The organism is Paenibacillus sp. PL91, assembly GCF_012935325.2.
Lineage (GTDB): Bacteria > Bacillota > Bacilli > Paenibacillales > Paenibacillaceae > Pristimantibacillus.
Genome location: NZ_JABBYG020000015.1, coordinates 1 through 57,671, shown reverse-complemented (window position 1 = coordinate 57,671; position 57,671 = coordinate 1). Strand labels below are relative to the sequence as shown.

44 protein-coding genes (1 of these 44 running past the window's edge) are annotated in these 57,671 nt (G+C 48.8%); 11 read left to right on the top strand and 33 right to left on the bottom strand.

All coding sequences use genetic code 11. The annotated features are described in order from the left end of the window. From HI950_RS26400 to HI950_RS26380, 5 genes are all read right to left on the bottom strand, one after another. A protein-coding gene (locus HI950_RS26400) for a DeoR/GlpR family DNA-binding transcription regulator (protein WP_169089384.1) crosses the window boundary here: on the bottom strand, positions 1-341 show its 5' end (the start). It extends 445 nt beyond the left edge of the window; only the first 341 of its 786 coding nucleotides appear in the window; its start codon is at positions 339-341; the stop codon falls past the left edge of the window. Positions 342-547: 206 nt separating this feature from the next. Then, positions 548-1,678, bottom strand: a complete 1,131-nt coding sequence (gene phnW / locus HI950_RS26395; protein WP_169089382.1) for a 2-aminoethylphosphonate--pyruvate transaminase — start codon at positions 1,676-1,678, stop codon at positions 548-550. Then, the gene (gene phnX / locus HI950_RS26390) at positions 1,675-2,472 is read right to left on the bottom strand and encodes a phosphonoacetaldehyde hydrolase (RefSeq protein WP_169089380.1); all 798 of its coding nucleotides are present in this window, start codon (positions 2,470-2,472) and stop codon (positions 1,675-1,677) included. The genes phnW and phnX overlap by 4 nt, the downstream gene beginning before the upstream one ends. Positions 2,473-2,517: 45 nt before the next feature. Further along, positions 2,518-4,224 carry a putative 2-aminoethylphosphonate ABC transporter permease subunit gene (locus HI950_RS26385; RefSeq protein WP_169089535.1) on the bottom strand — a complete coding sequence of 569 codons (1,707 nt, stop codon included), beginning with the start codon at positions 4,222-4,224 and terminating at the stop codon, positions 2,518-2,520. Positions 4,225-4,257: 33 nt separating this feature from the next. Next, complete coding sequence (locus HI950_RS26380; RefSeq protein WP_169089378.1) at positions 4,258-5,325, bottom strand: ABC transporter ATP-binding protein; 1,068 nt, start codon at positions 5,323-5,325, stop codon at positions 4,258-4,260. Positions 5,326-5,586: 261 nt separating this feature from the next. Between HI950_RS26380 and HI950_RS26375 the strand changes: the two genes are divergently transcribed. Further along, on the top strand, positions 5,587-6,384 hold the full coding sequence (locus HI950_RS26375) for an HAD family hydrolase (RefSeq protein WP_169089376.1): 798 nt from the start codon (positions 5,587-5,589) through the stop codon (positions 6,382-6,384). A 164-nt stretch (positions 6,385-6,548) separates the two neighbouring features. Here the strand turns inward: HI950_RS26375 and HI950_RS26370 are convergent, their stop codons facing one another. The 3 genes from HI950_RS26370 to HI950_RS26360 all read right to left on the bottom strand — a co-directional run bounded on the left by HI950_RS26370 (position 6,549) and on the right by HI950_RS26360 (position 8,196). Then, entirely contained in the window at positions 6,549-6,704 is a 156-nt protein-coding gene (locus tag HI950_RS26370) for a sporulation protein YjcZ (RefSeq protein ID WP_187768168.1), read from the bottom strand. A gap of 230 nt (positions 6,705-6,934) precedes the next feature. After that, a complete protein-coding gene (locus HI950_RS26365) occupies positions 6,935-7,402 on the bottom strand; it encodes a phage holin family protein (RefSeq protein ID WP_169089374.1) in 468 nt (155 codons plus the stop codon). 173 nt (positions 7,403-7,575) lie between these two features. Beyond that, on the bottom strand, positions 7,576-8,196 hold the full coding sequence (locus HI950_RS26360) for an ECF-type sigma factor (protein ID WP_169089372.1): 621 nt from the start codon (positions 8,194-8,196) through the stop codon (positions 7,576-7,578). A 257-nt stretch (positions 8,197-8,453) separates the two neighbouring features. On the opposite strand from HI950_RS26360, the gene HI950_RS26355 reads away from it, so the two are divergent. Together HI950_RS26355 and HI950_RS26350 are read left to right on the top strand one after the other, a co-directional pair. Next, positions 8,454-8,882 carry a helix-turn-helix domain-containing protein gene (locus HI950_RS26355; RefSeq protein ID WP_169089370.1) on the top strand — a complete coding sequence of 143 codons (429 nt, stop codon included), beginning with the start codon at positions 8,454-8,456 and terminating at the stop codon, positions 8,880-8,882. 8 nt (positions 8,883-8,890) lie between these two features. Continuing rightward, positions 8,891-9,301, top strand: a complete 411-nt coding sequence (locus tag HI950_RS26350; RefSeq protein ID WP_169089368.1) for an ImmA/IrrE family metallo-endopeptidase — start codon at positions 8,891-8,893, stop codon at positions 9,299-9,301. Positions 9,302-10,312: 1,011 nt separating this feature from the next. Here HI950_RS26350 and HI950_RS26345 read toward each other — a convergent pair. The 14 genes from HI950_RS26345 to HI950_RS26280 form a co-directional block, all read right to left on the bottom strand. Continuing rightward, positions 10,313-14,308, bottom strand: coding sequence for a PA14 domain-containing protein (locus HI950_RS26345; protein WP_169087421.1), 3,996 nt, complete (start codon positions 14,306-14,308; stop codon positions 10,313-10,315). A 269-nt stretch (positions 14,309-14,577) separates the two neighbouring features. Continuing rightward, the gene (locus HI950_RS26340) at positions 14,578-14,820 is read right to left on the bottom strand and encodes a YolD-like family protein (protein ID WP_169087420.1); all 243 of its coding nucleotides are present in this window, start codon (positions 14,818-14,820) and stop codon (positions 14,578-14,580) included. Between the two features lie 184 nt (positions 14,821-15,004). Beyond that, the gene (locus HI950_RS26335) at positions 15,005-16,123 is read right to left on the bottom strand and encodes a GerAB/ArcD/ProY family transporter (protein ID WP_169087418.1); all 1,119 of its coding nucleotides are present in this window, start codon (positions 16,121-16,123) and stop codon (positions 15,005-15,007) included. Positions 16,124-16,156: 33 nt separating this feature from the next. Continuing rightward, positions 16,157-16,366, bottom strand: coding sequence for a hypothetical protein (locus tag HI950_RS26330; RefSeq protein WP_169087416.1), 210 nt, complete (start codon positions 16,364-16,366; stop codon positions 16,157-16,159). Between the two features lie 25 nt (positions 16,367-16,391). Beyond that, complete coding sequence (locus HI950_RS26325; RefSeq protein ID WP_169087414.1) at positions 16,392-17,576, bottom strand: Ger(x)C family spore germination protein; 1,185 nt, start codon at positions 17,574-17,576, stop codon at positions 16,392-16,394. Between the two features lie 30 nt (positions 17,577-17,606). After that, positions 17,607-19,124: a spore germination protein gene (locus HI950_RS26320; protein WP_169087412.1), complete on the bottom strand. Its 1,518-nt coding sequence runs from the start codon at positions 19,122-19,124 to the stop codon at positions 17,607-17,609. Between the two features lie 138 nt (positions 19,125-19,262). Next, positions 19,263-22,001: an alpha-mannosidase gene (locus HI950_RS26315; RefSeq protein WP_169087410.1), complete on the bottom strand. Its 2,739-nt coding sequence runs from the start codon at positions 21,999-22,001 to the stop codon at positions 19,263-19,265. Between the two features lie 26 nt (positions 22,002-22,027). Next, a complete protein-coding gene (locus HI950_RS26310) occupies positions 22,028-25,150 on the bottom strand; it encodes an alpha-amylase family protein (protein WP_169087408.1) in 3,123 nt (1,040 codons plus the stop codon). Next, complete coding sequence (locus HI950_RS26305) at positions 25,147-26,466, bottom strand: glycoside hydrolase family 125 protein (protein ID WP_169087406.1); 1,320 nt, start codon at positions 26,464-26,466, stop codon at positions 25,147-25,149. Before HI950_RS26305 ends, HI950_RS26310 begins: the two co-directional genes overlap by 4 nt. Before the next feature lie 32 nt (positions 26,467-26,498). Continuing rightward, positions 26,499-27,356: a carbohydrate ABC transporter permease gene (locus HI950_RS26300; protein ID WP_169087459.1), complete on the bottom strand. Its 858-nt coding sequence runs from the start codon at positions 27,354-27,356 to the stop codon at positions 26,499-26,501. A gap of 114 nt (positions 27,357-27,470) precedes the next feature. Next, a complete protein-coding gene (locus HI950_RS26295) occupies positions 27,471-28,409 on the bottom strand; it encodes an ABC transporter permease (protein ID WP_187768167.1) in 939 nt (312 codons plus the stop codon). A gap of 80 nt (positions 28,410-28,489) precedes the next feature. Beyond that, complete coding sequence (locus HI950_RS26290; RefSeq protein ID WP_169087404.1) at positions 28,490-29,959, bottom strand: ABC transporter substrate-binding protein; 1,470 nt, start codon at positions 29,957-29,959, stop codon at positions 28,490-28,492. Between the two features lie 195 nt (positions 29,960-30,154). Beyond that, a complete protein-coding gene (locus HI950_RS26285) occupies positions 30,155-31,675 on the bottom strand; it encodes a response regulator transcription factor (RefSeq protein WP_169087402.1) in 1,521 nt (506 codons plus the stop codon). Continuing rightward, positions 31,668-33,485 carry a sensor histidine kinase gene (locus HI950_RS26280; protein WP_169087400.1) on the bottom strand — a complete coding sequence of 606 codons (1,818 nt, stop codon included), beginning with the start codon at positions 33,483-33,485 and terminating at the stop codon, positions 31,668-31,670. Before HI950_RS26280 ends, HI950_RS26285 begins: the two co-directional genes overlap by 8 nt. Positions 33,486-33,677: 192 nt before the next feature. Here HI950_RS26280 and HI950_RS26275 point away from each other — a divergent pair, with 192 nt between their 5' ends. From HI950_RS26275 to ku, 3 genes are all read left to right on the top strand, one after another. After that, complete coding sequence (locus tag HI950_RS26275; protein WP_169087398.1) at positions 33,678-33,902, top strand: hypothetical protein; 225 nt, start codon at positions 33,678-33,680, stop codon at positions 33,900-33,902. A gap of 158 nt (positions 33,903-34,060) precedes the next feature. Beyond that, complete coding sequence (locus tag HI950_RS26270) at positions 34,061-34,369, top strand: hypothetical protein (RefSeq protein ID WP_169087396.1); 309 nt, start codon at positions 34,061-34,063, stop codon at positions 34,367-34,369. A gap of 153 nt (positions 34,370-34,522) precedes the next feature. Further along, complete coding sequence (gene ku, locus HI950_RS26265) at positions 34,523-35,365, top strand: non-homologous end joining protein Ku (RefSeq protein WP_169087455.1); 843 nt, start codon at positions 34,523-34,525, stop codon at positions 35,363-35,365. 211 nt (positions 35,366-35,576) lie between these two features. Here the strand turns inward: ku and HI950_RS26260 are convergent, their stop codons facing one another. Beyond that, positions 35,577-36,410 (bottom strand): deoxyribonuclease IV, encoded by an 834-nt coding sequence (locus HI950_RS26260; RefSeq protein ID WP_169087394.1) that lies wholly within the window; start codon positions 36,408-36,410, stop codon positions 35,577-35,579. A 159-nt stretch (positions 36,411-36,569) separates the two neighbouring features. Here HI950_RS26260 and HI950_RS26255 point away from each other — a divergent pair, with 159 nt between their 5' ends. Then, positions 36,570-37,523, top strand: coding sequence for an ATP-dependent DNA ligase (locus HI950_RS26255; protein WP_169087392.1), 954 nt, complete (start codon positions 36,570-36,572; stop codon positions 37,521-37,523). Between the two features lie 901 nt (positions 37,524-38,424). On the opposite strand, the gene HI950_RS26250 is transcribed toward HI950_RS26255, so the two are convergent. The 6 genes from HI950_RS26250 to HI950_RS26225 form a co-directional block, all read right to left on the bottom strand. Then, positions 38,425-39,405, bottom strand: coding sequence for a glycoside hydrolase family 18 protein (locus HI950_RS26250; protein WP_169087453.1), 981 nt, complete (start codon positions 39,403-39,405; stop codon positions 38,425-38,427). A 71-nt stretch (positions 39,406-39,476) separates the two neighbouring features. Further along, positions 39,477-42,215 carry a transglutaminase domain-containing protein gene (locus tag HI950_RS26245; protein WP_169087390.1) on the bottom strand — a complete coding sequence of 913 codons (2,739 nt, stop codon included), beginning with the start codon at positions 42,213-42,215 and terminating at the stop codon, positions 39,477-39,479. Positions 42,216-42,221: 6 nt separating this feature from the next. Next, on the bottom strand, positions 42,222-43,247 hold the full coding sequence (locus HI950_RS26240; protein WP_169087388.1) for a carbohydrate-binding family 9-like protein: 1,026 nt from the start codon (positions 43,245-43,247) through the stop codon (positions 42,222-42,224). A gap of 48 nt (positions 43,248-43,295) precedes the next feature. Next, positions 43,296-44,168 carry a sugar phosphate isomerase/epimerase family protein gene (locus HI950_RS26235; protein WP_169087386.1) on the bottom strand — a complete coding sequence of 291 codons (873 nt, stop codon included), beginning with the start codon at positions 44,166-44,168 and terminating at the stop codon, positions 43,296-43,298. Positions 44,169-44,207: 39 nt separating this feature from the next. Continuing rightward, complete coding sequence (locus tag HI950_RS26230) at positions 44,208-45,494, bottom strand: alpha-L-fucosidase (protein WP_169087384.1); 1,287 nt, start codon at positions 45,492-45,494, stop codon at positions 44,208-44,210. An 18-nt stretch (positions 45,495-45,512) separates the two neighbouring features. After that, entirely contained in the window at positions 45,513-46,898 is a 1,386-nt protein-coding gene (locus HI950_RS26225; protein ID WP_169087382.1) for an alpha-L-fucosidase, read from the bottom strand. A gap of 133 nt (positions 46,899-47,031) precedes the next feature. On the opposite strand from HI950_RS26225, the gene HI950_RS26220 reads away from it, so the two are divergent. Continuing rightward, complete coding sequence (locus HI950_RS26220) at positions 47,032-49,332, top strand: helix-turn-helix domain-containing protein (RefSeq protein ID WP_169087380.1); 2,301 nt, start codon at positions 47,032-47,034, stop codon at positions 49,330-49,332. Between the two features lie 78 nt (positions 49,333-49,410). On the opposite strand, the gene HI950_RS26215 is transcribed toward HI950_RS26220, so the two are convergent. The 4 genes from HI950_RS26215 to HI950_RS26200 all read right to left on the bottom strand — a co-directional run bounded on the left by HI950_RS26215 (position 49,411) and on the right by HI950_RS26200 (position 53,778). Beyond that, positions 49,411-51,024: an extracellular solute-binding protein gene (locus HI950_RS26215; protein WP_169087378.1), complete on the bottom strand. Its 1,614-nt coding sequence runs from the start codon at positions 51,022-51,024 to the stop codon at positions 49,411-49,413. A 42-nt stretch (positions 51,025-51,066) separates the two neighbouring features. Next, positions 51,067-51,975, bottom strand: a complete 909-nt coding sequence (locus HI950_RS26210) for a carbohydrate ABC transporter permease (protein ID WP_169087376.1) — start codon at positions 51,973-51,975, stop codon at positions 51,067-51,069. 18 nt (positions 51,976-51,993) lie between these two features. Then, positions 51,994-52,923, bottom strand: a complete 930-nt coding sequence (locus tag HI950_RS26205; protein ID WP_223285517.1) for an ABC transporter permease — start codon at positions 52,921-52,923, stop codon at positions 51,994-51,996. A 489-nt stretch (positions 52,924-53,412) separates the two neighbouring features. Continuing rightward, positions 53,413-53,778: an ArsR/SmtB family transcription factor gene (locus HI950_RS26200; RefSeq protein ID WP_169087371.1), complete on the bottom strand. Its 366-nt coding sequence runs from the start codon at positions 53,776-53,778 to the stop codon at positions 53,413-53,415. Between the two features lie 211 nt (positions 53,779-53,989). On the opposite strand from HI950_RS26200, the gene HI950_RS26195 reads away from it, so the two are divergent. The 3 genes from HI950_RS26195 to HI950_RS36470 all read left to right on the top strand — a co-directional run bounded on the left by HI950_RS26195 (position 53,990) and on the right by HI950_RS36470 (position 57,569). Then, on the top strand, positions 53,990-55,066 hold the full coding sequence (locus tag HI950_RS26195; RefSeq protein WP_169087369.1) for a copper resistance D family protein: 1,077 nt from the start codon (positions 53,990-53,992) through the stop codon (positions 55,064-55,066). A gap of 175 nt (positions 55,067-55,241) precedes the next feature. After that, on the top strand, positions 55,242-57,383 hold the full coding sequence (locus HI950_RS26190) for a heavy metal translocating P-type ATPase (protein WP_169087367.1): 2,142 nt from the start codon (positions 55,242-55,244) through the stop codon (positions 57,381-57,383). 63 nt (positions 57,384-57,446) lie between these two features. Further along, positions 57,447-57,569, top strand: a complete 123-nt coding sequence (locus HI950_RS36470; protein ID WP_262985724.1) for a hypothetical protein — start codon at positions 57,447-57,449, stop codon at positions 57,567-57,569. Positions 57,570-57,671: the final 102 nt, after the last annotated feature.

Sequence of the window (57,671 nt, the reverse complement as noted above, 5' to 3'; positions counted from 1 at the left end):
ACGAGCGAATCAATCATTTGCTGCGTGGTCGTACCGTCATCGATGACAACAACATCCTTGTCCTGAATAAGGGAAGCTGCAGCCCGTCCAATCCTTCTTTTCTCCTCGGCCTGCTGCACCTCGCGCCGAACGTAAGCGGGCTCTTCCCTCTCCACGTTGATTTTTATGGCGCCGCCGTACACTCGCTTGAGCTTGAGCTCATCCTCCAGCTCCTCCAAATAACGGCGGATCGTTTCCGATGATACGTCAAGCGCCTGTACCAGCTCAGGCGTACGAACCTTTCCTTTCAGTTGCAGCATATTAATGATGATCTGCTTCCGCTCTTCTCCGGCTAGCGACATCGCGATATCCCCTTCATCTTCAGCTTAGGCTTCCGTTATGATTAATATCCGTATTCTAGCGCACTTCTACTAAACTCTCAATCTTTTCATGTATGAAAATGCCGCTCTTGCTTAATTGCACAAAGATGACGCTCTGCTCGAACGATCACTTCACCGAGATACCCGTCCCCGGATGCGTATAGATGAGCTTGTGCCTTGAGTGTGTTCTATTTCTCGTTATAAAATCTTTTGATGACATCAACGAGCCGATCCATGTCGGAAGGATGCACATCACCGATGCTGCCGATTCGGAAAGTTGGCTCCGAGGTGAGCTTTCCCGGATACAGCACGAATCCTTCCTTCTTCAAGCCCGCATAAAAGGATTCGAACGAGAAGTCGCTGCTCGGGTAACGAAAAGCGGTGATGATGGGCGACTGCCACTCGCGAGGCAGCAGCGCGGAGAAGCCCGCTTCCTCCATGCCATCGGTCAAAACGCGCTGGTTTCTCCTATAGCGCACTTGCCGAGCCTCAATACCGCCTTCAAGCTCCAGCTCCTTCAGCGCTTGATCGAACGCCCTTACGACATGCGTTGGCGATGTATATCGCCATTTGCTATTGGAACGCTCCATCATATCCCATTGGTCGTATAGATCGAGCGACAAGGAACGCGCATGATCCTTGCACATCGCAATCGCATCGCGGCGTGCGACAACAAAGCCAAAGCCGGGTACGCCCTGAATGCATTTGTTGCTGCTGCTGATCAGAAAATCAATGCCTAGCTCATGCATGTCTAGCGCTACGCCGCCGAAGCTGCTCATAGCATCAACGATAAATGTGACCCTCCGGCGCTTGATCACCTCGGCAATTTCCAGCAGCGGGTTAAGAATCCCTGTCGTCGTCTCGCAATGGACAATGGCCGCATGCGTAATGGCTGGATCGCTTTGCAAGGCTTGCTCGAATCGTTCCGGATCAATCGGACAGCGCTCGTCGAAGCGTACTACCGTAACCGGAATGCCGAGCACCTTGGCGATTTGGACGATTCGCTCTCCATATGCGCCATTAACCGCAATCGCTAGCTTGCCGCCTGTCTTTGGCAATGCCGTACCTATGGTCGCTTCCACGCTAAACGTCCCGCTGCCTTGCATCAATACAGCTGTATAATCGTCCGCTGCCGTTGGGGCAGCCAGCTGCACCAGCCTCTCTCGAATGGAGGCGACGAGCCGATTATACTCCTCGTCCCACGTGCACCAGTCCTTCATCATCGCTTCCTTCACGCTTCGAGTCGTCGACAAAGGCCCCGGCGTCAGCAGCAAATACGGATTTTCGGTTAAGGCTAATGTTTCGTTTGATAATTTCATGGACGTTCACCCGCTTGCAGTCGTTCGTTAATATGTGCGATTACGCCATCCAGCTCGCCGATCTCGCGAATAATAAAATGAGCCCCCGCTTGCATCAAGCGATCCGATACCTCAACGAAGAGCTTCTCCTTCTCCCCAGCCGTCAGGGAATCCGTTTCCGCTTGCGTCAGACCGATCTCATTCCCGCCAAAAATAACCCCTACCGACCAGACGCCCGCATTCCGTCCCTCTCGCATATCCGCTTCGGTATCGCCGCATTTGACGATACTGCTCATCGGATAAGTGCCGAGCAGCTCCGCGTTGCGGTAAATCATCCAAGGATGCGGGCGTCCTTCTGCCGCCTCATCAGGCGTTACCGTACTGTCCGGCGAATAGCCCTGCTTAGCCGCTTCCGGCGCAATAATATCCATCATTGGGCGCGTATAGCCCGTCGTTGTCCCTATCTTTATGCCCTGCTCGCGCAATCTAGCTATGAGCGCAAGCGAGCCTGGCACCGGAGTTGCATATTGATCGAGAATAGAGAATAGCATCGGTTCAAATTTTTCATACATTTCGTCGATATCGCTCTCGCTTGGCGCGCTGCCAAACTTCGCCCGCCATGCGGCAGCTACGCCTTCATCTGCGCAAATGTCGCGCAAATGATCCTTTTTCATCCGTCCCATCGGCTTTCGGATCGCATTGAACGATGCTTCAACGCCTTTTCCTTCGAATAATCGGCGAAATGCTTCAACCGGAGCAAAGCTGCCGTAATCCACCACTGTGCCTGCCCAATCCAAAATGACTGTTTTTATCATGATTAAATGCCCTCCACTGCTAGTTGTTTTTTAAAAAAACGGCCTTTACCGCTTCTGCCAAGCTGACATTTTGCGGCGCAGCCTCGACGTCCCCGCTTCATAGAGGAAGCGAACGACTATATTAAGAAGCACCACCAGTACGGACATCGCAGCGGCTGCTGCCGTATCTCCCGCGTCATCCATGCTTACGATGGATACCGAAGCTAGCCGCAAATCCGAAGCGTACAAGAAGACCAGCGCAGAAACCGTCACCATCGCATTTACGAAAAAATAGACTGCCATTTCCAAAATAGCTGGCAAGGATAACGGCACCGTAATGCGAGCGAACGTGCGCAGCTTCGAAACATTCATAGACTCAGAGACGTTATCAAATTCCTTGTCCAGCATTTTCAATGTGGCTGTCGCGGTCATGAAAGGAACCGAGTAGAAATGCACGACATTCGCCAAAACAAGGATGACCATCGTCCCGTATACAAAGTGAAACGGGTTCGCCGGATGATTAAAGAAATAAATATAGGATAGTCCGATGACGAGACCCGGAAGCGCAAGCGGCAGGATAGAAAGGAAATACGCTGCTTGCCTGACCGGACGACAGACACGCCCATTTTCGATTAAGTAGGCGAACATAAAGGTTACGATCGTTCCGATAATCGCTGTCCACGCCGCCATCTCGATGCTGTTCCAGAACGGATCGAACCCGCCTGCCGCCGCATTTGAGAAATCGAAGTTGCTCCAAGTAAACGACATGTCATACGGCCATTTCTTCACGACGGAGGCGAGTATGACCGCTCCCATCAGCAGCAGTATCAAGGCTGACAAAATAATGGCGTAAGCATAAGCCCATACATTGCGAAGCCGATTGTTCTTCACGGAATAAGGAACCGACTTCGATGTGACATAAGCCTGCTGCTTCCGCGTAACGATTCGGTCAACGACGAAGGCGATAATGGCGGGAATCGTCAGCACGATGCCAACTACAGCGCCCATGGACATATTTTGCTGACCGACGACCTGCTTGAAGATATCGGTTGCCAGTACGTTAAACTGTCCGCCAACGACCTTCGGCGCGCCAAAGTCGGTGAAGCTGAGCGTAAAGCAAATGACTACCGCGCTTAGCAGCGCGTATTTTACAGACGGCAGCGTAATCGTCACCATTTTCCGCAAACCGCTGGCTCCCATCGACTCGGCAGCCTCGTATAAGCGATAATCGCTGATTGCCAGTCCTGCGCACAAAATAAGAAATGCCTGCGGAAACGTGTAGATGACCTCCGAAATAATGATGCCTGTCGACCCATAGAGCGGAATTCGCCATTCGAACGGCAGCAGGCCGAACAAGCCTGTAGAAATAAGCCCCTGGTGACCGAACAAGTACGTAAGGGCAATTCCATGCATCATCGTTGGCGCAAATAAGGGCAGCATGGCGAGCGCTTTGAAGAACGATTTTCCTTTTATGTTCGTGCGCGTCAATACATAGGCTAGTCCAAAGGCTAGCGGAACAGCGATTGCCGTTGTAGACGCCGATACCGTGACCGTGTTCAGCATCGATTGAATGAGCGATTTGGACTGCAGATAGGTTGCAAAATTGGTTAGGCCAGCTAGATTGCCTTTGGAATCAACGAATGCCTGTTTAAACAACGATAACAGCGGCAGCACGATAACCGTAATCAGTGCAAGCAAAGAAACGATCAGCATCAGCTTCATCAGCCAGTTGCTCTCCAGCCTGCTCCTCTTGGTTCTCTTCATCCATGGCATAGGCAAGGCTTGATTTGATTTTACTTTCATTCCCTACACCTCTACGATCGCAGCGCCAGCCGCCGGATAATGAAGCATACGCTCCTGCGGCAAATGAAGATGAAGCCGCTTGTTGCGCGACCACTCGAACCGGTTCGCGATTTGCGCCGAAATGTCTACCGTTACATGGATGTCCGTCTGCTTGCCGAATTCATTAGCCATCTGCAGGCTGACACGGTAGAAAGCGCCACGAAATTCCACATGCTGAACAAATCCGCTCATCCCGCCGTCCAATTGATGAGAAGCTAAGTTTGGCTGCTCTTCAATCTGAATATGCTCCGGTCTGATCGCGAGCAAATCATTTGGGTCAGCATCGCCCCACCTCATGGTTCCCGCCGGGAAAAAGTTAATCGCCCCGATAAAATCAGCGACAAACGGCGTATTCGGCCTATCATAGACCTCCTGCGGCGTGCCGATTTGCACGACTCGCCCGTGATCCATGACGACGATTTGATCCGCCATCGTCAGCGCCTCCTCTTGGTCATGGGTAACCATTACCGTCGTAATGCCCAGCTGCTCTTGCAGCTCGCAAAGCTGCTCCCGCAGCTTCTCTCTTACCTTCGCATCCAGCGCAGACAGCGGCTCATCAAGCAGCAAAACGTCAGGCGAGAGAGCTATTGCTCTCGCCAGCGCGACGCGCTGCTGCTGGCCTCCCGAGAGCTGCGTTGGATACCTGTCCCTTACTTCAGTTAATCCAATAAGCTCGAGCATCTCCTTCACTCGTTCTTCAATTTGGCGCTTCGGCTGCTTGCCTTTGAGCCCATAACCGATGTTGTCGCAAACGTTCAGATTCGGAAACAGCGCATACGATTGAAAGACGATGCCAAAGTTGCGCTTGGCCGTAGGCTGCATCGTAATATCGTTGCCATCCAGAATGACCGTGCCAGTATCCGCCTGCTCAAGGCCTGCTATAATGCGAAGCAAGGTCGTCTTGCCGCAACCGCTTGGGCCTAATAAACAGGTGAATTTGCCTTTTGGAATATGAACGCTGACATCATGGAGCGCTTGAAAGCTGCCGAATGCCTTGCGAATACCGTTAATCGCCAATCCTTCATTTTTCATTCTCATTCTCCTTGCATCCTCGTTTTCAAGCATCATATACGCTATCATTAAGTGGTGGCTTCGCTTCGTTAACCTATTTGTATTCTAAAATAGTTTTGTTAACTGCATGTCAAACGCAAGTAAATATTGTGTGTTTAATTGTTTTATGATTGATTTAATTGTTTTATTGGCATGAAGATCGGATTATATGAAGCTATTAGCTTGTTTTTATGTTTTTTTAATAGCAAACTACCAACCAAACAAAGGACGGACTCCAAGCCAATGAACACTATTATTTTTGATCTGGATAATACGCTTATATGGGATGAGAAAAGTACAGAGGAGGCGCTCGATGCGACATGCAAGGCAGCGAAGCTGGCAGACGACTCGGCTGCCATCCTTCTTAAGCAGGAGGTCATAAGCCATGCTCATTCTTTATTTGAGGAGCTGGAGGGGCATTCTTACCTAGCAAATATTGAAGTAACGGCGATGGAAGCATTGTGGGCTCGCTTTGACGATGGGGCTGCGCCGGAGCTTCGGCGCATGCGAGAGCTTGCACCCTTTTATCGTAAAGCGGTATGGGGAAGCGGATTAAAGGAGCTGGGCATTTATAACGAAAAGCTGGCTGCCGAGCTTGCGGAAACCTTTCCGGCGGAGAGACGAAAGCGTCCTTATATATATGAAGATACTTTTAAAGCGCTGCATTCTTTACATACAAACTACCCGCTCATGCTGCTCACGAACGGTACGCCTGATTTGCAGAAAGAGAAGCTGTTTGGCGTGAGCGGCTTATCCGCTTTTTTCAGCCATATTGTCATTTCCGGTGAGGTGGGCTGCGGCAAGCCTTCTCCAAAAATTTTCGAGCACTGCATGGAGCTTGCGGGGCTGACACCTGAGCAATGCTTAATGGTCGGGGACAATTTGTTTACCGATATACTGGGGGCAAGCCGATCTGGAATTGCAAGCGCCTGGTTGAATCGATCAGGGCTGAAGCTTCCAAGCAACGCCGCTCGGCCAACCTTTGAAATCAAGTCGCTTCTCGAAATTGAAGCATTGCTTCCACTCAAGCCAATCGGCTGATATTATAATCGCTCGAATCATCGTAGAATAAATACAGCTGCAGCTTGTCCCTAAAGCATAAATATAACATCCCCGCGGCTTAGGCCTGCGGGGATGCTATTATGGTTGCATTTAGTGGATATACGCATAGATCGGATTACGTGTTAGCTCTTGCTTGGCAATGATTACAGCCAAGAACGAGATATAATGACAAGTAGGATAAAGAGAACGAGAATAAATCCAATGCTTGAAAATCCGCCGCCGCAATTGCTTACGCCTGCAACTGGATAAGGTGCGCAGTGTCCAGGTCCTACATTAGCACCTGCTACTCCATAGCTCATGTGTTCATCTCCTTTTTGTTAACTTACACAGTATCCTATGATTCTGAGTGAAAAACGTATGGGCTTTTGGAGGAAATGAGCAAATGCCTAAATGGTTATTTATGGGGTATATTGAAACGCCTAGCATGATGATTTTGATACCGAACTGAATGGTCTGCAAATTGAAAAAAAATGCTCACCGCAGACCATAGTAGTCAGCGGCGAGTCTTTTGGGGAAATGTTCAATGTGTTTAATCATGGTTTGAGTTTCTTCTAGTCGCTCGCTCTACCTTCGCTTTCAGCTCACTATCAATATGTTCGATCACCGATTTAGGAATCCATTTCTCCCAGCCTGCCCTGTATGCATTAGCTGTCAGAGACAGCCAAGTGTGATATATAATCCCTAGCGTAATGGTATAAAAGAAAAGTCCAGGCATACTTAGCATCGAATCTAGCAGCTTGGAAAGGACGGGCAATGCCAGGAGAAATAGAGTTCGTAGCACCCCGATCATCCCATATTCAGAGGAGCAGGTTTTGTCTTTATGTGAGGCAGCTATGCCTGTTATCCAATCTAGCGCAATTACGATTATTAGAAGTGTTATTGGTATTAAACGGCCTTGGCCATATGCCGCGTCTATTAAAGGCTCAAAAAAAGCGCCCAGCGCAGCTGCGGTTAGCTCACCATCTAGGAAATAATCGGATAGCATTTGTTTGTTCATGAAGAACCTCCTTTTCATATTGGAAATCGATTTCAAGCTCTAGCGCCTACCTCTGATCCACCCCCCTTCCTAGGAAAAACAAAAGGGACGCTCGGTATTGTCCACCGCTCGTCCCCGCTTATGATCTATTGCACAATATCATAATAGCACGGTTATTTGAGCGAAAACGGACATTAGCCGGACAGAAAGCGGACAACCTCCGCAAGCGCCTTTTGCTTCCACCTTCGGAACGTCCGATCGACGATTCCAAGCTCAGAAGCAACAAATTCTGTAGGCTTCCCTTCAATAAAGCGCAGCTTCAGCAGCCGAGCGTATTCGGGTTCATAGGCTTCGAGCGCGTCGAGCGCTTGGTCGATGTCTTGCAGCTGCTTCTCAATATCTTGAAGCTCGCTGATTTTATCAATCACACCCATATAGCCCTCAAACCCTGCCGAGCCTGCTCGCGCTTCAAGCACCTTCTCGATCTTTTTCTCCAGCTCCCTCAGCAGCTTCTCATCCTCTGGACTCGCAGTCGCACGGCTTCTAATTACTTCGCTTAGCTGCGCTTTTGTTCCAAGCGGATATTTCGATAGGTTGGCATGCGCCGCTGCCTCGATCCGCTGCTCCTGCTCATCCAAATACATATAGGAAGGCAGCTTCCGCAGCTGTCGATGGAGCTCCTGCAAATGATCATCCTCCGACATTGCGCTTAGCCGTACGCCAGGGCCAACCGATGTCCCCTCCAGCTGTTTCTTTCTTGCTTTAAGCCGTTTGTAAGCATTTAATTGATCAATCACGTGTTGTTCCTGTTTCATTCGCATAACCTCCCATAGGTTTTAATTGACTTTTGGTATTTTAAATACCGTTCATGTCAAAAAAATATAGTGGATGGATTGGTATTGACAATACTATTAATGGAAAATATACTAACAAAGAAGTAGTTAAAATAGCCATTCGGCTTTTCTGATAAATTGCTGTATGTGTTCGTCTGATGAATCTCATTGTATTCGGTATTTTAATTACCGTCAAGTATTTAAAATACCGAATATTGAAAAAATGGAGGGTATTTAAAATGTCATTAGGAACGAGAATAAAGCAGCTGCGCGTCGAGCGTGGGTTAACACAGCAGGATGTCGCCTCGAAGCTTGAGATGGGCCGATCCAATTTTGGGCATATCGAAAATGACCGGGTTACGCCAACGAGCGAGGACCTGCAAAAAATGGCTGACATTTTGAATACGACCACCGATTATTTGCTTGGCCGCGATGCTGCTTCGGCAACAATACCCGATTGGGCAACGTATAAAGATAAGCGCGACTTTAAGAAGCTGCTTGAGGAAGACGGGGAAATTATGTTCGATGGCGTTCCGATGAGTGCTACCGATCGCCAGCGTGTCATGGATGTGCTGACCGGACTGTTCTGGGAGGCGAAGCAAATGAATAAGCACAAAAAAAAGAACGAGCCGAAGGGCGATGCTCCTGATGTTGATGCCAAAGGGTAGGTGATGCTATGGATAAAATGATTTTAAAGCTCATTCGAAAATTCAAAACTAACGATCCATTCACCATCGCAGAAGGCCTTGGCATCCATATTCGTTACGCCGACCTCGGACAAGGCACGCGCGGTCTCTATTTCAAAAAGCTGCGCCGCCGGTTTATTGTCATTCACGATGCGCTGCCGGAGGATTGGCGCCGGTTCGTATGCGCGCATGAGCTTGGGCATGACCGGCTGCATCCTGGATTCAATCGCTTTTGGCTGGATGAGCAATCTTTTTTTAATGTGGGAAAGTATGAGCGGCAAGCGAGCAAATTTGCCGTACGGCTGCTGACAGCCGGCGATTCTCCCGCTGCGAGCGAGACGCTTGAGGAGCTTCTTATGCGCAATCGCGTTCCCGCGGAAATGCATAAGTTTTATTTTTGAAGCGAGGTTTTATTATAAAACGCAGTGCTGGTGTTAGATAGACTAACTTGAACAATCTGCAAGCAGTCTAGAGCTATGACAAACCTATTCTAGGCTGCTCCTCTTCCTACTCCCACAACATGTTCGCACTTTTTTGCGATTTTTGCAGATTGCTTCAAAGTAACTTTCGATGGATTAGTCTATTTTCTAGACCTATTTCCGTGAATCGAGTTAGTTTAATGATAATAGATCTAGTTTCTAGATCTATTTCCTTGCGAAGGTGCCCAGATGGCGATTTGATGGGAGTACGTGCTGAAATAAGTCTATTTTCTAGACCTATTCCCGTGAATCGAGTTAGTTTAATGATAATATATCTAGTTTCTAGATCTATTTCCTTGCGAAGGTGCCCAGATGGCGATTTGGTGGGGGTACGTGCTGAAATAAGTCTATTTTCTAGACCTATTCCCGTGAATCGAGTTAGTTTAATGATAATAGATCTAGTTTCTAGACTTATTTCCTTGCGAAGGTGCCCAGATGGCGATTTGATGGGAGTACGTGCTGAAATAAGTCTATTTTCTAGACCTATTCCCGTGAATCGAGTTAGTTTAATGATAATAGATCTAGTTTCTAGACTTATTTCCTTGCGAAGGTGCCCAGATGGCGATTTGATGGGAGTACGTGCTGAAATAAGTCTATTTTCTAGACCTATTCCCGTGAATCGAGTTAGTTTAATGATAATATATCTAGTTTCTAGATCTATTTCCTTGCGAAGGTGCCCAGATGGCGATTTGGTGGGGGTACGTGCTGAAATAAGTCTATTTTCTAGACCTATTTCTGTAAATTGAGTTAGTTTAATAATAATAGATCTAGTTTCTAGATCTATTTCGAAACGACCAGTCATTCCACCACATACGTCTACTATCTTCATTAAAAAATGGAACCACGCTATAAAAGCCATGATCCCATTCCATCATTCCTTCATTCCTTCATTCCATCATTCCTTCATTCCTTCATTCCTTCATTCCATCCGTTTTACGGATTCAAAACCTTCTGTGCCATCATCGCAAGGTCTAGAATATCGACCTTTTTGTCGCCATTCAAGTCGGCCGCTTTGGCAGCGTTCCAATCCGGACTGCTGCTGTCCTTGCCATAGTGGCTTGCCATGATCGCCAAATCTCCCACGGAGTATCTGCCGTCTTCATTCAGATCGCCGTCTGAGCCGCTGCCGCTGTCTTCAATCCTTACTGTAAGCTCCGCGGTCGCCGCTTCTGTCTCGTTGCCCTCTCCATCCGCCAATACCGCTTTAATTACCGAGATTTTTCCAGAGGCAGCAGGGGCTCCTTTTGCCTTAAAGACTACATCAAGGAGCAGCAGCTCCTGCTTGACCTGATGGTCGTCGCCTATGTTCACCAGCACGATGCGGGCACTGCCTTTTCCGTCATCAACGACCTTCACGACTTCAATTCCGTCCGCTGCAGAGTCTACCTGCGTCAGCTCGAACAAATTCGCATCATAGCTTAGTGTAATATCCGAGGCGTATACGGAATCCGTCACGTTTGCCGCACCGAGCTTCACTTTAAACGTCGAGCCTTCTTTCACGCTGCTAGCGCCATCCAATGTCATGCTTAGCGGCGCTTGCTCGTTTAACGATTGAACCGTGAAATAGTCAACATCCGCATTGATCGATGTGCTATCCAGCGCGGAAAAACCGTAGATGCCGATCTTGACTTGACCCAGCTCTGCCGTTAGCGGATCTGCAGCTTGCTGCCACACGCTTCCATTCCAGAAATAAGTCGTATACACATTTCCGACTTTTTGGATTTTCATGAATACATCATCCGTTCCCGGATGCTTCGCCATATTCGCCGCCTTCGAATATTTCTTATTCACTTCCTTGGCCGTTTCTAAGCTGTATCCCGCTGCACCAAGCGTATCCCACACATGGCCATATCTCACGTAGTTATCAACATCCTGCCATACGATTAAGCCGGCTTGCTGGTGATTTTTACGGACAGGGGCGGTTAACTTTATCGTTGCCTCAAAATCTTCGCTCGGAAGGTCGCGCAGGAACACGTTTTTGATGTCATTCGACGACTCAAACAACTCCCCTCTTTGCGTCACAATCCGCAAGGAGCCAGGGTTATCCGTAAGCGTCCAGCCGCTAGCATCCGCATTATGAATGCTCCATTCCTCTTTTAAGGCTGGCTTATCGAACGAATCGACCCATGCCTTCGTCGGAATCGGCGGCGCTGCTTTCATCACGCTTTTCTCGAACTTCACGAGCGCTGCGTTCAACGCATTGATCGCCTGCTCGATCTCTTCGGCCGCAGCATCCGGCTTATCCGCCACAATCTGCGCTGCTGCAATCGCTGCCGCTAAAGCATCCTTTGCCGCCTGCGGATATTGGCCAGGCTCTTCGCCGACAACCGCCTTATCAAGCGCAGCTTGTGCTTTCGCTATCGCATTCGTTAAATCCGTAACGTGGAAGCTGCCGATTAACTCCTTATGTGCCTGCGCAAGGCGGTTAAAATCTGCTTTCTCAACCTTGCGGTCATAGGAGAGCAGTCCGTTAATCTCCATTTCAACATCTGTTATTTGGGTGTACACCGCAGCGCTAAGTCCCGTTTTCTTTAATTCCTTCAGCTGATTAATGAAGCTCACGTAACGATCCGTCAGCTTCGCAACGCTTTCCTGCTCCTCGTAGCTAAATACGTTGGAGTTCCACTCATGCCCTGGCACCTTCAGGCCGAGTCCGCCGTATTCACCGAGTACAGCTGCACGGGTATCCGTAGCATTCGGCGCATTAGGCGCCGGATAGTTATGCATGTCGACGAGATGGCCGACATTTTTATCCGTCCAGCCGCTCGCGTTATTAATGAGGCGTGTCGGATCGTAGCTCATCGCCCAATTCGTCAACCGTTCCGTATCGTATTGTCCCCAGCCTTCATTAAACACCGTCCAGACGACAATGGAAGGATGATTGCGGAACTGGTCGATCATTTCCTTGAATTCCTTCTCGAGATGTGCCCGGTTATCGGCTGAATCGCCGAATTTGCTCACCTGATCCTGCCACACCACGACGCCGAGCTTATCGGCCCAGTAGAACCAACGATCAGGCTCTACCTTCATATGCTTCCGTATCATGTTCATGCCAAGCCGCTTCGCCGCTTCGATATCAAACTTCAAGGCTTCGTCCGTTGGCGCTGTGTATAAGCCATCCGGCCAATACCCTTGATCGAGCGGTCCCATTTGGAAAATAAATTTGCCGTTAATAAGCGGACGCATAATCCCGTCTACTTTGCCAAGCTTTATGTCCCGCATGCCGAAATAGCTGGCTACTTCATCCACGCTCGTCGGGCCTTTCACCAGATTAACCTTTAGGTCATACAAGAACGGATCATCTGGCCACCATAGCCGCGGATTCGGAATTTGAATCGACAATTCCTCGCCTACTGCTCCGTTTATGCGGGCTACTTCCTGTCCTTCCTTTAACACAATCGCTTCGACCGTTTCATCGGTAACGCCGCTGCTTCCAGTAACCTTCAATTTCAACGAATCATTAGCAAGATTCGGTGTCATGTCCAGCTTTTCGATCGAGGCAGCAGCTACCGGCTCCAGCCACACCGTCTGCCAAATGCCCGATACCGACGTATACCAGATCCCTTCCGGCACATTCCGTTGTTTGCCGATGGTATAGCCGCCTTCGTCCGTCGGATCTGTCACATACACGATCAACTCATTTTGCCCCGCTGCCAATTGATCGGTTATATCAAAGCTAAAGCCCGTATAACCGCCGCGATGCTTGCCAACCTCATGTCCATTGACATAGACTGTCGCTTCAAAATCAACGGCTCCAAAATGAAGCTGCACTCGGCTACCGCTCCAATCGGCAGGAAGCGTAAATTGCCGTTTGTACCACATTTCCTCTTCCTGGCGCTCCAGTCCGGATAGCTGGGACTCTACAGCAAAAGGAACGAGAATCGTTTCGCTTAATTTTTTGCCCGTAGGCAGGTCCGTTTGCTTGCTGCCGCTCTCAAACTCCCACTCGCCGTTTAGATTGAGCCATTTGTCGCGAGCTAGCTGCGGGCGCGGATATTCCGGCAATACTTGGTCTTTATCCACATCCTCTGCCCAAGGCGATTGAATCATAAATTCGGAGCCGTTAGTCACCTTTGTAGCTACAAACGTTGACAAAGGCTGTCCGTCCTTCCTCAGAATCCCGCCTTGCCCATCATACGTCAGCATAATTGCGTTATCCGGCTTATAGACGGGAATATCCCACTTTAGCTGAATAACGGATGGATCGTTCGCTTTCAGGACTGCGCTGGTCGGAATATGATTGCGCAGTCCGGCTGCAACCGTAAAATGCTTAGCCGCATCAGCCGGAACGGACTGCAACTCGCTGCCAAATCGAAGCTCCGCTTGCAGCCCATCTTGCAGAATGGCACTCTGATCAGGGCTGTGATTCACATATCCCGCTGGCAGCAGAAAGGCACTCTCCGGAATAACCTGCTTCGCCAAGCTTGCGCCGGACCATTTTAAATGAATGTTGGCACCGCCAAAGTCCTGGAAGTATTCCAATTTAAAGCTAACCTTCTTGCCTGCTTCCAAATGAATCGCCGCGCTCGTCTGCTCCTTGTCCCAATCATTAACCCAGTGATCGATAGCCAGCTTGCCGTCGATCCATAGTCGGAAGCCGTTGTCCGCCATGATATAGAACTTGTAATCATCCGTATCCGGCGCCTCCAACTCGCCCGTCCAGCGGACGGCATTAAACTCATCCTGACCCGTAAACGCTTTCAGAATAGGTTTAATATTTGCAAAATCAATCTTAGCATCTACTGTCGTAATCTTTAACGTTTTAAAATCAAATTGCCCTCTTCCCGATGTCGTGTAATATTCTGCCTTTAATCCACGGTTCTCCGCACTGGTGCCCGCCTCAGCCTCTGCCGCCATTGCAGTAGACACGCCGAACACCTGCAGGATCATCATCACAGTCATGATAAGTGAAACGGTACGTTTTCTCATTCGTTTCAGCTTCCTTCCCTGATTCCTGATTTGACGTGCAATTAAAGCGAGCTTTTTCGTTCATCCATTTTTTGCATCGTTCCCCCTTCCCGACAAGAGTATTGTACAAATAATCGATTGGTAAGTATTTGTAATATTTGGCGAAAAGTTGTGAATTCCCGCCGTACTTTTAAATACAGAAAGAGGCCTCCGATCGTTCAGCACGTGAACGAGGGAGGCCTCCAGCCTGACGAATATAGAAATCTTTTTTTGCACAGAAGCTCATCTTCTTAATAAGGGCTTTCAACCTTCATAATATCGAGGAAAGGAACCTTTGTTAGGCTACCCATATGCTCGACATGAACCTTCTTCGTTCTTGAATCGAGCGCTGTAATGACGCCTCTTACTTTCTCTTCCGCCGCCCAAATCGTCAGCAGCAGCTCCGTGCCTTCCTGCTTGGCCTCTACCAATCTCTCGCCCAGCTCCTCAAGCTCAAATTCATCTCTTGTTGGCCGCTTCGGTCCTTTTGCCATCCTTTTTCCCCTCCTGCTATGTATGGCAACTGTATTTTCAATAAAAAAGGATCTCCTCCGCTCCGAGGAGACCCTAATCCTATCCATTTAAGTTACGCGAATAGATCTATTATAGCATGTTGGCGTTTGACTCTGTTAGCGGTAATACAAGAGTAACCAAATGTTTTCCTTATGCTTCTCCAGCTTATTGGACCTTATGATCGTGATTTCTCCTTAAATAGAACCAGCCTAGCAATAAAATCGGAAGCAGCACGCATACCGTCAGGTCGAACAAGGGCCAATCGTTTTTATTGATTTCATTATATACAACAATATTCGGGATGCTGATTACAGAGCCTACCAATAAGATCATAGCAAGAGGTATCGTCAGCATATTGCTCTCCTTTAACCGAAGCAATTGGGTTATCCCTTGCGTAATGGCATAAAAAATAGCAAGCGTTTTAAAGAACACGGTTACGATCCAGATAAATGCAAGAATGGCTTCTATTCTCTCCAGAAAACCCCCGACCCTTATTTTCTGAGCGAGTATGTACATCGGATAATATTTAGTCTCCATTAAGCTTGAGCCGAGCACTAACACACACAGAAGGACGGTTATTAATAGTATCGCGCCCCCTAAAGCGATTCCCAGCAAGAGCGGCTTCATCGTCCCTTTTTTACCCGAAACATGCGGGGCAAGCATTAATATAACGAAAACCTCCGAGAACGGGATCGTAAAGGAAGAAAGTACGCCGTTCATGACTGGCGCAAGCCCTTCGGCGAGCACAGGCTCCATCTTGGAGAGCTCGATTTGCGGCAGGAGGAAGACGAGCATAAACAGAAATAACACCAGAAATACGGGAAAAAGCAGCTCTCCCATTCGGGCAAATGCTTCCACGCCAAGTCGGTAAGCAATAATAATAACCGCCATAAATAACATAACAATTGCGTTAATCGGTGTCTCCGGCATGAGCTGCGTCGTCATGAATTGACTCATTTCGCTCGTTAAAGTCATATGGATATAAAAGAAATAAGTGAGAAGCAATAAGCCGACGAGGCTGCCCGCCACATTCCCCAATGAGCGCTGGATGAACGTAATCATCCCGACGCCTTTCATCATTTTCGCCAGCAATCCGAATAATACGCCTGCCGCAAGTCCGAAGAAGAGGCTGATCAGCATCGAAATCCACGCGTCCTGCTTAGAGGTATCCGCGATCAACGTTGGAATAACGAACATGGAATCCCCTATCGTATACATAAAAACCAAAATCATAAATTGCCTTGCCGATATTTGGACATTGCTGCTTGCCATGCCGTTATCCATCGATTCTCCTCCCCCTTCTTAACCACTTTTTGCTTAAACGAGCGACCCGTAGACAAGCTTAATGAGAAGAAACGGATTAGGCAGCTTCACATTCATGGCTAATGCGCCGTACAAAGCTGTACCAAGAAGAAGGAGCGTAAGGAACGCGGCTATCTCCTTCTTACGCTTTTTCTCCAGCAGCATCGGCATCTCCCACCAAGCGACGAGTATCGCAAAAATGACTACGCCAATGAAAGACGGCATCAGCAGCACCCCCGCTCAAAATCGTCTATGATTTCATTTTTGTGTTGCCTGTCGTTCCTGTTTTCCGAATAAATACTTCGACGTCATAATGAACCTTCAAAGCAGGGAACCATTGATCATCCCAATCCTTCTTCACCCGGTTCCACTGGGAGGGATGCTGCTGATTTAGCGCGAAGCCGAAACCGAACACATCGGATTTCATTCTTTTCGCGCGTCTGATCGAAGCTTCCGCATTGCCTTTCATCACTTTCCCGACCTGATTCTGCAGCTTGACAATCGTAGCTGGATCGCTAAGGTCTATAGACTGGCAAGGTCTTTCCACGACGTTGGCCTCCGTTCGAAAATAAATACGCGCCTCAGGTTTTCCGTTTATGAGCTCCATTTTAATGCGGGATTTCGATGATTCAATCTCTATGCCCATATATTTATTCACATCACACCGCAGCTCAACGGACGTGCTGTCCAGATGGTTGGTAATGTCCGTGTAGCCTTTGCTCTCCTTCTCATTTAACCAGCCTATCAGCTTATCCTTTTTGAAAACCGCGAGTCCCGTATATCGGAAATGCCCTATCGGCTTAAAGGTTTCTACATTCTGCTTCAGCTCTGCCTTTTTTTGGCTTCCTATCACTTGAATGCCGGTTAATGCCAGCTCTTTGCCTTCTACGGAAAGGGTGCTTAAAATATCGTCCAACGTAATGGAGACAGTCGGCGCCCATGATTTGGCGGAGGTTTCCAGCGATCTGAGCATGTTTTGGGTCGGCAGCTTCTCAAGCGGGGTATAGATTTTCAATATATCCTCCGCTTTCGCCCCCTTCGCGACAACCACATTAAAATCCATCCTCGATTCGTTATCCCGCAGCGTGCTATCAAGAAAATCGCTTATTCCTCTCCTTGCAAGCTTCTCTCCGATGACATAGATTTGCAAATGTCCCATGTATACTTTTCGCGGCGCTTCCGCTGTCAACGCTCGCGCAGCCTCAAACATCGTTTTCCCTCTGCCTTGATACAGCGTGCCTGGCGGACGATCTCCGCCTCTTCGCTGGGCGGATATTTCACTCGGATTTACAACCTGGAAGGAAACGAGATATTCCCCGTCTTCCCAGTCCAAGGCTACTCCAAGTACAATTAACAGCTCATTAAGCTCGCGCCTGCTCCAGCAGCCTGTCAAAAGTACCGTACACAGAATGATGATCACCGTTTTATGCAGCATCCAGGCAATACTCCTTTCAGCATCTCTCTGCTATCTCTTTCGCTGCCTGATCCGATTGCCTTTCTGCGCTGTGCTTGGCCGTCTAAAATGGAGCCAACGAGGCATTCGGACAATCGTATCCTGTTGATTCGATGCAATAAACGGACTAAGCGGCGACATATAAGGCTCTCCAAAGGAGCGCAGCGAGCATAAATGCAGCAGCAGCGTAAACATGCCCATAATGATGCCGAACAAGCCAAAGCTTGCCGCGAGTCCCATCAACACAAATCGCAGCATACGGATGGGAATCGACATACTGTACGCCGGAAACGTAAACGTCGAAATGGCCGTTACGGATACAACAATGACCATCGCGGCGGAGACGATTCCAGCTTCGACCGCTGCTTGGCCTATTACGAGCGTACCTACAACGGAAACGGCTTGCCCGATCGCCCGGGGCATCCTAAGCCCTGCCTCCCTTAAAATCTCAAACGTAACCTCCATCGCTACCGCCTCGATAAAAGCCGGAAAAGGAACACCCTCCCTCTGTGCAGCTAGGCTGATTAACAAGGAGGTAGGCAGCATGTCCCTGTGAAAGGTCGTTATGGCAATATACAGGGAAGGAAGCAGAAGCGAGATAAATCCGCTTATGAACCGTAATATTCGAAGCAGGCTCGCATAAATGGCCCTCTGATAGTAATCCTCCGTTGATTGAATAAAACTGACAAATTGCGTCGGGACTACAAGCACGTTCGGCGATCCATCCACTAGAATCGCTACTTTGCCTTCCAGCAGCTGCGCAGCTACGCTATCAGGCAGCTCCGTATTAAATACAGTAGGAAACAAGGAAAACTTTGCGTCCTCAATGAATTCCTCTATATAGCCGCCTTCCAGTACGCCATCTATGTCAATTGCATGCAAACGCGAGCGTACCTCCGAAACGACGGAAGGTTTTGCGATATCATTCAAATACATGATCGTTACATCGGTTTTCGTTATTCGACCGATCGCAATCGTCTCCAGCCACAGCCTCGGATCTTTGATTTTCCGGCGTATGAGCGAGGTATTCACCCGTAAGGTTTCGGTAAAGCTCTCCCTCGGTCCTCGAACCGACGTCTGATTGGTCGATTCCGTTACCTCGCGCCCTTTCCACTGGCGAATATCCGCGCGATAAGCATGATCGCTGCCGATTAGGAAGATGATCGCTTCGCCAGAGAGCAGCGATTGATAGAGCTCGCCCGTCTTCGCAACGGGATGAATGGAGCCAATGCCAGATAAAAGCTGCTGCGCGAGCTCTTTATGATCCAGTTCAAGCTGCAGCGAGCGGTTTAGATAGTCAAAAATATAAGCATTAATAATGGTCGCATCGGACATGCCGTCAATATATACAATGGCAGCGGTAGATACTTCGCTGCCAGTGCTGCGGATTTCACGGATGACAACATCGTCGCTGCCGCCTAAATCATGCAAAATCATCTTTAAATTCTGCTCAATATTTGCTGCTAACGGCTCTCCCTCATGCTCGAGCCGAGCTTTATCGTCGATAAATTCCTTTATTGGCTTCGTCATAATCTGCAGTCTCCGCTTCTGTTGTCTCTTCCCATTATGACCACCTTGCAATAACGCTAAACTAAGTTTTGAGCATGCGCCATAAACAACAAGAAGCCCCCTGCAATGGATATCCATAGCAGAGGGCTTCTTCATTATTTAGGAATGTTTAATGCCTACAGTCAAAATCTCGCATGGCCCAACCGGCACTTGCAGTACAGGTTGTCCATTATCGGCTAGTGCTTCGCCTTCACGCTCAAGCACATTGCTTTTGTATGCTTGACCGAGTGATACGGCAGCAGCTTCCGACAGCTTCAGCTCCGTCTCAGCAGCCTTCATGTTAAACCATCTAAGCATGAAATCGCCGGATTGCTCATTCACCTTCAGCGAGGAGAATGCCAGGCCGCTGCCCTCCCAGTCGAATAAAGCGCCAACTGGAGCGAGCTTGCCGGAATGAACCCCAGTCTGGCTGACAGTCCACGGCACTTGGAACTGATAGCTTGCCGCAAATGCGCCGGATGCAGCGCCATCGCCGTTATGCGGAATGAGGGTCAGGCTAAAGCTTTGCTCGCCCAGACACTGCGCTTCCGGCGTAGGGAACACGCCCCAGTCGCCAAGCTCCGCTACCGAACGAAGCAAAGTAATCGCAATGGAATTGCGTCCATCACGCAATACTTCGTACTCGTTCAGGCCCAGGTTCGCAACCGTAAGACCAGCATGCTCGCCGCTCACGTCGACGAACGCCTGCTGATGCTGCGCGTTGCTAGGATTGATCCACTCGGCTGTCGGCTCGATATCGCGCGTTGCGACTTCGAAGATGGAATCCGCTTGATGGACAGAAGTCTCAAGATCAGTTGGGAACAAGACGCGAACCCGGTGATCCTTCGCTTGGTTATTAAAGGAAGACTTCCATTCCACGCTTTGTCCTGAGCGGCTAATCGCAATCTCAGTTCGGATCGTAAGCGGAACGGTCGCTTCTGTGCGCTGTGACTTCCGATTAGGGAAATAAACCGCCTCTTGCTTCTCGATCTCGAAATAAGGCTCCGCCGAAGCAGGTACTGCCCATTCATGCACAATTTCCAACGCTGCTCGGTAAGGCGTATTCTCGATAAGGCGGATGCTGGCTTGCAGCCCCTTTGTCGTTAATGCTTGCTCGCCGGTCGGCTGCTTGTACATATATTCATTGCCGATATCGCCTGTGTTCTCGTATACGCCAAGCTCGCGATAAATTTGACCGCTGCGTTTATCGGTAAGATTAAACGACCCGTCGGCTTCCACGTCGATCCGAAGCCATTCATTCTCAAGCGCATGCTCTCCCGCAACAAGCGTTGTTAGCGGCTGTTCTGCCGTTTTAGCGTTGCGAACATAAGCATATGCTGCCAAGCCTAGCGCAGCGACCTGCTCCGCTTCGAGAGTCAGCCGGACTCTGCGGCTCATGTAAGGCTGACGGAACTTATCATCCGGCAGATCATAGCCGAACTGAAGACCCAGGTCGATGGCCGAATGGGCGATTGCTGTACCCTTATGGTCAACTAGCGTTCTGCCCGTTATATCGATGCCGTACATTTTATGATTCATCTCATCGAGCGACAAGCCGTCACGGAAATAGATGCGCGCGACGTCCAGCTCGATCTCAACGACTCCGCTCCGCTTCCAGCCGGTCGTATTATATACGACAAACGGTAGGGCGTCCTCGCCGTATTGTGCGAATACCGTCGTATCGACCGCATCGGCGATGACCGCTTTGCTCTCGTCAATAATCGCTTCCGCCACATGGCGGCTCTTATCGAAGCGGGTAACCATCTCGCGATGCACCTCGTCCACGCTGCAGCCGCAAATGCTGTCATGCGGGTGGTTCTGCATGAGCGTTTTCCACGCATACGTAAACAAGTGATGCGGATATTCATGCCCAAGCGAGTAAGCTAGCGAGGCTAGCGGCTCCGCTACCTTCTCCAGCATCGCTTGGCCGAGCTGATTCATCTGCTTCAAATAAACGCGTGCGGATGCTGTATTCACAAGCGTTGACCATCCATCCGTCCGCTGGCTGCGAAGCTCGCCCTTCACGACAGACAGCTCGCGCTTCAGCGAACCGTTCACAGATGCTAAGTAATCTTCGAAATTGGAATGAATAAACTCCGTGTCTGGGAACAGCTGTCTTGCCGTGTCCAGCGCTGCCGACAAATCCTGCTGGATCGGTTGATGGTCGCAGCCGTTCATGAACAGCAGCTCGCTGGTAGCGGCATATTTCTCCGCCTCCGCAAGCTTGCGCTCCCAATATTCTTTGGCTTCCGCTTCATCGGTTGGCACTTCCATGCCGTTGCAGTACCAGTTCGCAAATAACACGCCCAGTACGCGGGAGCCGTCCGGACCTTCCCAGATCAGCTCGGAGAAGGACGATTCATAATCGGAATCCGCTACCGTGTTATTGAAGCCGGTTGGCTTAACGCCTCTACCGAACACCGCATTGTCAATGCCGGCTTGTCGCAATATTTGCGGAGCTTGGCCGATATTGCCGAACGTGTCCGGGAAATAGCCGACCTTCGCAATCGTGCCGTAACGGCTCGCGTCCTGATGGCCGATTTGCAAATTCCGAAGATTCGCTTCGCTGCTCGTCAGGAAGGCATCCTGCAAAATATACCAAGGCCCGATCGGAATACGGCCTTCCTTAATATAGCGTTCAAGGCGTTCCCGATTCTCCGGACGTACTTGCAAGTAATCCTCTAATATAATCGTTTGCCCATCCAAATAAAAGCTCTTGAAATTCGGGTCGGTATCAAGCGTATGAAGCAGCGTATCCATTAATTTCACAAGCAAGACATGATGCTTCTCATAGGGCAAATACCATTCCCGATCCCAATGCGTATGCGAGATAATATGGGCTGTGCGTTTGTAGGTCATCGTTCAACACCTCTTCTTGTTCATCATTATGATCCTGCTGCCACTTTAACTTGTTCCGGCCGATAGACGGATAGTATTTGACCATTGCTATCCACTGCGAATAGGACAGACCTTTCCTTTTCCAGTTCAAAGGAGTAGCGAACGCCAGTCACAGGGTCCTTCACTTCAATAGCGGCATGATTGCTGAACTCTGACACGAACACGTAAAGCGCTCCATCTTGGAACGTCAGCTTGCGGCCGTAAACGCCAGGCAATTGTCCGCCTGTTATCCACTCCAGCTCCTCAGAACAACCCGCGGAAGCTAGCGCATATTGGTACAATGCCGAGATCGGCTCGATGCGATCATTCAGCTCAACCGGCAGCGGACTCCAAATGATACGCCCTTTGCCGTGCGACAGCTCGATGAGCTGGTCGCTGCTAAGCTCAGCATTGCTTACCGGAGCTTCCTTCCATACCTGTGCGATGCGGCGGTTGCCGTAAGAGACAGGCAGCACGCGATCTCCAATACGAATTTGTTCCTCACGCAGCACGTTCACAAGCTCTCTTGCGCCTAACAGCTCCGAATGGCGATCAACTGGACGCCAATAGGCGTCTAGGCTTGTTGGCCCTGTCAGCAGAAGCGTCGCACCCGTTCTCTCAACGTAACCAAGCAGCTGCTCCAGCGCTTTATCGTCTATATTATGGGCACTCGGAACGATAACGAGTTTAACAGGATTCGCTTCAAGCTCATCCAAATGGTATTCCGAAGCACCGCGGAAAGGTTTATTCAGCTCGTACGCAAGCACTCTCGTTGCTTTCGTCGTTGCGTCAAACGCCAGCTTGCGGTTGGAGAAGTCGTTTGAATAAGGGAATACGACAGCGGTATCCTCAAGCTCCCGCCCTTTGAACAAATCTCTGATCTCTTCCATAAACCGTCCGAAATCATAGGATACATCTGCCTCCGGCTTCTCCGTGCCATCCGCCCGAAGCGCACCGATATGGGATTCATTGGCGTTGTCCATATAGAAATTGGTGTTCCAAATCCATTGAACCGCGCCAGCTCCGCCCGTCGCAAAAGCATAAGCATATTTGCGCTCCAGAATGTTCCGCAGCTCCGCCTCCGAACGCTTCGCGCGGCCTTCTGGCGTCTCCACGTACATGATGCCGGTTTCCTGCACAAGATTTGGCTTGTCCGCCGTCTTGGCAAAGATGCTGTCCCATACGAGCTGATCGTTCAGCCACCAGGAATGGACGGTCGTATAATCAACAGCCTCGCCATAGAAGAATGGCGAAGGCCGCTGCGCGCCAAGCCCTTCATCCTGCCCAACCGTCACCATATGATCGGGACACTCTTCCTTGATCGTATCGTAAAGCTGCTTCGCCCAGCGGTTATGCATATCCATGGAGAACAGCACATAATCGAGCCACCGCGTTCCCTTCTTGCCCTGATGCATATCCTGAACGTCGAAGTTGATTTCCTCAGGCTCCGGCGGCACGACCGATTCAAAGCTCGGCAGCTGCTCCGGGGTCATGTTCCACAGTTTTTGCAGCCTCGTAATCGAACCATGACGCTCCTTCAGCCATGCTGCATAAGCTGCCTGCTCGAAGGGATCGCGCGATGATCTTGGACCATCGGAGAAAATGCGCGGCGGATCGAACATCGATGGCTCATTGATTAAATCCCAGTCCACATGCTTCGACTGCTTGTGCCTGGAGACAATCGCCCTAATAAACCTTTTTTGAGCCTCTACGCTTCTTGGATCGAGGTATGGATTTTGGCCCTCCCACGTTTCCGGGGTAAAGGAGAAGAACGTAAACGTCACCTGCAGATCATTCCGCTTCGCTGTGAGCAGGAACGCATCAATAGCGCGAAGCGCCTCCTCCGAAGCATGTCCGTCCACCTGCATCACATTGCGATAAGCGGTCCAAATGCCGGTTCTGATCCAATTGATGCCCGCCTTGCGCATTTGCGCCATATCCCGCTCCCATACAGAAGCGTTCGGCAAAAATAAAAACTTGCGCGCCACATCCGAGGTCATGTACGTCATGCCCACAACCGGCATTGGCCGGCCATCCTTCATGAAATAATCGCGTTCAGCCGTTACGGGGCTGCCATCTGCAAGCAGCTCGCGATCAAAGCCCCAGAAGCCTTGGCGGAGAAAACGAACTTCTCCTGCAGCCGATTCCGCTTTGCACTCCACGCTGTAGTAGCCGCTCGCAAGCTCAAGCGGAACCGGAATACGAACGATGAGCTGCTTGCTTGCAACATCCTCTTGCAGGCTGGTTGTAAAGCGTTGCTCCGGCTTGCTGTCATGCTGAACCACAATCGAGAAGCTCCAGCTTACTGCGGATTCACTCTTTATGGCAGAACGGCTAAGGTTCTGAGCCTGTAGCGTTAGCATAGCTCGTTCCCCCGGCTCGAAGGAGGCATAGTTTGGCTTAATCCAAAGCTCCGTTACCCCTGCTTCGCAAAATTCCGCCCAAAGGCGAAGCGATTCAGCGCCGCCGCCTTGCCAGAATAGCTCCGTGAGCGGCTGATTGACGAACAGCCAGCGCGCTCCCGCGAACATGCCCTTCGTATTTTCCCAAAGCACGACAGGTGCGGCAACCTCTCTGCCTCCAGCAGAGACGCCTTTTAGAAGCGGGAACAATTGGGCATCCATTGGACCTGCCGAGCCCATCTGATGAGGCAAATCGCTGGTCTTTGTTACATGCGGCACTAGATTCCAAGTGTTCGCAACCTCAAACAACGATTCCTTGCCTTGCAGCAGCGGAATGTCAGCCACCGCAGACAAACGCTTAATCGGAGCTGCGTCGACAGGCAGCGCTTCATGAATATGAAGCTCGCGGTGATAAGCGGTTTGCTCGGATTCCGCCTCCCATGCGCCAGCTTCATTTTTGGAAACGGGATATTTGAACGGAGCTCCGCCGATATTAATGAGGCCGCCGCCGCGCTTCAGAAAAGCTAGGATGTCAGCCCATGCTTCCTTAGGAAAATAGGGCGCATGCATGTTTACGAAGCATCCTCCGTCCGCTTCGCGCAGCGCCTTTCCAAGACTATTCGCGCGAACAACATTGCCTATTTGAACAAGCTGTCCCTCTGAATCGGAGCTTAGCCGCGTATTAAGCGGAAACGACGAATCATAAAAAATAATCGTGTTCATGCTCATAGAATATCATCCTTCATCGCCTGGTAGACAAGCTGCGAGAATAAGCTGTTCGACCACGCGAACCATTTGCGCGTGAACTGTGCCGGATCATCCGCGTGGAAGCCCTCGTGCATGTAGCCCGTATCCGCGTCGGTCGCCTCCAGCATCGCAATCAAAGCCAGCTTCTCTTCGCTGCTTGTCGCGGTTATCCCTTGCATAGACAAGGCCATATGCCAAATGTAGCCTGGCGGCGTATGCGGGCTGCCGATTCCTTTCGCTGCCGTACCTTCGTAGTAGAACGGATTATGCTTGCTAAGAGCGAACTTTCTCGTGTTCTGGTAGATCGGATCATCAGCAGTCGTATAGCCGAGATAAGGGATAGACATCAACCCCGGTGTGCCTGCATCATCCATTAGGCAATAGTTGCCGAAGCCATCCGTCTCGTAAGCATAGATAGGTCCAAATTCCGGGTGCTGGTAAATGCCATACAGCTGAATGCCATGATCTACGTCATCCTCGAGCTTTTTCAGCTCCTTCACGAAATCCATATCCCGGAATACCCATTCTGCAATCTCTCTCATTTGACGCAGCGCAACCACAGCGAACATGTTGGCAGGCACGTTATAGTGGAAATCGCAAGCATCATCGCTTGAGCGGAATCCTGACCAGATCATGCCGGTATAGTTGATAGGCATGCCTAGGCCATCATTGCGAAGCGAGTCTGTCGGAATGCCGTTATCACGGGTAAAACGGTACGGGGAACGCTCAAAGTGGCGCTGCTCCGTTTTCCACAGCTCAACGACGCTGCGCATCGCTGCCTTGAAGCCGGAATCAAAAATATCGGTCAGCTCGGTTTCCTTCCAGTAAGCATGTGCAAGGCGCATCGAAAAGCAGATCGAATCTAGCTCGAACTTGCGCTCCCACACCCACGGAGACATCTCCGTCTCATCCGTCGTATTCCAGTGCCAATCATTGTCCGTCTCGTTAAAAGCATTCGCATACGGATCGATTTGGATATAAGCGATATGGCGCTTGATCAGACCGCCAATGATGCGCTGCAGGTCCTTATCATCCTTCGCAAGCGGAACGTAGTGAATGACTTGCTCGACCGAATCGCGCAGCCACATTGCAGGAATATCGCCTGTGATGACAAAGGTAGTGCCATCATCCATCAGCTTCGTCGTCGTTTCCAGCGTATTCGGAAAGCAGTTTTTGAACAGCTGCAGCAGCTTCGGACGATGCGCCAGCTTCTGCTCTGCTTCCTTCAGCACGTCTTGAACCGCCTGCGGCAGCGTCAGCTCAGGCATTGGAATTTTCGGTAATCTAAATTGCTCCATGATAGTTGCTCCTTTAGGAAACAGATTCGTTATTATTCTTTAACGGCACCAACCGTCAAGCCTTGAATGAAATAGCGTTGGAAGAACGGATAAGCGAAAACGATCGGGCCGGTTGCCAGCACCACCATCGCCATACGCGACGTATCCTGCGGCATCGACTGCAGCACGCCAACGCTGAGCGACGCGTTTTGAGAGTTTTGCATAATGAACTGCATGCTATTTTCAATCCGCATCAGCATCGATTGAAGCGGCACTAAATTCGGCGTGTTAATATACAGCAGCGCGTTGAACCAATCGTTCCAATATCCGAGCGTGCTGAACAAACCAATAGTAGCAAGACCTGGAAGAGACAAAGGCAGCACCAGCTTGAAGAAGATGCCAAACTCTCCAGCGCCGTCGATTTTGCCCGATTCGATAATGGCGTCCGGCACCATGGTCGAGAAGAACGTACGCAGGATCATAATATAAAAGGCGTTGACCGCAAGCGGCAATATGAGCGCCCAGATCGAATCCTTCAGTCCGAGCAACTGCGTTACAATAATATAAGTCGGTACAAGTCCGCCGTTAAACAGCATCGTAAAGAAGGCAAAGAAGGCAAAGAAGTTGCGATATTTAAAGCTATGGCGTGAGATGGCATAAGCGAATAGCGCCGTGAACACGACACCGATAGCCGTACCAATAACGGTAACCGCAATCGTTACCCCGTAAGAGCGGAGCAATTGATCCCCTGCCTTGAACAAATAGCTGTAAGCGTCAACGCTCCATTTTTCCGGAAACAGCTGGTAGCCGTTGCGCGCAAGCGTAGACTCATCCGTAAAGGAAATAACGGTAACGAATAAAAAAGGAAACACACATATTAAAGCAAAAATACCGGCCACAGCATGGAACATGATATTCCAAGCGGGCGTCAGCCTATGAAAATCGCGGCCTTTCGTCGTTTGAGCAGACACAGCGGTTTTCCTCCCTTCGCAATGCTTGCCTATTCGGCTGGATAGCCTTTAAGACTAGAACAAAGCATTGTCTTTGTTGAATTTGCGAACGATTCCGTTAGAAGTAATGACGAGAATGAACCCGATAAGCGATTGATACAGGCCTGCCGCCGTGCTCATGCCGATTTCACCCGTCGATTTAAGACCACGATATACATAGGTGTCGATAACGTTCGTTACGCTGTACAGCGTTCCCGAGTCGCGAGGCACCTGATAGAAGAGCCCAAAATCCGCATAGAAGATTTTTCCGATCGCAAGCAGCGTCAATATCGTAATGAGCGGCGTTAGCATCGGAAGCGTAATGTTGCGGATTTGCTGCCATTTGTTGGCGCCATCGATCATCGCCGCTTCATAAAGCGATTTGTCGATGCCCATAATAGCCGCCAAATAGATCACGCTGTTGTAGCCTACCGATTTCCATAGAAACACAACTACGATAATGATCGGCCAGTAGGTTGGATCAGAATACCAGTTCGTTGGATCGATACCGAACCAGCCGGCAACTTGGTTAACAACGCCCCGATCTAGGCTCAGGAAGCTGAATACGAAGTAGCCTACAATAACCCATGATAGGAAATACGGAAGGAACATGCCCGTTTGGTAAACCTTCGCTAACCTTTTGTTCGTAATTTCCGCCAGCATAATCGCCATCGCAACGGCAATAACCAGCCCAAGCACGATAAAGAATATGTTATATAACACCGTATTGCGCGTTATGATGTAAGCATCGTTCGTACTGAATAAAAATTTAAAGTTTTGAAGGCCGACCCATTTGCTTTCGATAATGCTCGCCAGAAACCCGTCCCGGCTATAGCGGTATTCCTTAAACGCGATAACCATACCTGCCATTGGCAAGTAAGAGAAGAAAAAAAACCAAATCGTAGCTGGCAATACCATGATCAGCATCGCTGTATTTTTGTTAATATCTTTGAGAAAACGCCCTATGGCTCCCACGTGATCACCTCTCTGCAGTCAGATTAATGAGAGAAGGTATGAATCGAATGCCAAGCATTCGCCTCATACCTCCCGCTTTTTTACTTGTTCGCGGCTCTCCACTCGTCAAGCTGACGCTGAGCCTCAGCCATGATTTTATCAAGACCAGCAGCTTTGAATTTTTCATTCGCACGCGCCAAGTAAGTTTCAGGATCTACCGTTCCTGTCATAAGTGCCGCCCAATACTCTTCCCTTACGTTTTGCACGGACGCGATTTCCGTCGTTACCTTCGACGTATCGAAGTTGAAGCCAAGAAGCGGAGCCTGGATACCTGCATCGTTAAACTTCTTGAACTCCTCCCACTTATTCGCAGGGTCAGTCGTATTCAAATACGTGAGCATAACATTGCCAAGCGAGAACGTTGGCATGTCGTAATTTTTGGATTCATCAAGGTTTTCCATTACATTGTCGCTTGCTTTCTTGTAGTGAACGCCTTCGATACCTGAATCCACCATGTTGCGAAGTACAGGATCTGTGTTAAGCAGGTTCAAGAATTCCATTGCTTTCTCTGGGTATTTCGAGTTAGCCGAAATAGCTTGCATCGAGCCCATTACAGACCAGTTATAGATTAGCGCATCGCTTGCCGGCGTCGATACGACTGGATAGCCGTAGCTTGCCGACCATAGGTTGTCCGCGAAAGGCTGGGATGTCGCACGGTCAGCGAACCATTTGCCTGTCGTTTGAACGTCTGTCATCGAATCCATCGTAGCGGCTTCTGTAGGGATGTAGCCTGCTTTATAGTATTTGTGCATCGTGTTCAAAATTTGTTTCATTTCCGGCGTGTCTAGGACGTTGACGATTTTGTAGTCCTTCGTATCGAGCGATACAGCCATTGGCAGCTTCTCGATTACGTAGTCGTACGGTACGTAAGGCATTTGGTTCTTATCAACGGCGAACGGATAAACGTCCGGCTCGTTTTCTTTAATCGTTTTGAGCAGCGGCTCAAGGCTTTCAAGAGAATACACTTTCGAAGTGTCCAGCTTGTACTTGTCTACATACTGCTTGTTGAAGCGCCATACTTCTTGAGCTGGCAGCTCTTTGTTCGCTGGAATGCCGTAGTTATGTCCATCGATTTTGGAGCCTTCAAGGAAGGCCGGATCAAGCGTGTCGATGATGCCTTGTCCATGCTCTTTGAGCAGATCATCGATTTGCATGAATGCGCCTTTTCTAGCGTTTTGAACGTAGTCGAACGCCCATGATGCTGTAAACATAATGTCTACCGCTTCGCCTGAAGCTGTCATAACCTGAAGCTTCTGTGCGTAGTCGCCCCAATCGATCATGTTCATTTTGACGGTAACGCCAATTTTTTCAGCTGTATATTTGCTAACTTCAGCCATAACCTTGTCCACATCTTTTTGAGGCGTACCAATCGTGTACCAGATCAGCTCCACCGGTTTTTCGGCAGTGCCTTCCGCGCTTTCGTTTTTGCTTCCTCCGCAAGCGCTAAGCACAATGGACATGACCAGCATCAGCGTTAACGCCGGCAAAAATCTTCTTTTCTTTCTACTCATCGTAAATCCTCCCCGTATCATGTTGCGAAGCATACGCCTATTGCAAAAGCATACGCTTACTTTATTGCTCCCCCTCTAATCCGCAATGCGTCTTAAGGGCTAACTTAAAAATAACGGATGTAACGGTTTTCAAATAGAGAACAAAGTAAAGGTATGCTGTACAAATTAAAGAAAAAAAGACTGCCCAGTCTTGCTTTAGAGCAGTCCTTTATAATCGGTGGGTGAAATGCCAACATATTTCTTGAATTGCTTGTAAAAATATCCAGTTTCCCAGTAACCTACCTTCATGGCGATTTCCTGCACCTTTAATTGCGTTTCCTTCAGCATTTCCTTAGCCTTGCCGATTCGATATTTGTTGATATATTCGGTAAACGTTTCACTCGTTTCCTTCTGGAACAGGTGTCCGAGATAGACCGGATGGATGTTGTACTGCTGGCTGAGCGATTTCAATGACAGCGGCTGCGCGTAGTTCTCATGCACATAACCGAGCAGCTGCTGGATAATTGGGCTCTTCACATCGCGCATAAGCGAATCCACCGTTAGCGCAGCTGCTTCCTTGACGACAGCGGCTAAGCCTTCAATCGTCTCAGCCTGCATAATCTGCACGAAGCCTGCTTTGTACAGCTCCGGCTGGTCGGCCTGCTTGATTTCTTTCAGCTCCATCTTGAACCGGATCATCATCTCGATCGCCATGCTTTGAATATAGGCGGGCGTAACGCCCTCAAGCGTCTGATAAAGCTCAAAATCAGCATCAATCGCCGCATGCAAGCTTTCCAGATCCTTCGCCTTAATCAGCTTTGAGTATGAAGACCAGTTCAGCGGCTGGGCCGCGATATTCTCAATGCCGCGCTTCTCCGTAAGCAGCTCATAATCCAAAATAGCAGGCTCATCCAGCAGCAAAAAATATTCCTGCGCCTTTTTGGCATGGGCATAGCTTTGGGGAACGCCTTCCCCCATCGCCTCCACGCTGCCAAGGGAAATACGAACGGGACTTGGAGCGAGCCGTTTCTGCATATTTTCAAGTATGCTCATCGCTTTTTCCTTGCCTGCAACCTTGTCCTCCAGCATAAATACGATGACCAGATCGCCATCGATGTCCACAAACGGCAGCATCGACGAATCTTGAACGGCAAGCCGCTGCGCTGCTTCATAGGATGGTTCAAATTGACTCTCCGTTCGAAGCACGGCGGTCACCAGATATGGCGCATCAAGATGAATGTCCAGCATATCCGTCCGTTCGCTCAGCTCGTTTGGGGCTATGCGCCCGGTTAACCAGCGATATAATATATTATCCCTAAGAATACGAATATCATAATCGCTGAATAACCGGTCTGGCCTGGTCGTATTCAGCTTGTCGATCGTACCCACAAGCGTCTCCTGCAGCTCGTCGATATTGATCGGCTTGAGCAAATAATTTTCGACGCCAAGCTTAAGTCCCGACTTAATATAATCAAATTCATTGTAGCCGCTCAAAATAATAACCTTCAGATCCGGCCGGAACTTTCTAGCTTCGCGAATCAAGGTAAGACCATCCATGATCGGCATGGAAATGTCCGTCAATAGGATGTCCGCCGACGATTCCATAAGCGCTCCTAGCGCATCCTGGCCATTTTCCGCGGAGCCCACGATCTCTAGGCCATATGCCGACCAATCGATAATATCGTACAAACCTTCGATAATGAACGGCTCGTCATCCACTATGAAAACTCTATACATGCTGTTCCTCCTCCTCGCTTGGAAACTCAATCGTTACGAGCGTTCCAACGCCTAGCGTGCTTGTAATTTCAAGGCCGTAATTCGTTCCATATAGCAGCTTCAATCGCTCATGCACGCTGCGCAGGCCAAAGGAATCGCTTACCTCCTCCACCGAATCAAGCGACTGGCGAATCGATTCCAGCCGCATTGGCTCGATTCCGCTGCCATTATCCTCCGCTTGGATGCGCACTCGGCCCCCTTCCTCCGAGACGCTTATCCGAATATGATTATCCGATCTGCGAGGCTGTAGGCCATGTACGACGTAATTTTCGATAATTGGCTGCAGCACCATTCGCATAATTTTTTTGCCTGCCAAGTTCTCGTCGCATAAAATTTCGTAGGACAGCTTGTCCTTGTAACGGATGCGAAACAGCTCCAAATAAAGGCGTGACGTCTCAAGCTCGTCCTTTAGCGTATTTTCGCCCTTCGGCTGAACGAAGCTTTTGAACAGTACCGACAAGCTGTATATCATTTCGCCTACATCCTTCGCTCCTTGTGAGACAGCCCTCATACGGATCACTTCCAGCGTATTGTATAGAAAATGAGGGTTCACCCTTGCCTGCAAAGCGGCCAGCTCCGTATGCTTTTGCTTGATTTCCGCTTTATATACGCGGTCGATATGGCGGGTCAGCTCGCCTAGCATATCGTTAAAGCTTCTGGAAATTTGTCCGAGCTCGTCTTCCTTGTCGTCTTGAATGCGCGCCGACAAATCGCCGCTCTCCACCTTGCGCATGAAACGGATAATTTTATTCGTTCGCTTCGCAAAATTAGTAACGACCAAAACCGGCAAGAGCAGCACGACAATAATGCAAATCGCGCTAATCAATATAATGGTTTGCTTCAACCCCTGATAAGCGGCGGCAACCTCTGCCTTCGGCGCTACACCTACTACCAGATAGCCAGCTTGATTTTGAGTAAGGGTCGTCACATACGATTCCTGTTCAAGCATCGCTGTATCATACAGGGACTCAATTTTATCCGCATAGGGATAACGGGTGCCGTAATAGCGGTCAGAGGAGTCGAACAACACCTCGCCAGTTGGCCCGAGTACAACAATATAGCCTTTTAATTGCTCCTTATAGCTCGCAAGTGCCTGCTGAATGCGCTCCGAGTTGAAATAAACGAGCAGCTGTCCCAAGTTTTTCAACGAATTTTTGTCCGTTATCGGTACGCGCATCGCATAAAGCTTAGGCTCATGCTGATCAATCGCTTGGCGTACCCAAGCATTCGGAACAGACATCATCGTATTCTCCAGCGCCATCGCATCTGGAATATAGGAGCGCGAGGCGTTGGTTGAAATTAATCTGCTCACATGCCCCTGCTTGTAAGCGAACAAAAACTGCCTCTCTGAGCTGTAAAGCATCAAATTCTCTATATCGGCATCGCTATCCAGCTTATTTTCGAAATAATCGAGTCCCTTCGGCATATCTATATCAGCCTCATCGGCGTACTGGTCCAATTGATATTTCATGTAATCTACAAAAGGATGCTGCAAGAAGTAAGTGAGATGGAGCGATAACGGTTCATTCCTATACACATCCAGCATCATCGATTGCACCGATTCATATTTGCGGGTCATATAGCTGTTGACGCTTTCCATCGCTTTTTTCTGGTTTTCAAGCTCATTGCGAATGATCGATTCCGACATGACATTAAACATAAAATAGGAAAAGGTCACAATTGTAACGGTTGTGATAAGCGCGAACAATAATATCATTTTCATGAAAAGATTATTTTTGACATAGTTGTCGTACAAGCTTTTAGCCTTCAAAATAAGCTCCTTCCTCGTGTTTGCACGGATTGATCGGAGATAAGAGAACACGATATGCGCTACAACGCTTAATAATACTTCACGATGATTTGTAGACACAAGAGGCCGTGGAAAATGGGAAGGGTTGAATGGCGCGGCGGGAGGCGCGTATAATGTAAAGGTGAGGAAATCCGCAGGATTGGAGATGAGCGCATGACACTTTTCAAAATGCTTCGCAATATTTCCATCGGGCTTCTATTCGGCGTTCTTGCAATTGGATTATTGCCGTTTCTCGTCATTTTCAACTGGGTGGAGATGCTCAATCTAGTCGAACTCGAAACCTCGCCATTATTTATGCTTCTAGGACGATTTATCGGACCTGTGTCTCGCAAGGGCAGTACAGGCCAGACAGAGCAAAAGCAAGACCTCGATCAATAACAGAAACAACAGCCAGATCTGACCGTTGTCGATGAACGATGGCCCGAAGGAAGACACCAAGAGACGGTGTCCTGCTTTCGGGCCTTTCTTTTCTCGCTTAAACCTGCTATTTATAGTAAAATGGGGCGATGCAACACTATACGATGATGAGGTGCCCTATGTCCATTAGCTTTACAACGTCCATCATTAGCCGGTTGAAAAGAGAAATCGCCGACCTTCAAAAGCAAAGCGCGAACGACAAGATAAAAAGAGAGAAAGCTCTCGCCAAAATAAAGCAGCTGCAAAAAAACATCAAAGTGAGCTCCTCCCCGACTGATCTCAGCAGCAAAATGACGCAAATCGCGAAATTAACGGAAGAGGCAGCCCGAATTGAAGCTTCGCAGGCTGCTATAGCTAAGCAGCTCACAGTCAAAAATACCGAGCTTAGGCAGCAGACTGCCAAAAGCACCCAACAAGATCATAAATAGCAGAAGCTATAGAGACCTTTCATATGCTCAAATGAGCTTATGGAGGTCTCTTTGCTTTGGCTTCCATATTTAGAGATCGCCAGTCTCCCTGCCCGCTCGTATACTTTGCCCAAACACGAGCATCCTATTGAAAAAAAGCAGGGCGGCGATTGGATGCATACGGTTTGGAAAGGTGCAATTAGCTTCGGATTGGTTCATGTACCGGTGAAAATGTTTACGGCAACAGAAGACAAAGACGTGCACTTCCGTCAAATCCACAAAACATGCGGCATGCCTATTTCATATGTAAAAACATGCCCTCATTGCGAAGAAGAGGTTAAGCCTGAGGACATCGCCAAAGGCTTTGAGTATGAGAAAGGCAAGTTTGTTTTGTTTAACGAGGAGGAGCTGGAAGCGATGAAGCCCGAGTCAGCGCGGGTCATCCAGATACTCGACTTTGTCGATCTTACGGATATCGATCCTTTGTATTTTCAAAAGGCTTATTACCTCTCCCCTGATATGGCGGGCTCCGGTGCATATAGTTTGCTGCTTGAGGCAATCAGGCAAACAGGCAAAATCGGCATCGCTAAAATTTCGATCCGAAGCAAAAGCAGCTTGGCGGCGATTCGAGCGGTCGGCAATTGCCTCTGCATGGAGACGATGCATTATCCGGATGAAATTCGCTCGCTCACGGAAGTGCCTAATCTTCCTGAGCAAGCTGTTGTGAATGATAAAGAGCTGCAAATGGCAAAGCAGCTCATTGAGCAGCTATCGGAGCCATTTCAAGCAGAGAAGTACACGGACGATTACCGTGCAGCGATGCTGGAGGCGATTTCGCATAAAATTGCCGGCGAAAGCGTCGATAAAGTATCAGCGCCATCTGCTGGCCGCACGAACGTCATTGACCTTATGAGCGCGCTTCAAGCTTCACTTGAGGCAGCGAAAATACCGCCGGCTGAACCGAAACCGAAAAAACGGAAGACCACCACTCGGAAAGCCAAGGATGTCGTTTCATAAGGAAGCTGTGTTGCATGATTTACGGGTTGGAACGCGCAATGTGCATACCTTGAAATCGTTGGACGATTGATTTAAAAAGCTCATTCCATGGAATGAGCTTTTTTATGTGCGAAATGTGCAAAATGGTTAGAATTTTGTTTTCCTTAGGTTGAGATCTGCGAGTTGTATACGAAGCTTGCTCGTTTCCGTATTTTTATCTCCGTTTTGCTTATTAGTTTGCAGCCAGTGTATGTACGCATTTAATCTCTTCAAGGTGAGAATATTCCTTAGAGCTCGGTGTCTCCAAGATGATAGGCAGATCCTTTATTACAGTGGAGCGCAAAAATTCCTTTATATTATTTTCGCCGATGCATCCCTTCCCTACATTTGCATGTCGGTCCCGAAAGGAGCTGCTTGGGTATACGGAATCATTGAGATGGATAGCTTTAAGGTTGGTGAAGTACCCTAGTTCAATCCCCTTTTCCATAATTGTCGTCCAATTATGTCCGGTCCATAACCCACTTGCGAATGCATGGCATGTATCGAAGCAAAATCCGATTTTATCGGGATAATCCGTCAGTTTACGGATTTGCACAAGCTCCTCTAACGTGAGCCCCATTTTCACCCCTTGCCCAGCATTATTCTCAATAAGCAGAAGAGCTTTACCTTTCCAGTTCATAAGAACGTTATTGAGCATATCGATCATTAATTTATATCCCTGTAGAGGGTCAGGACCTTTATATTTGCCAAAATGTACGACAACGCCGATCGATCCACACGCTTCTGCGATGTCCAAATCGTTTAAAATGGAGCTTGCCATCACTTGCTGCATCTCCGGATCTTCGATCGATAAATTAGTCGTATACGGTGTGTGGGCTATGGAAACCAGTCCTTGCTCTTGGCAAAAACGAGCACAGGCATCTGTATCCCTGTGGTCATAGGCCTTCAAAGACAGGCTGCGCGGGTTTTTAGGAAAATACTGAAATGCATTTGCCCCAAGCTTTACTGCCGCCTTGGCTGCGGCTAGATACCCGTTACTAATTGTCACATGGCTTCCAAGCTTCATTTTTCCCCTCCCACTCCAAAACCATTTCATGCTCTCAACAAATATCCATCCTATATGCTTTCTATACGGAATATCAAATATACCAGCATTTAGAAAAAGTGTTATGCTGCAGCCTATATATGGACAAACTTGAGCTATAAAATTTTCGGGAGGTTGAGTATGGAGCTAAAACCCATTTATCCATTTGAGCCTATAAGTACGTCGATCCCGCCCAAGGGAGATAACTGGGTAACGCAAATTAAGTGGGATGGAGTCCGAGTATTACTTTATTTTGACGGTGACGAAACAAAACTGTTTAACCGGAGAATGAATGAACGGACTATACAGTATCCCGAACTTCTTAACGTAAGCGAATTCTGCAAAGCTCATTCTGTTATTCTTGATGGAGAAATTATTGCCTTTGATCAGAATAAACCTTCCTTTTACGAGGTTATGAAAAGGGACAGCTTAAAACAATCTCAAAAAATCAAGCATTCTTCAGCTCGAACTCCCGTTACCTATATGATCTTTGACATATTATTTTATAACGGGGATTGGGTAACGGATAGGCCATTAGAGTACCGGCAGGCATTACTTGAGAAAATCATTATTCCGCAAAATAACATTCAAATCATACAAAACTTTGATGATGGCATAGCCTTATTCGACCTGATGAAGCAATATCAAATGGAAGGTGTCATTTTTAAGGACCTTCAAAGTACTTATCGCATTAACGGAAAAGACGGGCGTTGGAGAAAACAGAAGGTCATGAAGGACCTATTCGCCGTCGTAGGCGGGGTCACTTTTAGACATCACATAGTAAACGCTCTATTGCTTGGCATTTATACGAATGACCGTGAATTGATTTACATCGGCCACGCAGGTACCGGTAAATTAACCCAAAAAGATTGGGCAGCCATAACTGCAGACATAAAGGAAAAGCAAGTAACCGATAGGCCTTTCATAAATGAGCCGGAAAGGTCCAAAGATGCTGTCTGGGTAACGCCTGCGCTTACAGTCAAAGTCGAATATCTCGAGTTTACCCCCGGGGGGACAATGCGTCACCCAAGCATTCAAGCTGTTGTTAAAATGGATAGAAGCGAATGTACGGTTGACCAGTTAAAGGGAGAGTAGTGTGCATAAAATGCTGAGTTGATGTATTCAGCAATGCTATGTATGCAGATTAGCCGCGCTATAATTTACAGACTCCGGTCCGCTTCGGTACCGATACAGCTCGGATTTGGCGCTGGGGATGCTGGAAGTAGAAGGTGTTGGCGGAGCTTTGGTTTCTTACAAGGAACGGCTTGGCTTGCTTGGCTTGCCTGACTTGCCTGACTTGGCTGGCTTGCTTGCTTGGCTTGCCTGACTTGCCTGACTTGGCTGGCTTGCTTGCTTGCTTGCTTGGCTTTGGCTCGGCCTGACAAGGCAGCACGGTTTGGCTTGGCCTGTCAGCAAATTTAACAGGAAAAACTCCTGTTATTTCTAGGGATTTCAGGTGAAAAGTAGCTTTAGAAGGAATTTATCCTGCTAATTTCCTGCATTTTAGCCATTATGAGTAATTACTGTACTTTTAGCTGGAGTTTTTCATGTTAAATGTTTTTATTGCCACCAAATCGGACTATTAGCTGGAGGTTTTCCTGTTATTTTCTCGACTTCAATGTTTGAGGATGCTGGTTTACGAGGAAAGTCCATTTTTTCATCTAAAGTTACAATCTAACCTCACAGCATATGCATGCAAAGTTCTAATAAAATTGTTCAATATCTGAAAAAATAACGCCAATTAGCATAATCACAGCGGTTGTGCAATATCGCGGTTTAAGCTTTGGTCCGATCAGAGCATTCGAGCACGAATCCACATATGCAAAACGAGCCTTAGAAGCGATTAGAACGGTGACCCACAAAAGGACACTTTGAAATAAGTGCTCCTCTGGCGAGTCATCGTTCACTTCTTCAGGCTCGTTTTGGTTCATGTTTGTTCCGAAAAAGCGTAACCGTTTAATATTGCCTTCACTTTAAGAAGCCCGTCTTTTCATGTTCAAGACTTAAGCCCTTCATAAATCGCGTCAAGCAGCCGATGCGTCTCGTCGCAGCCGTATTCCCAGAACATCACGCCGCCCAGCTCACTGCGCTTCACATATTCGCATTTGTGCTGAAGCGATTGCTCATCCTCATAGGAGATGAAGCTGCTTCCGTTAAAGAGGTACGGCGCTTTAGCTTCGTTGTCCCAGTATCGAACGTAACCGTTCTTGTCGATATATTCTGCTGCTAGCGTAGTAAAATCCGGTCCATATCCGCCGGTGCTTCCCGCCATTTGGTTCAGCCCGTGATTGCGGTCAGGAACCTGATTCCACATTCGGGAATAAAATGCCGCGCCGATGACGATTTTCTCCTTCGGCACGCCTGCACGAGCGAACAGATTAACGGATGCCTCTGTACTAATGCGGAACAAATCCCCAGTCGGTGTGTGCAAATTCGTATGGTGACCTGTCAAAATTTGAAAGCCCCCGCGCATATCGTAGGTCATCAACTGTACAAAATCCAAGTACTGCTGGACTTGATCCATCTCCGTACCATCTACATAATATTGATCCGCTCCTGCAGCTATAGTGAGCAGGTAATGCCGATCATCGCTTGCGCCTTGACGATCAAATGCCTCGCGCATCGTCTTAAGAAGCAGCGTAAAGTTCGTCTTATCTGCTGGGCTTGATGCGATGCCCGCTTCGCCATAACATGGGTATTCCCAATCGAGATCGATACCGTCGAACGGATAATCGGTCAAGATGCGAACCGCCGAATCCGCCATGCGGTTTCTACCTTCATCGGTAGACGCTGCTTCGGAGAACCCGCCAGCACTCCAGCCTCCAACGGATAATAAAATTGTCAGCTCAGGGAAATCGCGCTTAATCTTCCATACTGCATCCATATGCTTCAAATGGTCTATCGTAATCTCATCATTGCGCACATGGCCGAACGCCACATTCAAATGCGTTAATTTCATCAAATCTTCCTGCGTCATGTCAGGAAGCTTGGAATCGACAGCGTACCCTGCCACGATATATTTCTGCTTTGTCACCTTGCCTCACTCCTTTAAATGGGTTGCTGCCATACGCCGGTTAGAAGCTGCAAAGCTTCCTTTCCGGTTCCGATCTTGTATCCGGATGCGGTATAGCGAATTTGGTCCGCGCTGTCCAGCACGAAGAGATGCGGGAAGCCCGCCTCGCTTGCCGGCGGAACAGCTATAAAGTCCGGCAGCGAAGAATAGGTGGAATCCCGTGTAAATATAGTATTAGGCGGAAGCTTCGGATAGTTAGAAGGATCAAACGAAACGGTCCACTCTGAATTGCCGACAACGAGAACGATAGGAGCTCCAAGCTCCGCGAACGGCTCGGCAAGCTCGCTTATTTCTCGAATCAAATGCTTGGTCGGCTCACGTTCCGGCTCTATCCAAGCGACAACCGCTCCGTTAATGCCGATCAGCTCTCCCAGTGTCTTGCTCGTTCCGTCAAGAAGTGTGACCGGATTGTTTCGAATCATCGTCCCGAGCACAGGAAGATCAAGCATAGCCTCGCGGAATGTGAGCAGAACGTCCGTTTGCTCCCCGGCCCGCACCGTGAAGTAAGTAAAGCGCACGCGAACCGTGCCATCCTTCAGACGTATGCCTGATGTCAGTCGATAGGAGCCTTGTTCAACCTCGAACGGTTCATCGTACATATCTGATTTGCCATGTTGGTAGAACAGCGTTTTATAGATTCCTTTCTCCAGCCGTGCAAGTGTAAAATTGTCGGAGTATGCCGCAGCGGGAGCGCCTGCCGCAGCTTCGCTATCCCGAAGAAGTCGCAGCGTGCCATTGCCGTTCTCCACTAATTGCTCCTTCGTTCCCTTCGAACGCAGCGCATCCTGCCGACTTTCGCTCTCCTCTAACTGCTCCTTCGTTCCCTTCGAACGCAGCGCATCCTGCCGACTTTCGCTCTCCTCTAACTGCTCCTTCGTTCCCTGCGGACGCAGCGCATCCTGCCAGCTGCCACTCGCCATATATTGCGGCTTTTGCTCGCTTGGATGAAGTCTTGCCGGAATGCCTAGGCTGCGGCAAATCGCGACGAACAAAATATCGACGGAAGCTCGGTCACCCTTTTTAATATGGAAGGTGCCTACCGGATTTCCCTTGCCCTTCAAGTTCGGAAGGTCCTCCCACAGCTCCCACTCCCTATCCAATACACGCACAAGCGCGGCAGGATCTTGGCGGAACGCGGCCGTTTCCTCTTCGGTAAACGTATCCTGGAAGAAATGCTTATAAGGTACGATCATTTCGTCCAGCACACGCGGACAAAGAACATACGAGACGAAGATATCATCCGGCAGCTCTCCGCGCTGCGGCAACGAGCCGATCAAATGATCTACAAGCGCCGGCCGGAACGTGTCGATAAGATCCTTCTCCCTCATGCTCTCCAGCAGCCGCAGCGGCCACTCTCCATATTCGAATGAGGACTCCTCCAGGAAGGCCGCTATCTCGCGGCTATTCCCGCGCGCCTTGCGCAGCACTTCCCACACCCGCTCCTGCGGAAGGCCAGCAGCCACCGCAAGCTCCGTCGCTTCCACCTCGCTCAGGAACGTATTTTCATAGCTGGTACGCAGCTTTGTTCCTTCTTCAATCCGGTTGTTATGCCTTTGCAGCTCCTCCTCGGATGGAGCATCGGAAGACTCCCCGCTTCGTTCCTGCGGGGGAACCATGTCGAAGTCCAAGCTCCCATCCGGCTGCTGCGACTGATTCAATCGAATCTCGAACCGCTCGGCGTCAGCGACTGTAACCTTCTCTTCTCCCCATTTGCAATCCTTTACTGCGCGGATCATCAAATCGCCAAAGCCTGTCTTGAACGCTGCCTCGCCCTGCTCATTCGTTGGCAGTACGGCAATCGGATAAAATTCAGCCATATTGTACAGCTCAAAATAGACGTCGGCCCCGCTAACTGGTCCGCCTTGCTCATCCTTCACTTGGACGGTAACGGTCCTAGTAGGCGCATAGCCTTCAAGCAAATTGATTTCAGTGAACCACTCATCCGCAAGCGTAATGTCCTCCGGTCCCGGATAGTTCGCAAAAATCCGCGTGTTGATCAGCATCGCCCGACGGGCTGGCGGACTGAACCAGCCTTGGTTCAGCTTCGCTTCCGGCTCGCAAGCGCCGATGTAATGCCACTTGCCGTCGGCCCATGCTTCCACCCAGGCGTGGTTGTCGTCACAATGCGCCCAGCGCGGCGTGTATACTTGCCTTGCTGGAATGCCAATGCTGCGAAGCGCAGCTACCGCAAGCGTCGACTCCTCGCCGCAGCGCCCCCGCGCATTCCGAATCATCGTCAGCGGCGAGATCGTACGCAAATCGCTTCCGATGTAGTTAGCCTTCTCTTGGCACCAATAATTCGTCTCCAGAATCGCTTCCTCCATCGACATATGCGCGGTCCGATCCGCCAACTCACGATACAGAATGCCCCGTGAATCCTCGATATTCTCCGTATTTACGCGGTACGGCAGGACGAAGTGCAGAAACAGGTGATCAGGCACTCGCTCTCCCCATGGTACCCGTCCCCGAATATCCAACGTTTGGCGCACATGGCTTAAAAATAAGTCTCCGTCATAATCAGCCAAATCGTTCACCGGCATATACGCGAATAAATATTTAAGCGCCCATGTCTCCTCCACGGTCAGCTCTTGCTGAAAAATATCAAACAGCTCATGCGCTCTAGCCTGAGCGATCAGCTGCTTCTCACGGAATTTGCGATCAATAAGCTCCATCGCATCATGATCCAACGAGAATACAGCGGTCTGTATGGTCATCCGTATTCACTCCTTCCATAGCTTTCCGTCTTCTCTAATGCAGTAGATAGACTTTCCGTCCGTAGACGGCGCTGAAATCTGAAATAAGGAGCGGGTCGTCTCAATCACCGGCGTTATGCTCCAATACTCATCGCCCATCATTAACAGGCTCGCTTCTTTCGCAAACTCCCCGTGGCTGGCGAAGTAATTGCGCTCACGGTAATAGAGCTTGCGCAGCTCCCACTTGATGCGCTCATCCCGCGGCAGCTCGAACGAATCCCCTTCGTCTCCATCCGCAAACACGACATAGCCCCATAGCTCCGGGTAATGCATATTAATAAGCCCCATCGGCGACCATACCCAGTTATCCTCCGGATACGGCTTCCCCGTATCTGGATTCACAACCTTGCGATATTGACCATCCTGCACCTCAGCCTGCCATTCGACGCGTGAGAAGTTAACGCGCCAGAACTCGCCCGCGACCGGCTGCCTGCTTTCGGCTGCACATTCGCGCAGACTCTTCCAAGGCATCGCCACCTCTATGCTCCATTTCCGGTTCGCTGCGCCAGGCTTGTTCAGCTCGCCGTCAATGTGGACCGCCGTCTGGAGTCCGCTAATATCCCAGCCATTAACCGGAGGGCCCCCGTCACGGTAAGGCTTAACGAGCAGCAAATCCCAAACGGTGTTCAGCGCATTGATTTCGAATTCGTAATAATGGTGGGTATCCCCGTCAGGATCAATGAAAATTTCAAAATCATTATCATAAAAAATAACCGAATCCCGTTCCGTCAGCGTAGCCCAAATCTGATCCTCGATCAATTCCGCCGCAAAATAAAAATAGTCGTCGTCCCATAACATTTTGACCCGAGTCTGCTTCGCTGGCTTAGGCTTTAGATCGCCTTCGATATCTACAAAATCATCCGTCCAGTCCGCCGCTGCCCAAAACGGTTTATCGACGCGGCCGTCCAGAACAAGCGCCTCCGTCGCACGCTTGCATAGATAATGCTTGGGAGCATATTCGATATTAGGCTCTGGCACTCCGCTCAAATTCATACGATTCCCTCCGATTGTTTGCCCTTAATCTATTAATCTCGTCTATCGTTAGCACTCATCCCAAAAGCGGCGCAGATTGTCCATTGCGATGCGGGATGCCGATTTGCATTCTTCCATGCCTTCGAATTCGATCGTGATATATCCGTCATAACCCGACTGCTTGATGAGCTTAACGATTTTGCGAATTTCAATGTCCCCATGCCCCACGATGGCCCCGCGCAAATAATTGCCGTTTGATGTCAGAAACCAGTCCCCGCCGCCCGGATGCTGATCGTACGGACGGAAGTAGAAGTCCTTGAAATGGATGAGCGATGCAAAGGGCAGGTTCTTCTTGACGCCGATTATCGGATTCTCGTCCACGCACATGAAGTTGCCGACATCAAGCGTCGTCTTAAAATTCGGCCGATCAACCGCAAGCAGAACACGCTGCACGCGGTCGCTGGATTGCACGCTAAAGCCGTGATTCTCAATCGTTGTCGTAATGCCGTACTGCGCGGCATAGTCAGCGATGAGCTGGCTGCCCTTCACCATGAGATGCAGATGGTCCTCGAACCACTTGATCGTCATCTTGTCTGCGGGAAGTGTAAAGGCGGTAACATCATGCCGCATATGGTTCATGCCAAGCCGGTACACAAGATCAACATGCTGCTTGACCCTAGCTACTTCCTCGTCGAACAGCTCATCCGTATCTTGTACAAAATTGGCCGGCATCGAGTAGTTCGACAGCGCTATGCCCGCTTCCTTTGCTGTCTCCCGAACGGCGTCGGCCAGCTCCGGATTGTCCACCAATGTATAGCCATAAGGGACAATCTCCATATGCTCCCCGCCGTTGTCCGCAATCCAGCGGATGGCATCAAGGATGGTCAATTCTCCAGCTTTTATCGCGGTTAATAAACTATAAGAGCTTAATCCAATTTTCATCGTTTACTTCCTCCTTGGAGAGCCTACTAGATTAGTAAACTAGTTATGGGTGACAACGGCACCAGAGCCGCCGTACATATCCAGCTCTTCATCAAATTCAAGCTTAAGCACGGTTACTTGCTCATGAGTGTCTTCCGAAGTCATATGAACCCATGTCGTTCCTGGAATGTTGAACCACGGCACGCCGCCGTGAATTTCATGCGTAAGCTCCTTGCCGGAGTGAAGCACCGTAATTTTTTTGATCTTGTTAGACAACCCTTTCAGGCACACATTTTCTTTCGGGTCGTCGTATACGAAGAGATACAATGTCTTCTTATCCTTCGACACGGTGCTGCCGCCCAAATAATAACGGGTCATAATGCCTTCTTCTGTCCCGAATACCGCTTCCTCATGCGTTCGTATCCAATCGCCTAGCCCAAGCAAAATGTCTTCTTGTCTCTTATCGATCGTCCCGTCTTCCATTGGACCGATATCAAGCAGCATATTGCCGCCCAAGGTGATGCAATCGCAGAACATTCGGATGATCTGGTTCAATGATTTGTACTTGTCATCCGTTGGCACATAACCCCATGAGCTATTGATTGTCGTGCAAAACTCCCATGGGCCCTCCGGCCGCGTAATCGGAATGCCTTGCTCCGGCGTTTTGTAATCGCCATAGCCTTGCAGGCGTGAGTTGATGATGATATCCGGGTTAAACGATTGAAGGTACTGCTTGAATTCCGGCAAATTCCACTGCTCCGCGCTTCGTTCCCAGTCGCCATCGAACCAGAGCAAATCAACCTTCCCGTAGTCCGTCAAAATCTCCCGCAGCTGGTCATTGTTAAACTGGAGAAACTTGCTCCATTTCTCTTCATCCTGAATGCCGTCGACAGGGCTCGAAAATCTATTTACGCTACTCAAATCATCAGGCACCTTGCCGCCTTCAAATACAGTCGGATAATCGGGATGCGACCAATCGATCAGCGAGTAATACATCCCAAGGCGAATGCCTCTGCTCGTCACGGCTTCGGCATACTCCCGAATGAGATCCCGCTTCGCCGGCGTCTTCTTCACGACGTTTAAATCGCTGTACTTAGTGTCCCACAAGGCTACCCCGTCATGGTGCTTCGTCGTAAGCACCGCGTATTTCGCTCCTGATTGTTCGATCAAATCGGCCCATTTGTCCGCATCGAACTTCGATGCCGTGAAGCCATCCAGCTGTTTCATATAATCCTCATAGGACATTCTCCCGTTATAGAACGACCAGGACTCTGCCACTCCGTCTACCGCATAAATCCCATAGTGTATAAAAATACCGAGCTTCGCTTCCTTGAACCACTCTTGCATCTCCCATTCCCTCTTTCGTTACTTGATCCGGAATACATGCGCGATTGGCGCTTGTCCTAGCCGTTCATTTTCTGGTAAAAGCACGCTAATTCCGTTGTCCGTTCTACGGTATTGAAGATTTTCTTGACCGCCTACGAGATCGATTTGGCTGAAGGCTTGTTGGATCGGAAGATACAGCTCCTCGTTCACTTCCTCTTGCTCATCCTTATACAAATAAAACGCATAGACGGTATCGCCTTTTCTCGTAAACTGGCAGTTGTCAACGGAATACGGCTCGCAAATGCGCGTCCCATAGATCGCCTCGCCATAAATCTTCAGCCATTCGCCCATTCCTTTGATTCTGGAAATAGCCGTTTCTGAGAGCCTACCATCCGGCTGCGGCCCGACATTCAAAGCCAAGTTGCCGCCCTTCGCAACAATCTCGACGAGCAAATGAATCAATTGCCGAACGGACTTATATTTGTCCTCATAACGGAAGGAGAACGAGGTGCCCATCGTAATGCAGCTCTCCCATGGCACATTCAGCGGACGCTCCGGCAGCGTTTGCTCCGGCGTAATCAAATTCTCGTATGGTCCGCCGACAGTACGGTCAGCCGACAGCAGCCAAGGCTGAATTTCCCGCGCCTTGTCCACCACCTCGCCTAGCCGGATGTTCTGGTCACGATAGTCGTTGACCCAGCCTGCGTCGAGCCACAGCACATCGATTCGGCCGTAGCGCGTCATCAGCTCCATAATCTGCTCATGGGTAAATTGCACGAATTTCTCCCACAGCCACGGGTACTGCTTCGGATCATAGGAAGGCCCGCGCGCCGTGAACGTCCCGCGCTCCATCCCCGGTGCCCAGTAGTAAGGCGTATGCCAATCGGCCTTCGAGAAGTAGGCGGAGATCGCTAAGCCCCTAGCGCGAAAAGCATCAAAAAGCTGCTTGCAAATATCGGCGTTTTTGTTCATATGAAACGGACAATCCGGGCCCGTAATACGATAGTCGGTCGTATGGGTGTCCCACATGCAGAAGCCGTCATGATGCTTCGTCGTAAAATTCAAATACTTAAAGCCATTCTCCGCAGCTAAGTCTGCCCATAGCTCAGGCTGAAAGCGGAGCGGATTAAACGTTTGATTTAGCCCAAAATATTGCCGCTTCAGCTCATCTGCATCAACATCCCAATCGATGCCGTCGCGCGACCATTCCTCATCCTTGTCGCTGAGTGCCCAGGATTCCACAACGCCTAGCTGAGAATAAGGCCCCCAGTGCATCATCAGGCCAAGCTTCTGATCCTTAAACCATTCAAGGCGCTCCAGTAGAAGCGGGTCCTCGGGCTTCACCCACTGCTCTTCGCTGCTATAGTTGTGAACGCCTTGTTCAACCACTTGCTCTTGCCCATCTGCTGCTTTTATCTCGCTCATATTAGCCTCCCATGTCATGTGTTTTTCGTTATGTGAGCTTTTAGCATTCTTCCGCTCTATGTCCAAATTGTAAATTTGTTGATATGATTAGAATCAAAATTAATTGGTCGGTAAAATACAGGAGGCAGAATAAATGAAACAGAACTACTTTAAATCCAAACTATTCTTAAAATATATCTGGTCCTACTTGTTCATTTTACTTATCCCATTAATTCTTATGACAATATTTATCTATCAAAGCGCAGTCACCAATCTACGTTCTGAAATCGAACAATCCCGACTCAATCAATTAACGCAAACGAAAGTAATTATTGACGGACGGATGAAGGAATTAGGTGAAATCGCTTCCCGCATCTCCTATGACAAGAGGCTAACGCCCTTTCGTGTTCACGATTCTTACTACAGCGGCGAAGCCATTCAAGCATTGGATCAATATAAAGCGACTAGCTCCATCATTGGTGAATTGTTCTTGTATTTTCACAAAGACAAAAACATTTACTCTGCGAAAGGGCTGTCGAGCCTTGACGTATTCTCAAGCAGCTTCCACTTCAGCAGCTGGAACAAAGAAACGGTTCTGCAGGATTTGAACAGCGTTAAATTCCCAACGATGCGGCCAGCCGATACCGTTATCCGCAACGCTACCCTGCAGGATACGATGCTCGCTTATCTCGTTCCCATCACGCCTTACAGCCCAAATCCGCATGGAACGATCATGTATCTCATCAAGGAATCTGAGCTCACGAGCCTAATCGATTCGATTCTAGGCAACTATCAAGGTTTGACTTATATTTTGGACAACAACGGCCAAATTCTAGTAGACAACAGGCAGGGTGAAGCGTTGACGAATGCGGAGGCACAGTCACTATTCGGCCTCTCTCCCGGCATTCACGACAAAATTTTAGACGGCAAGCCGCACTCGATCGTATCCGTAAAATCGGAGAACAATGGCTGGACGTATGTGACGGTTATGCCTAGCGCGCAATTTTTCAGCAGCGTTGTGCATGTTCGCAGCTTTATCGTCATGCTGTTCAGCATCGTCGTTATCGTCGGGGCTGCGATTGCGCTCTTGCTCGCCAGAATGCAATACCAACCGATCTCTACGCTGCTGGAGTTCGCCAATTCCAAATCCAAGCCGAAGAATCCGACAGCCGAGCTTGCCGCAACCGGCAATGAGCTTGACCGAATTCGGACAGCGCTGCAGGAGTACAGCTCGCGCGTAGACCTGCAAGAGCCGTACGCCCGCAATCATTTTCTGTCCATGCTGCTCAAATACGGGAATGCACAAAGCCTTACACCGGAGCTTCAAGAAGCCTTCGATGTTCATTTCGACCGCAGCCACCACTTTGTCATGGTGATCAGTTGGAGCGAAACGGGCGATAAGCACGAGGATAAGCAGGATCGGAAGGAAATCATTGAGCTTCTAGCCCAAATCGAGTTCCCCGAACTCGAAGCGCATGCCTATGGCGTGGAGCTCCCTCAGCTCGAGCAGCTCGCGCTTATTATCAGCTTGAATATGGAAGATGCTCAGCAGCCATTCACTCCCATTCGCCGCATTGTCGAAGCGGTTTTAAGCAATATGCTGGAAACGTTTGATGCTGCTCCGTCCATAGGCGTCGGAACCTGCTACGCTAGCCCGGACCAGCTCAACCAATCCTTTATCGAAGCTTGCTCCGCATTCGAAATGCGGGGATCGAGCGGCCACGGCAACGTCACTTATTTCGAGAAGCTGCAGGACACGACGGACCACACCTTCTGGATTCCGGCTAACTCGCTGATGAAGCTGTCCCAAAGCTTGAAGCAGGGCAGCTATGACGTAGCGGAACAGATGATCAGCCCGTCTATCCGGAGCCTGCAAACATCTGACATGTCCGCTTTACAGAAACGCTGTATATGCTTCGATATTTTGAATACGATGCTAAAAACCGCATCTGAGCTTGGCATTCATAATTTAATTCAGGATATGGCGCCGAACATGATATACAGCCATTCGCTGGATGAGCTGGAGGCCGGCTTCCTGAATCTCGCCTCCCGAATTTGCACGCAAGTGGAGCGGGACAATCAGAAAGAAGAACAATCGCAAATCGATCGGATTGTATCCTATATCGACGATCACTATATGGAAAATGCCCTCAGTCTGGAGACGATCGCCTTTGAGTTCGCGATTTCACCTTCTCATGTCAGCCGATCCTTCAAGGAAAAGATGGGCCTCAACTTTATTCAATATATATGGCAAAAAAGGCTGGAAGAGGTTAAGCATCAGTTGAAGACAACCACTGCCCCGCTTAAAGACATCATCATGAAAGTCGGCTATTTGGATACGCCTAACTTTATCCGAAAGTTCAAGAAGGAAACCGGCTATACGCCCGGACAATTCCGCAAGCTGTTCTGGGAGAACGGGCAGGCTCCTTCCGTTTCCGAGCTGGATGACGAATAACAAAACAACACCCGGTCATGATTTCGCATGACCGGGTTATTTTTGTTTCATGCCCATGTACGGTTATTTGCTCTGCCCTTATCTGTCGTAAGCGCTTTGATAAAGCTCAGCGATACGGTCCCCGCCCATTTTTTTAATTTGCTCTAAATACTTGTCCCAATTGGACAGCGATTCTTGTCCCGTTACGAACTTAGCTTCCATCTGTTGAACGTAAGTGTTCAGATCGGATAACAAAGTTGAAGCTTCGGTTTGCTCTTCATTCGTCAAGTAAACGTTAGGGAATGGCGCTTTGGCGATTGGCACCAGCTTTTCTTCATTTTGCTTATCGATCCATAAATCAAAGTCGCTCCGAAGCCCAATTGAAAGCTCGCTTGAATTCATGCCCGGCGTAAGAATGCCGTAGTTTGGCGTAATCGTACCGCGGTATTCTTCACGGTCGCCGCCGCCTGGAACCGGAAGCCATTCTTTCTCGTGTTTTTCCTTGTCCTTATATTTCCACAGCAGGTTTTCTGGACCTTGGCCGAACAACGTAGCGCCTTCATAGCTGTACAGGTAATCTACCCAGCGCATCGTTGCCTCTGGAGCTGGATTGCTGCTTGTGATCGCAAAGGTGCCGTTTGCCGATATACCAGGGTGCTTGCCGTAAACCGGTGAGTCAGCGATTTCGCTTTTCACAGGCGTCATCAGCGGGTTTTCCTCGCTTGGCTCGCCGCCTAGCGTGAAGTAAGGGAAATAGTCGTTGAACACAGCGATTTGATTGTTTTTCCCTTTCGCTTTCTTCTGCTCATCCGTCTGTGAGAATGTCTCATGGTCGAGCAGCTCCTCTTTCCATAGACGGTTCAGGAAGGTCAAATATCCTTTGTAGCCTTCTTCTTGCGGTGTATAATGCACTTTGCCATCCTTATCTGCGTAAACGACCTCATCATAAATGCCCCAGAAGCCAAGGAAGTACATACGCAAATCATTCAGTTTAACGGAAGTGAGCGGAATTTCATCCTTTTTCCCATTTCCATTGGCATCTTCGTCCTTAACGCGCTTCAGATAAGCATATAGCTCTTCTGTTGTCTTAGGCTCTGATGCCCCAAGAGATTTGAGGAATTTACCGTTGTACCACATCGGGCCGCGGTACCATACTGCTGCCAAATCGACCGTAGGCAGCGCATAAATATGACCGTCTGGCGTTGTGAAGGACTTGCGTATTTCGGGATGATCATCGAAGATTTTTTTGATATTAGGCGCATAGCCCTCATCAATATATTTTTCTAGAGGGATAAGAACGCCCTGCGAGCCGTAAGTCACTTGCTCTGCTGGTTTAAGATCTGCTGCATAGAACATATCCGGCAAATCGCCGCTTGCAAATACAAGGTTCTTCTTGGTGGCAAAGCTGTCAAGCGGGGCGTTCTGGAATTCCAGCTTAATGCCTGTCAATTTCTCCATCTCTTGTAGAACAGGCATCTTGTTCCAATCCGCGACACCGACATCCTGAGACATCATCTTGAGCGTAATCGGTTCGCTTACGACAGGAAATCCGTCTTTGCTGACACCTTTCGCTTCATTGGTTGGTGTCTTTTCTGTGCCAGCATTGTTTCCGTTTGTTTTCCCCTCCTCATTCGCGGAACCACAAGCTGTTAGTACGGAGATAAGCAGCGTGAGGCTAAGCAATACCGAAGATGCTTTCTGTAGCTTTTTCATCCAAAAACCCTCTCCCTTTTTTCATATCATTTATGAGCAAGATCAGCCCTTTACGGAGCCAATCATGACACCTTGCACAAAGTAACGCTGAAGGAACGGGTAAATCGCGATAATCGGCGCTGTCGCAACGATAATAACGGCGTACTTCACCAGCGAAGCGATCTCTGCCTTATTGTTGAGAGCAGACGCGCTTGCCGCATCGAGTGCGCCCCCGCCTTGGGCCGACATCTCCTGCAGAACAAGAATCTGGCGCAGGACAAGCTGCAGCGGGTATTTCGCAGCATCGTTCAAATAAATAAGCGCCGAGAAGTAGCTGTTCCAGTTGCCTACGCCGTAGAACAAAGCCATAACGGCAATGATCGGCATCGACAGCGGCAAAATAATTTTCATGAACAGCCGCAGGTTCGTGCAGCCGTCAATCTGTGCAGCCTCTTGCAGCTCTTTCGGAATCGAGGATTGAAAAAACGTACGGGCTACGATAATGTTCCAGATCGATGCGGCTGACGGTATGACAATCGCCCACATCGTATCGACCATTCCGAGCTCCTTGACGAGCAAATAGGTTGGCACAAGGCCGCCGCCGAAGAACATCGTAACCATGAACATGCCCATAAAAAAGTTGCGTCCCATAAAATCCTTGCGGCTTAGCGCGTAGGCCGCTGGCAGCGTAACCAATAAATTGATCGTCGTGCCTACCACCGTATAGAGGATGGTGTTGCCGTATCCGGTCCATATGCTCGAGTTCTGGAACACTCTCTGGTAGCCTTCGAACGTTATGCCTTTGGGCCACAGCCACATCTCGCCTGAACCGACTAACTTCGGATCGCTTATCGAAGCGCTGATCATATAAATGACAGGATAGGCTACGACAATAAAAGCCAAGAACACATAGATATAGTTGCAAATGAGAAACACTTTGTCCCGTCCGCTCTCTTTAACGGCGCTAGTCATCGGTCGCACCCCCTTCTTTTACCACAAGCTGTTTTCATTGGTACGTCTTACAATCTGATTCACAACAACTAACACAAACGCATTAATGACAGAATTGAACAAGCCGATAGCGGTGGAGAAGCTGTACTGGGCATCTACAAGTCCTGAACGGTACACGAAAGTTGAAATTACATCAGACGCTCCCATATTCAGCGAGTTTTGCAGCAATAAAATTTTCTCAAACCCTACCCCTAGCAGACTTCCCATATTTAGAATTAATAATATGGTCATCGTTGGGACAATCGTTGGAATGTTGATATGACGTACGCGTTGGAAGCGGGAAGCGCCGTCAATAATCGCTGCCTCATGCAGCCCAGGATCTACTCCTGAAAGCGCAGCTAAATAAATGATGGTACCCCAACCGGCGCTTTGCCATACACCTGATAGCACATACATCGTTTTGAACCATCTAGGATCAGTCAGAAAATCAGGTGCGTCAAACCCAAGCCATTCAAGCAAATGCGTGACAATTCCTGACGAAGGCGATAGGAAAGTAATAATCATGCCCGCCATCACGACGACTGAAATGAAATGCGGCGCATAAGTGACGGTCTGAGCCATCTTCTTAAAGAACCCGCCCCTAATCTCATTGAAGGCCAGAGCCAGAATAATCGGAATCGGGAACCCGACAGCCAATTCATACAGGCTAATGCTCAAAGTGTTCCATATCAAGTCCCAAAAGTAATAAGAATCAAAAAATCGGACAAAATGATCAAAACCTACCCAAGGGCTTCCTAAGATCCCTTTTGTCGGTATAAAGTTTTTGAATGCAATTTGTATGCCGTACATCGGAAGATACGAGAATATAAGAAAGTAGAAAAAGGCGGGGGCAATGAATAGATACAGCTCCCAGTTTTGAAGCAGCCTTTTTCCCATTCTGTTCTTCATCTTACCCGGCTCTTTCAGCATGCTGCCCGTTGCAAAACGTTTAACCTCTTGCATAGAATCACTCCTTCCTGGTTTCGTAATTGTTGCTCTTGTTTGTACTTGTCGATTAGGTTTCCGTTAATGCTACCGCTTACATTCACAACGATAGCCTACAATAGGAAACCCCGTAAATATGTCGTTTTCATTTCTACATGAAAGCGCATAACTCTTATGAGGAAATAGGACGAAAATGACTAGTTCGACTATTCTGACAATATCGATTATGTGTCATTTTTGTCCGAAAACCATTGATTTTACTGCATCCGCAAAATATACCAATCGCTTTGAAAGCGCTAGACATGCCCTCTGAGGCGGCGAAAACGGAGGAATCAAGAATTACATGTATGCGTTTTCATAAAATTTACGTAGCAGCTTTAGCCAAATGAAAAATGCAGCGCCCTCCTTTTGTATAAGTGACCAAAAAGCACAAAAAAAAGAGTATCCGTATTTACATACAGTTACTCTTTGCGCTTAAGCGTGTTCCAAATGCTTTAAGGTTTGAACAAAAATCTCTTTGACATGGTCATCATCAATCGAATAGTAAACGGTCTTGCCTTCCTTACGTCGCTTCACGATTCTCACATTGCGCAAATAGCGAAGCTGATGAGATACTGCGGACTGAGCCATGCTAAGTACGACACATAGATCATGAACGCATAGCTCATTATTCAGCAAAGCATGTATCATTTTTACCCTTGTAGGATCACCTAACGCTTTAAACAGTTCAGCCAAATCAACCGCCGTTTGCTCCTGCAGCTTTGCTTGATTCAACACATTTTGATTCATATCGGTGCCTAAACACGTATCGTCGCATTGTTCCTCCACAACTCGATCCATCTCTTTTTGCCACCGCCTTTATGTTCATGCTTCCCATTATATCAGAAAGATTACGTATAAAGCAGTCTTGATCAAGCGATCCAAGCGCTTATTGCGTTTGGCTGCGCCACAATTTTCAACCATTTGTCATATGAGCATACATTCACTTGTTTAAAGCTGTGATATGATTCACTTAAACTAACCATCATAATGGTATTTGGAGCTGGTACACTTGTATATTTACTTTTTTGAAACGCTGCTTTATTTGTCCTTTGCCTTTACCGGTGGATATTTATTGCTTCAATTCATTCCTGACCGCTCGAAACCAGCCATCAAATACCCATTGGACTTATTCCAATATGCCATTCTAGGCATTCCGTTATTCTCGTTCATCTCCATTATACGAACGACCGTTATCCTTAGGGATTTTGCTGAAAATATGTCTTTTGTTCAAATTTTGCTCATTGTATTAAAGGATTACAACTACGGAAACGCCTGGATCTGGAACCTTATCATCTGTACCGTCATGTATATGATCACCGTATTAGTCGGTTTCCAGCAAAAGTGGACCAAGTGGCTGCTTGCCATCGCATGGGTATGCAGTATTGTTGCTCACGGCTGGGCAAGCCACCCTACCGGCTTTTCTGCCGTATGGGGACTTCTCTCCCAAGCCCTTCATGTCGCTGCGGTTTCCATTTGGCTTGGAACGCTCATCTTGGCTGCGTGGTTCACAAGGGGTGAATTGAATTGGAAAGCTTTTACCCGGTGGTTTACGCCTCTATCGATTGTTAGCATGATGGTTATCATTGCCGCTGGATTAGTGATGATGTCGCTCATCGTTGAAGGATATATCGATTCATGGGGCATCAATTACGGTGAAGCGCTCCTGCTTAAGCATCTCGTTTTTTTGCCGCTTCTCCTTCTTGGTTTTATGAATGGCTTTCTATCGAAGCTAACGAACAATGGGACAGATAAGCGCAGGCTGCTCTGGTGGCTTCGCCTTGAAACGTTTGTTGCCCTTGCTGTCCTTATCATAACAGCATTTATGGGTGTACAGGAGCCTCCGCATGAAGACGAGTTTGAGCTTCCCTCTCCTTCTCCGTTATTTAAATGGCTGCATGGCAATGTTCAGAGCTTAGATCTTCAATGGAGCTGGGGCTTTGCGCAGCTTGCGATGATCGCGCTTGGGCTCATCGCTTTGGCAGTGCTGATTCCATTATATAAAAAAGATAAACGCGGCTTATTTGTCATCATGGCGATTATCGGCATTCTGCTGCCGTTCCTCGGTATTCTTTTGTCTGTTAAGTAAAGGAACCAAATGTCATTTGCGGCGAATAGGATACCATCGGACTGTTTCTTAGAAACAGCTCGATGGTTTTTTTGTTTTTATTTTCAAGTGGGGAAGAATAAGTTTGACATAAATATGGGATTCGCATATTATATGAGCAAGTATTCATATATTGATTTTGAAAGAAGGATCGCTTATGAATGAATATCGAATAAAAGGACTTTCTTGCGGCGGCTGTGCCCTTCGATTGGAAGAAGAGATTAAACAATTGGAGCATGGCGCCGATGCAAAGCTAAGCTATAACTCAGCGAAATTAACGGTGAATCCGAACATTTCCATGACTGAAGTCAAGAAGATATTAAAGTCGGACAATGCCTATATCGAAACGGGCGCAGAATCGAATGCCGGAGATGGTCACAGCCATCACGCTCATGATGGGCATGATCATGCTGGACATGATCATAGCCATGCTGATGGCAATGGGAAAATGCTTAAATTGCTCATCGCTTCCGGCGTAATTTATGCCGTGGCATTGCTGCTTGATGGCGTTCTTGACAAACAAGCGGTCATTCTCCTATATGTGATCGCTACGATCATTAGCGGTTACACGACCTTTTTCCGAGGACTCAAAAACCTATTTAAATTAAAATTTAATATCGATACTTTAATGACCATTGCGTTAGTAGGTGCCGTTGCCATTGGCGAATGGAAGGAAGCTACGCTCGTTGCGATTTTGTTCGGACTTAATGAGCTGCTCGAAGGATATGGGATGGAGAAAGCACGGCGTTCTATGGAAGCTTTGCTCCAAGTAGCCCCTAAGGAAGCTTTAAAGGTGGAGAACGGCCAAGAGCTCATCGTTCCGATCGCCTCCCTACAAGTCGGTGACGTCGTGAAAATAAAGCCAGGAGAGAAAATCCCGTCGGACGGCATGGTCTCAGAAGGAAAGAGCTCGGTGAATGAAGCTGCTATTACTGGCGAATCACTTCCGGTCGAGAAGGAGTCCGGTGAACCCGTTTACGGCGGGAGCATCAACAATGAAGGGCTTCTGCTTGTCCGTATCGATAAAGCATACAAGGATTCCTCCTTGGCAAAAATATTGCATCTCGTTCAGGAAGCTCAAGAGACGAAAACACCAACCGAACTGTTTATCAATAAATTCGCCAAATATTATACACCGCTTATTATGGTTGCTGCGGCTTTTGTTATGCTCATACCTCCCCTCCTCTTTCAAGGAGATTGGATGACATGGCTGTATCAAGGCTTATCCGTGTTAATTGTTGGCTGCCCTTGCGCTCTCATCCTTTCCTCTCCCATTGCGATTGTTTCGGGTATTACGAGAAACGCGCGGAACGGCGTGCTGGTCAAAGGCGGCGTGTTCCTAGAGCAGCTTGGCAAAGTAGATATGCTTGCTTTTGACAAGACAGGGACATTAACGAAGGGCGAGCCGCATGTGGCGCAGCTGGAGTGCTATGACGAAGAACGGTTTTTCCAAGTTGCCGGTGCCATCGAGAAGTCGTCTTCCCACCCGCTGGCGAAAGCCATAATGAAAGAAATAAACAGCAGAACAATCTCCGTGCCTGAGCCGGATGAGATCCTGACGCTATCAGGTCGAGGAATGAAAGCGAAGGTTAACGGTCAAACGTACTGGCTCGGAAATGAAAAAAGCATCGGGCACATTGCAATGCCAGATACGATCCAAAGCCGCATTGAACAACTAAAAGAGGAAGGCCTTACCCTCGTACTCGTCGCAGACGAGCAACACGTGCTTGGCATGTTCGGCATAGCAGACGAAATCCGGGAAGAAAGCCGATCTGTAATCGCAGCTTTGCACAAGCTAGGCATTACAAGCACCGTCATGCTGACAGGCGACCATCAGAAAACCGCAGAGAAAGTAGCCACGGCAGTAGGCGTATCCGAATTTTACGGAAATCTGCTACCCGAGGATAAAGTGAAGCGGATTAAAGAGATGTCTGCCAAACATACGGTGGCTATGATTGGCGACGGTATTAATGACGCTCCCGCTCTCGCCTCCGCGCAGCTCGGCATTGCGATGGGTAAAGGAACGGATAGCGCAATCGAGACAGCGGACATCGTCCTGATGCAGGATCATTTGGGCAGGCTTCCGGAAGCCGTTTCGATTGCGAAGAAGGTAAACCGTGTCATACGGTTCAACATCATTGTCTCGCTTGGGCTGAAAGTAATCGCGCTCTTGCTTACCATTCCCGGATGGCTCACCTTATGGATCGCTATTCTCTCCGATATGGGAGCTACTATATTTGTTACGCTGGTGAGCTTGACCATTTTAATCGAAGGCAAGAAACGGCTTGGTGCGGGTTAATCCGATCTTGCAGATATGCGGAGAAGTGGAAATAGCTCGCTTTGAATGGAGTGACATGAAAAAATGGCGATGCAGGTGGCTATTGGCTATTCCTGTACCGCCATTTTTCTGTTTTTATCTGATTTTGAGCTGCCTTTTTCCGCTGGCGGAGCGTCCAATCGCTCATTTGGTGGGCAGCGCGTCTAAAATAGGTCTACTTTCTAGACCTATCTCCGTGAATCGAGCCAATTTGTGAGCAATAGATCTAGTTTCTAGATCTATTTCCGCTGTCGGAGCACCCAATCGCCC

Excerpts from the sequence above, each read along its gene's own strand:
- HI950_RS26300 (WP_169087459.1), bottom strand. The coding sequence starts at position 27,356 with ATGTTCCATGCTGTGGCCGGTATTTTTGCTTTAATATGTGTGTTTCCT.
- HI950_RS26345 (WP_169087421.1), bottom strand. The coding sequence starts at position 14,308 with ATGAGAAAACGTACCGTTTCACTTATCATGACTGTGATGATGATCCTG.
- HI950_RS26260 (WP_169087394.1), bottom strand. The coding sequence starts at position 36,410 with ATGAAGCTTGGAAGCCATGTGACAATTAGTAACGGGTATCTAGCCGCA.
- HI950_RS26380 (WP_169089378.1), bottom strand. The coding sequence starts at position 5,325 with ATGAAAAATGAAGGATTGGCGATTAACGGTATTCGCAAGGCATTCGGC.
- HI950_RS26305 (WP_169087406.1), bottom strand. The coding sequence starts at position 26,466 with ATGGAGCAATTTAGATTACCGAAAATTCCAATGCCTGAGCTGACGCTG.
- HI950_RS26330 (WP_169087416.1), bottom strand. The coding sequence starts at position 16,366 with ATGCCGTCTTTCATTGGCGTAGTCATTTTTGCGATACTCGTCGCTTGG.
- HI950_RS26210 (WP_169087376.1), bottom strand. The coding sequence starts at position 51,975 with ATGACTAGCGCCGTTAAAGAGAGCGGACGGGACAAAGTGTTTCTCATT.
- HI950_RS26370 (WP_187768168.1), bottom strand. The coding sequence starts at position 6,704 with ATGAGCTATGGAGTAGCAGGTGCTAATGTAGGACCTGGACACTGCGCA.
- HI950_RS26270 (WP_169087396.1), top strand. The coding sequence starts at position 34,061 with ATGTCCATTAGCTTTACAACGTCCATCATTAGCCGGTTGAAAAGAGAA.
- HI950_RS26215 (WP_169087378.1), bottom strand. The coding sequence starts at position 51,024 with ATGAAAAAGCTACAGAAAGCATCTTCGGTATTGCTTAGCCTCACGCTG.
- HI950_RS26320 (WP_169087412.1), bottom strand. The coding sequence starts at position 19,124 with ATGACGAAGCCAATAAAGGAATTTATCGACGATAAAGCTCGGCTCGAG.
- HI950_RS26230 (WP_169087384.1), bottom strand. The coding sequence starts at position 45,494 with ATGCAAGAGTGGTTCAAGGAAGCGAAGCTCGGTATTTTTATACACTAT.
- phnW (WP_169089382.1), bottom strand. The coding sequence starts at position 1,678 with ATGAAATTATCAAACGAAACATTAGCCTTAACCGAAAATCCGTATTTG.
- HI950_RS26225 (WP_169087382.1), bottom strand. The coding sequence starts at position 46,898 with ATGAGCGAGATAAAAGCAGCAGATGGGCAAGAGCAAGTGGTTGAACAA.
- HI950_RS26355 (WP_169089370.1), top strand. The coding sequence starts at position 8,454 with ATGTCATTAGGAACGAGAATAAAGCAGCTGCGCGTCGAGCGTGGGTTA.
- HI950_RS26200 (WP_169087371.1), bottom strand. The coding sequence starts at position 53,778 with ATGGATCGAGTTGTGGAGGAACAATGCGACGATACGTGTTTAGGCACC.
- HI950_RS26245 (WP_169087390.1), bottom strand. The coding sequence starts at position 42,215 with ATGACCATACAGACCGCTGTATTCTCGTTGGATCATGATGCGATGGAG.
- ku (WP_169087455.1), top strand. The coding sequence starts at position 34,523 with ATGCATACGGTTTGGAAAGGTGCAATTAGCTTCGGATTGGTTCATGTA.
- HI950_RS26190 (WP_169087367.1), top strand. The coding sequence starts at position 55,242 with ATGAATGAATATCGAATAAAAGGACTTTCTTGCGGCGGCTGTGCCCTT.
- HI950_RS26310 (WP_169087408.1), bottom strand. The coding sequence starts at position 25,150 with ATGAGCATGAACACGATTATTTTTTATGATTCGTCGTTTCCGCTTAAT.
- HI950_RS26275 (WP_169087398.1), top strand. The coding sequence starts at position 33,678 with ATGACACTTTTCAAAATGCTTCGCAATATTTCCATCGGGCTTCTATTC.
- HI950_RS26205 (WP_223285517.1), bottom strand. The coding sequence starts at position 52,923 with ATGCTGAAAGAGCCGGGTAAGATGAAGAACAGAATGGGAAAAAGGCTG.
- HI950_RS26360 (WP_169089372.1), bottom strand. The coding sequence starts at position 8,196 with ATGAAACAGGAACAACACGTGATTGATCAATTAAATGCTTACAAACGG.
- HI950_RS26220 (WP_169087380.1), top strand. The coding sequence starts at position 47,032 with ATGAAACAGAACTACTTTAAATCCAAACTATTCTTAAAATATATCTGG.
- HI950_RS26335 (WP_169087418.1), bottom strand. The coding sequence starts at position 16,123 with ATGGATAACGGCATGGCAAGCAGCAATGTCCAAATATCGGCAAGGCAA.
- HI950_RS26325 (WP_169087414.1), bottom strand. The coding sequence starts at position 17,576 with ATGCTGCATAAAACGGTGATCATCATTCTGTGTACGGTACTTTTGACA.
- phnX (WP_169089380.1), bottom strand. The coding sequence starts at position 2,472 with ATGATAAAAACAGTCATTTTGGATTGGGCAGGCACAGTGGTGGATTAC.
- HI950_RS26285 (WP_169087402.1), bottom strand. The coding sequence starts at position 31,675 with ATGTATAGAGTTTTCATAGTGGATGACGAGCCGTTCATTATCGAAGGT.
- HI950_RS36470 (WP_262985724.1), top strand. The coding sequence starts at position 57,447 with ATGGCGATGCAGGTGGCTATTGGCTATTCCTGTACCGCCATTTTTCTG.
- HI950_RS26340 (WP_169087420.1), bottom strand. The coding sequence starts at position 14,820 with ATGGCAAAAGGACCGAAGCGGCCAACAAGAGATGAATTTGAGCTTGAG.
- HI950_RS26315 (WP_169087410.1), bottom strand. The coding sequence starts at position 22,001 with ATGACCTACAAACGCACAGCCCATATTATCTCGCATACGCATTGGGAT.
- HI950_RS26250 (WP_169087453.1), bottom strand. The coding sequence starts at position 39,405 with ATGACGCAGGAAGATTTGATGAAATTAACGCATTTGAATGTGGCGTTC.
- HI950_RS26365 (WP_169089374.1), bottom strand. The coding sequence starts at position 7,402 with ATGAACAAACAAATGCTATCCGATTATTTCCTAGATGGTGAGCTAACC.
- HI950_RS26350 (WP_169089368.1), top strand. The coding sequence starts at position 8,891 with ATGGATAAAATGATTTTAAAGCTCATTCGAAAATTCAAAACTAACGAT.
- HI950_RS26375 (WP_169089376.1), top strand. The coding sequence starts at position 5,587 with ATGAACACTATTATTTTTGATCTGGATAATACGCTTATATGGGATGAG.
- HI950_RS26290 (WP_169087404.1), bottom strand. The coding sequence starts at position 29,959 with ATGAGTAGAAAGAAAAGAAGATTTTTGCCGGCGTTAACGCTGATGCTG.
- HI950_RS26240 (WP_169087388.1), bottom strand. The coding sequence starts at position 43,247 with ATGAATTTGAGCGGAGTGCCAGAGCCTAATATCGAATATGCTCCCAAG.
- HI950_RS26255 (WP_169087392.1), top strand. The coding sequence starts at position 36,570 with ATGGAGCTAAAACCCATTTATCCATTTGAGCCTATAAGTACGTCGATC.
- HI950_RS26385 (WP_169089535.1), bottom strand. The coding sequence starts at position 4,224 with ATGCCATGGATGAAGAGAACCAAGAGGAGCAGGCTGGAGAGCAACTGG.
- HI950_RS26235 (WP_169087386.1), bottom strand. The coding sequence starts at position 44,168 with ATGAAAATTGGATTAAGCTCTTATAGTTTATTAACCGCGATAAAAGCT.